Here is a 49,359-nt window from a genome sequence, read left to right as displayed (position 1 = left end):
CTGCAGGGGGGACCCTGTGGGAGAGTAGGACGCCGCCGAACAATCTTTGTGGGAAAGCCCCCTGACGGGATGTCAGGGGGCTTTTTCGCGTTCCCAGCTCCGACGCTCGGGAGATGTCGTCGGTGGTGGCGGATCCACAGCAGCTCGCGGAGTTGGTGCGGGGGGCTTGGCCGGCCGGGGCGGAGAAGGTGGTGCTGTCGGAGTCGGTGGCGCGTCGGCTGGGGATCGGGGTCGGTAGGGCGGTGGCGTTGGCGAAGCCGGGCAAGCCGGGGCCCGTACCGGTAGTGGTGAGCGGGGTTGTACCGGGAGGTGCCGGGGGTGGAGCAGCTGTGGCGGGCCTGGGCGGACGGGTCGGGGGTGGTGCTGGCCTCGCGGGGGCCTGGTGCGGACGGATCCGTTGTTGTGGGAGGAGGCGGACGTCCAATGGACGGTGCTGCCGGATCCGCTGCGGTTGCGGTTGGACATGGTGGCGGTGTTACGGAGCTGGGTGGAGCGATTGGCGACGGGCGATCCGGTCTGGGCAGTGTTCCGTGGGGCGGAGTCGTCGGTGGGGGCGGTGCGGGTAGATCAGTGAGATTCCGGCGGTGCTGGACGAGTTGCGGTCGTCGGTGCTGGTGGCGCGTTCGGGGATGCTGGTGCCGGTGACGGTGCTGGGGTGCTGTCGGCGGTGACGACGGTGCTGACGGCTCGTCAACTGGTGGATTTCCGGTGGCGGGGGCGGCGCTGGTGCTGCGGTGGGAGCAGTTGGCGGTGGTCGGGTTCGCGGTGCTGGGGGTCGGCGCGGTGGTGCTGTCGCGGATGTTGGTACGGGTCGATTTGGCACGTGGGCTGCGGGCGGGGGCGTACGGATGATCGGGCGGGAAGGGTGGCGGCCGGGCGGGTTCGGGGGTTGGCGGCCGGCGCTGCGGGAGGCCCGGACGGGTCGGCCGGTGCTGACGGTCGCGGCGCTGTTGTGGCCGCCGGTGTTCGACCGGTTGGCGACGCGGGAGTTGGCCCGCCGGTTGACGGCGGCGCAGGCGGAGGGCCCGCTGCTGTCGGCGCGTTCGGCGGTGAATCCGCCGGTGGACGGGAAGGGAGTGCGGCGGGCGATGGGCTTCGGCACGCTGGACGCCGACCTGACCCGGGTCGGGAGGAGATGCGGCAGAGTTCGTCCGGGGAGCTGGCGCACGCTCTGGTCCGGGTGTCGGGGTAGGCGCAGGCCAAGGGGATGGAGCTGCGGGGCGAGGGGTGCCGGAGCCGCACGGCGATCCGGAGATCGTGTCGCTGGTGTACGCGCAGGACGTGGCGGAGCGAGTGCGCTGGGTGGCCGGCCGGGGGCTGAGTGCCGGGGAAGCCGGCCGAACTGGGCCTGTCTACTGCGTCGTTGCAGCAGTTCGGGCTGAAGGTCGGCGGGCGGGTGGTGATGTCCGGGTCGGCCGGGTCGACCGAAGCAGTGGTGGTCGGGGAGTTCGAGCCGCTGGACGGGTCGGACGATCTGTGGCGTGAGCTGCCGCTGCTGAACTCGCAGCTGCAGCCGAGCATCCATGTCCGGTACGGGCAGGCGATGGAGGCGCGCGGGTCGCGGACGCTGGACGCGACCTGGGCGTTCTGGACGGCCGAGCAGCCCTGCGGGACCGGCGGGACTTCCCGGAGGGCGGGGGAACTGTCCTGTGGGGAGCGGGAGTTCGGCGCGGTGCTGGCGCTGGCAGTGTCGGTGTGCGGCGGGGTGGTTTCGGACCGGTTCCCCTGCCCGGCCGGGACCAGGACGATGGGGGTGCCGAAGCTGATCCAGCTGCTGTCGGCGCTGGTAGGACGCCTTCGCGGTGCAGCGGGCCCGGACGGTGGTGCTGCGGTCGTTCGCGTCGGTGGGTCTGCCGGCGATCGGGGTGTCCACGGCGGTGGCCGCGACCCGGCCGGGGGCGCGGCGCGGGGAGGCGGCGCTGGCGCTCCAGCGGGCCCGGGGCGTGGGTGAGCTCGCGCTGGCCGCCGTTCGGCTGCTGGAGGCGGCTCCGGCGGCCTTGGCGGGCCTGCTGGGGAGGTGGGTGGTGTCCGTCCGGTAGGCGGACGGGCTGTCGCTGGGGGCGTGGTGGCCGGCGCTGGCGGCGGTGCTACTGGTGGCGGGCGAGCCGGACGGGTCGGGAGCCGATGCGCTGGCGGGGTCCGAGGCGGGTGTCAGAGCTGTCCGCGCGGCTGGTGGCAGAGGGGGCGGTGCTGGCTGGGGCGGGCGTGCTGCAGTTGCGGCTGCGCGGCGCGACCCCGGCGGGGGTCGAGGCGGACCCTCGACTGGCGCTGGTGCCGGTGGTGTCGGGCTTGGCGGCGGTGGTCGTGGTGCTGCGGCTGTACCCGGTGCCGCTGTGGCTGCTGACGGGCTGGGCGCGGCGTCGGCGGGGCGCGGTCGCGCTGGTCGGGCTGGCGCAGGCCGGGCGGCGTTCGGGGACGGCGACGGCGCTGCTGGTGCTGGTGCCCGCGCTGGCCTGTGCGGTGTCCGGCGCGCTGGTGTCGGACACCGTCCGGGAGGGCCGGGCGGTGACGCGGTGGTCCTGAGCCCGGCGCAGCGTCCGCTGCCGGTGGAGGAGTTGGGTCGGGTGCCGGGGGTGGCCGGGGTGCTCCAGGTGCGCGGCGGGCTGGAGGCGCTGACCTCGGACGAGATGGTGCAACGGTGAAGGGCGTCGGCCTGGTCGGGGTCGATCAGGCGGGGCTCGCCGCGGTGCCGGAGCTGGCCGAGCCGCTCGGCGCGGGTGCGGAACTCCCGGCGCTGGCCGATCTGGTGACGGTGGATCGGTTCCTGGACGGATCGTTCGACGCGGACGCCGGGACGAGCCGGTTCCGGGTGCGGATCGTGGGGGTGCTGCCACAGGGTGCGGCGGCGGACCGGGCGGGCTGCTGGTGTTCGGCGGGCCGGGGGCGGCGCGGCTGCCGCGGCATAGCGGGCAGCGCGGCGCGGCGGTGGTGTTCGCCGATCCGGGCCGGTCGGGGTCGGCGGCGACCGCGGCGGGCGGGGCGGCGGGCGGGGCGGTGAGCCGCGGCGCGCCGGTCGAAGTCCGGTTACTTGATAGGGAGTTGATGGAGACATCGAGGAACGGTCTGGTGGCCGCGCTGGAGACGGCGTTCCGGGTGTCGGCGGCGCTCGGGCCGCTGCTCGGGCTGGTCGCGGTGGTGCCGGAGCTGCTGCTCGGCACGGCGGAGCGCGGGCGGGCGCTGGCCCACCTGCGGACGCTGGGGCTCGGCGGGCGGGCGGCGGCGGGCGTCCGGCTGGTCCAGTTGCTGCCGGCGGTGGCGGCGGTGGTCGGTGGCACGCTGCTCGGGTCGGCGCTGCCGTGGCTGCTCGGCCCGGACCTCCACCTGCGGGCCTTCACGGCCGGTCCGGGCGCGCCGACGCTCGCCCCGGACCGAGCGGCGGTCGCGCCGGCGGCGGTCGGGCTGCCGGTACTGGAGGGGGTGGCGGGGCGGCGGGTCGTCCCGCGGGTGCTCCGGCCGGGGGAGGGCGCGCGGTGGCGGGGCGGTCGGGCGGGGTCGTGCGCCGCGGGCGTGCGGCCCCGCCGGGCGCGACCGGTCTGTCGGTCGGGCGGAGTACCTTTCCCGGTGGCGTGTTCCTGATCGCGGGTGAGGTGTCCGGTGCAGCTGGCTCAGGTGGAGGGGGTCCTGGAGCGGATCACGTACGCCAACGAGGAGACGGGGTACACGGTCGCCCGGGTGGACACCGGGCGCGGGGCGAACGACCTGCTGACGGTGGTGGGGGCGCTGCTGGGGGCGCAGGTGGGGGAGAGCCTGCGGCTGTTCGGGCGGTGGGGCTCGCACCCGCAGTACGGGCGGCAGTTCACGGTGGAGAACTACACGACGGTGCTGCCGGCCACCGTCCAGGGCATCCGGCGGTACCTGGGCTCGGGGCTGATCAAGGGGATCGGGCCGCGGTTCGCAGAGCGGATCGTGGAGCGCTTCGGGGTGGAGACCCTGGAGGTGATCGAGAACGAGCCGCAGCGGCTGATCGAGGTGCCGGGCCTGGGCCCGAAGCGCACGAAGATGATCGCCAAGGCGTGGGAGGAGCAGAAGTCCATCAAGGAGGTGATGGTCTTCCTGCAGGGCGTCCAGGTGTCGACCTCGCTGGCGGTGCGGATCTACAAGCAGTACGGCGACGCCTCGATCGGGGTGGTGAAGAACCAGCCGTACCGCCTGGCGTCGGACGTGTGGGGCATCGGCTTCCTGACGGCGGACCGGATCGCGCAGGCGGTGGGCATCCCGCACGACTCGCCGGAGCGGGTGAAGGCGGGCCTGCAGTACGCGCTGTCGCAGTCCACCGACCAGGGGCACTGCTACCTGCCGGAGGAGCGGCTGATCGCGGACGGCGTGAAGCTGCTCCAGGTGGACGTCGGGCTGGTGATCGACTGCCTGGCGGAGCTGGTCGCGGCCGAGGGGGTGGTCCGCGAGCGGCTGCCGGGGGCGGACGGGCAGCAGGTCACGGCGGTGTACCTGGTGCCGTTCCACCGGGCGGAGCTGTCGATGGCGGGCCAGCTGCTGCGGCTGCTGCGGGCGGACGGGGACCGGATGCCGTGGTTCCGGGACGTGGACTGGCCGGCCGCGCTGGGCTGGCTGGCGAAGCGGACGGGGGCGGAGCTGGCCCCGGAGCAGGAGCAGTCGGTGCGGCTGGCGCTGACCGAGAAGGTCGCGGTGCTGACCGGCGGCCCGGGCTGCGGCAAGTCCTTCACAGTGCGCTCGATCGTCCAGCTGGCGCTGGCGAAGCGGGCGAAGGTGGTGCTGGCGGCGCCGACCGGGCGGGCGGCGAAGCGGCTGGCGGAGCTGACCGGCGCGGAGGCGTCGACGGTGCACCGGCTGCTGGAGCTGAAGCCGGGCGGGGACGCCGCCTACGACCGGGACCGGCCGTTGGACGCGGACCTGGTGGTGGTCGACGAGGCCTCGATGCTGGACCTCATCCTGGCGAACAAGCTGGTCAAGGCGGTGGCGCCGGGCGCGCACCTGCTGTTCGTGGGGGACGTCGACCAGCTGCCCTCGGTGGGCGCGGGCGAGGTGCTGCGGGACATGCTCTCGCCCGGCAGCCCGATCCCGTCGGTCCGGCTGACCAGGATCTTCCGGCAGGCCCAGCAGTCCGGCGTGGTGGTGAACGCGCACCGGATCAACGAGGGCCTGCCGCCGCTGACCGAGGGCCTGCCGGACTTCTTCCTGTTCGTGGAGGACGACGCGGAGCGCGCGGCGGGCCTGACGGTGGACGTGGTGGCCCGCCGCATCCCGCAGCGCTTCGGCCTGGACCCGCGGCGCGACGTGCAGGTGCTGGCGCCGATGCACCGCGGCCCGGCCGGGGCCGGCGCGCTGAACACGCTGCTCCAGTCGGCCGTCACCCCGGCCCGCGAGGGCCTGCCCGAACGCCGCTTCGGCGGGCGGACGTTCCGGGTCGGCGACAAGGTCACCCAGATCCGGAACAACTACGACAAGGGGCGCAGCGGCGTCTTCAACGGCACAGTGGGCGTCGTGACGGCACTGAGCGTGGACGACCAGCGGCTGACGGTGATGACCGACGAGGACGAGGAGATCCCGTACGACTTCGACGAGCTGGACGAGCTGGCGCACGCGTACGCGGTGACGATCCACCGTTCGCAGGGCAGCGAGTACCCGGCGGTGGTGATTCCCGTCACCACCTCGGCGTGGACGATGCTCCAGCGCAACCTGTTGTACACGGCGGTGACGCGGGCCCGGAAGCTGGTGGTGCTGGTCGGGTCGCGCAAGGCCATCGGGCAGGCCGTGCGGGCGGTCAGCGCCGGTCGGCGGCACTCCGCGCTGGACCACAGATTGGCTGCGGGCTGAGTTCCAGGGGGTACGGTACGTTCAGAGGTTGTCTTGACGTGAAGAGATTTAGGGCGGAACCTGGTCCGGTGCCGCTGCCGATCTTGTCCGGTTCGCACCGGTGGCGGCAGCGGAGTTTGTAGGCCCCGGTCCTTCCCGGGGTCACCCCCGGGTGCGCGGCCGTCCTTCGGGTGGGGGATCGTTGAGACAGTCAGGGCAGTCGGATGAGGATCAATTTCGTCGGTGAGGAAGACGTGAGCGACAAATCGGTAGTACTGCGGTACCAGGACGGCGAGTACGAGTACCCCGTCGTCGAGAGCACTGCGGGCAACTCCGGCTTCGACATCTCGAAGCTGCTCCCGCAGACCGGCCTGGTCACCCTGGACAACGGTTTCGGCAACACCGCCGCCAACAAGTCCGCGATCACCTTCATTGACGGTGACGCCGGAATCCTGCGCTACCGCGGCTACCCGATCGAGCAGCTGGCCTCGGAGGCCAACTTCATCGAGACCGCTTACCTGCTGATCAACGGCGAGCTGCCGAAGGCCGGCGAGCTGGAGGCGTTCAGCAACGAGATCACCCAGCACACCCTGCTGCACGAGGACGTCAAGCGCTTCTACCAGGGCTTCCCCCGGGACGCGCACCCGATGGCGATGCTCTCCTCGGTGGTCGGCGCGCTCTCCACGTTCTACCCGGAGAGCCACAACCCGTTCGACGAGGCGCAGCGCAACCTGTCGACGGTCCGCCTGCTGGCGAAGCTGCCGACCATCGCGGCCTACGCGTACAAGAAGGCGATGGGCCAGCCCTTCGTCTACCCGCGCAACGACCTCGGCTACGTCGAGAACTTCCTGCGGATGACCTTCGCCGTCCCGGCCGAGGACTACGAGCTGAACCCGGTCGTGGTCAACGCCCTGGACAAGCTGTTCATCCTGCACGCGGACCACGAGCAGAACTGCTCCACCTCGACGGTGCGCCTGGTCGGCTCCTCGCACGCCAACCTGTTCGCCTCGATCTCGGCGGGCATCTCGGCGCTCTGGGGCCCGCTGCACGGCGGCGCCAACCAGGCCGTGCTGGAGATGCTGGAGCAGATCCAGAAGGACGGCGGCGACGTCGACGCGTTCATCCGCAAGGTGAAGAACCGCGAGGACGGCGTCAAGCTGATGGGCTTCGGCCACCGCGTCTACAAGGCGTTCGACCCGCGCGCCGCGCAGGTCAAGGTGCTCGCCCACGAGGTGCTGGCCCAGCTCGGCCAGTCCGACGAGCTGCTGGAGATCGCGCTCAAGCTGGAGGAGCACGCGCTCAAGGACGACTTCTTCGTCTCGCGCAAGCTCTACCCGAACGTGGACTTCTACACCGGCCTGATCTACCGCGCGATGGGCTTCCCGACCAGCATGTTCACCGTGCTGTTCGCGATCGGCCGGCTCCCCGGCTGGATCGCCCACTGGCACGAGATGATCAAGGACCCGACCAGCCGGATCGGCCGCCCGCGGCAGATCTACACCGGCGTGGAGATCCGCGACTACGTGCCGCTCGACGCGCGCTGAGCCGTCGGCCGCGGAGCCGAAGGGGCCCGGTCCCGCCCTCCCGTACAGGGGGCGGGGCCGGGCCCCTTCGCGTGTCGCCGTACTGGGGCGCACGGCGCCCGGGACGGGCCCGGTCGGGAACGGCCGCTCAAAGCGTCCCCGGGTCCGGGTCCGGCCCGGTGCCGTGCGCGAGGGCGATCGACGAATCGACAGCCCGTCCGGGGCCCGCCGGAGCCCCGCTCTACAAAAGGTAAGACGTACCAGGGGGCGCAGAGTTACGCCAGGGGGGTGTGAGTTGGCTCTCTCCACTCTCCGTGTGCGTCCGCGCACCCGGGCGTCCGCGCGCATATCACACCGCACGGCCGGCGTGCGGCGTCACCCACCCCACCGGCCCCGCAACCCAGCGTGATAGGAATCGTGGCAATCCGGTACGGACCGCCTGCGGCGCGCGGCGCGGCGAACGGTCAGGGAGGGAGTGCGCAATGGCCAGGAACGTCGTCGTCACCGGTGGTGGCACCGGCATCGGGCTGGATCTGGCCCGGCGCTTCGCCGAGGCCGGGGAGCGGGTGGTGATCGTCGGCCGCCGGCCCGGCGTCCTCGACCACGCCGTCCGGGAGCTCGGCCCGAACGTCACCCCGCTGGTGTGCGACCTGGCCGACCCGGACGCGGTGGAGGCCGCCCTGGACGTGCTGCCCGCCCGGATCGACGTGCTGGTCAACAACGCCGGCAGCCGGGAGACCGTGCCCGGCGCCGGGCCGCACGCGGTGCTGGCCCGCTGGCGCGGCGACTTCGAACGCAACGTGCTGACCGCGGTGCTGCTCACCGAGTCCGTCCGCGACCGGCTCACCCCCGGCTCCGGCCGGGTGGTCACCGTCTCCTCGATCGCCGCGCTGCGCGGCGCGGGCTCCTACGGGGCCGCGAAGGCCTCCCTGCACGCCTGGAACCACTTCCTGGCCGCCCAGCTCGGCCCGTCCGGGATCACCGCCAACATCGTCGCCCCGGGCACCGTCGCGGGCACCGAGTTCTTCGGCCCGCGACTGGACGAGGCCGAGGTGGCCCGGCGCTCGGCGCGCACGCTGCTCGGGCGGATCGGCGAACCCGGGGAGGTCGCCGCCGCCGTCTACTTCCTCGCCTCCGCCGAGGCCGGGTTCATCACCGGCGAGATCCTGCACTGCAACGGCGGCGAACTGCTGGGCCGCTGACGCCCCGTCAGGCTGCCCGGAACCTGCGCAGTCGCAGGCTGTTGCCGACTACGAACAGGGAGGAGAAGGCCATGGCGGCTCCGGCGATCATGGGGTTGAGGAGGCCGGTGGCGGCGAGGGGGAGGGCGGCGGTGTTGTAGGCGAAGGCCCAGAAGAGGTTGCTTTTGATGGTGGCCAGGGTGTGGCGGGCGAGGCGGATGGCGTCGGCGGCGGTGCGCAGGTCGCCGCGGACGAGGGTGAGGTCGGCGGCTTGGATGGCGGCGTCGGTGCCGGTGCCGAGGGCGAGTCCGAGGTCGGCTTGGGCGAGGGCGGCGGCGTCGTTGACGCCGTCGCCGATCATGGCGACGGTGTGGCCTTGGTTCTGGAGGCGTCGGATGGTGGCGGCTTTGTCCTGGGGGAGGACGTCGGCGTACACGTCGTGGGCGGGGATGCCGATTTCGGTGGCGACGGTCTCGGCGACGGCCCGGTTGTCGCCGGTGAGCAGGACGGGGCGTAGGCCCAGGGCGCGTAGTCGGGTGACGGCTTCGGCGCTGGTGGGTTTGACGGCGTCGGCGATTTCCAGCACGGCGCGGGCCGCTCCGTCCCAGCCGACCGCGATGGCGGTCCGTCCGGCCCGCTCGGCCGCGGCCTTCGCCGCCGCCAGTCCGGCCGGCAGGGGCTGCGACCGGTCGGCCAGCAGCGCCTCGCGTCCGGCGATCACCGCGTGCCCTTCGACCAGGCCCTGCACGCCGAGGCCGGGGAGGTTCTCGAAGCCCTCGACGGCGGGCAGGTGGCCGAGGCGTTCCCGGGCGGCGGTGGCGATGGCGCGGGCGATGGGGTGTTCGGAGGCGTGTTCCAGGGCTCCGGCCAGCCGCAGTGCCTGGTCTTCGTCGGTGTCTTCGGTGGTGTGGAGGGCGAGGAGGGTCATGTGTCCGGTGGTGACGGTGCCGGTCTTGTCGAGGACGACGGTGTCGGCTTTGCGGGTGTTCTCCAGTACTTCGGGGCCTTTGATGAGGATGCCGAGTTGGGCGCCGCGTCCGGTGCCGACGAGGAGGGCGGTGGGGGTGGCCAGGCCCAGGGCGCAGGGGCAGGCGATGATCAGTACCGCGACGGCGGCGGTGAAGGCCTCGGTGGGGTTGTCGGAGGCCAGTAGCCAGCCGACCAGGGTGCCGAGGGCGATCAGGATCACGACGGGTACGAAGACGGCGGAGATCCGGTCGGCCAGGCGTTGGGCGGCGGCTTTGCCGTTCTGGGCGTCCTCGACGAGTTTGGCCATCCGGGCCAGTTGGGTGTCGGTGCCGATGCGGGTGGCTTCCACGACCAGTCGGCCGCCCGCGTTGACGGTGGCGCCGGTGAGGGTGTCCCCGACGGTGACCTCGACGGGTACGGATTCGCCGGTGAGCATGGAGGCGTCCACGGCGGAGCTGCCCTCGACCACGGTGCCGTCGGTGGCGACCTTCTCGCCGGGGCGCACCACGAAGCGGTCGCCGACGGCGAGTTGCCCGACCGGGACGCGGACCTCCCGGCCGCCGCGCAGCACCGCCACGTCCTTCGCACCGAGGTCGAGCAGGGCGTGCAGGGCGGCGCCGGCCCTGCGCTTGGAGCGGGCCTCCAGCCAGCGGCCGAGCAGGATCAGGGTGGTGACGGCGGAGGCGGTCTCCAGGTAGAGCGCGGAGGAGGCGTCGGTGGCGCGGACGGTGAGCGAGAAGGCGTGCCGCATGCCGGGCATCCCGGCGTCGCCCCAGAACAGCGCCCACACCGACCAGCCGAACGCGGCCAGGGTGCCGAGCGAGACCAGGGTGTCCATGGTCGCCGCGCCGTGCCGGGCGTTGGTCCAGGCGGCCCGGTGGAACGGCAGGCCGCCGTACACGACGACCGGGCCGGTGAGCGCGAAGGCCAGCCACTGCCAGTTGTCGAACTGCAGGGCGGGGACCATCGAGAGCAGCACGACGGGGACGCTGAGCACGGCGCTGACCAGCAGCCGGTCGCGCAGGGGGTCGGGCTCGGCGGACCCGGTGGAGTCGGCGGGCTCGGGCGCGGCGGGCGGGGGCGGGAGTTCGGCGGTGTAGCCGGTCCGCTCCACGGTGGCGATCAGGTCGGCGACGCTGGTGCCGGGGCCGAAGTCCACCCGGGCCTTCTCGGTCGCGTAGTTGACGCTGGCCTGCACGCCGTCGATCCGGTTGAGCTTCTTCTCGATCCGGGCGGCGCAGGAGGCGCAGGTCATGCCGCCGATGGACAGCTCGACGCGGTCGCGGGCGGCGGGGTCGGTGGTGGTGCTCATCAGCTCGTCCGGTTCGCTCGGGTTCGCTCGGGTTCGCTCGGGTGTGCGGTGTGGTGCGCTGCGGTGCGCCGACGGGCGGGCGGGGCGGCGCGGGGCCGCCCCGTGGCGGGTCAGGCGGCCCGGCCGACCAGTTCGTAGCCGGCCTCGTCCACCGCGGCGGCGATCTGCTCGTCACTGGGGGCGGGCTCGGCGGTGACGGTGACGGTGCCGGCCTGGGCGTCGGCGGCGACCGCGGTGACGCCGGGCAGCGCGGAGACCTCGCCGTCGATCGCCTTCTCGCAGTGGCCGCAGCTCATCCCGCTGACGGTGTAGGTGACGGTGCTGGACATGGGAACCTCCCGGAACGTGCTGGGGCGGGACCGGATGCCGGGCCCGGGGCGTGCTGCGCCTCGGACAACCACAGTACCCCCTGGGGGTATTCCGCCGAGGGCGGGGCGCGTTCCGGCCCGCACGTCCGCGACCCGCCCCCGAGGGTAGTCCGCGCCGGGCCGGGAGCGGCGGCGGCGGGCGGCCCCACGCCGGGCCGCCTCCCGGCCGTCATCCGAACGGCCAGGCCCGGCGGGGCGCCACGACCCCGGGCGCGGGGCCCCGGCCGGACGCCCGGGGCCCGCGCCCGGTGCCGCCGGCGTTTCGCCCGGACGGAGCAGGGTGGCCCGCTGTCCGATATGTTCGGTAGGTGCACTTTCGACGCGGGGACGGCACGCCGTCCGGCAGCACCGGCGGAGTGCCGCCCAGCCGGCAGCGCGACGCCCTGCTGACGGCCGACCTCCAGGACCTGTCGCTGCTGCGCCGGGCCGGGCCCGCGCTGCTCGCCATCGCGATCGTCTCCCTCGCCGACTACCTCTCCGGGCAGGACCGCTACCTGGCCCCGCTGATGGTCGTCGTCCCGTCGGTCGCCGCGCTCACCCTGCGCCCGCGCGAACTGCTCGCGGTCTGCTTCCTCGGCCTGATGGCGCTGCTCGTCCTCAGCGGCTACGACGAGGTCGACAACCTCAGCGACAGCCGCTTCCTCTACGGCGCGATGGTCAGCTACGTCGCGGTCACCGCGCTCAGCGCCGGGATCGCCGAGCTGCGGATGCGAAGAGCCGCGGCCTTCGCCGCCGTCAGCTCGGTCGCGGAGGCCGCCCAGCGGGCGCTGCTGCGCCAGCCCGAACCGGTGGTCGGGCCGCTGCGGCTGGCCGTGCGGTACGTCTCCGCCGCGGACGCCGCCCGGATCGGGGGCGACCTCTACTCCGTCCTGGACACCCCGTACGGCACCCGGGTGCTGGTCGGCGACGTCCGCGGCAAGGGGCTCGGGGCGGTGCAGACCGCCGCGGTGGTGCTCGGCGCGTTCCGGGAGGCCGCGTACGACGAGGAGCAGCTGCCCGCGGTGGCCGGGCGGATCGAGGCCAGCATGCGCCGGCACGTGCCCGACGGGGAGTTCACCACCGCGATGTTCGCCGCTTTCCGCGAGCCCGGCAGCGTCGACCTGCTGCACCTGGGCCACGTCCCGCCGCTGCGGGTGCGCGCCGACGGGCGGGCCGAGGTGCTCGAACCCGAGGACCCCTGGCTGCCGCTCGGCCTCGGGCACCTGGTCAGCGGCCGGCCCAGCCCGACCGCGGTGCCGTTCGGCCCGCGCGACGTGCTGGTGCTGTGCACCGACGGCGTGATCGAGGCGAAGGGCGCGCCCGGCGGCGAGTTCTACCCGCTGGCCGAACGCGCCGGGCCGCTGGTCCGCGACGGCTGGCGCTCGCTGGCCGACCTCGACGCCGCCGTCGCCCGCCTGTACGCCGACCTGCTGGCGCACACCGGCGGCGAACTCGGCGACGACGCGCTGCTGCTGCTGGTCACCCGGCCCGCGCCGGACGCGGTGCCCTGAGCCGGGCGGGGGCGCTCACTTCGCGTCCCCGTAGCAGTCGACCACGGCGGTGCTCAGCGGGAAGCGCACCGGGGTGTCCCCGAAGACCAGGGCGGTGGCCTCCTCGGCGGCCTCGGCGACGGCGGCGGCGACGGCGTCGGCCAGGTCGGCGGGGGTGTGCACCACCACCTCGTCGTGCTGGAAGAACACCAGGTGCGGGCGGTCGTCGCCGGAGCGCAGCGCGGCCAGCCGGCGGCGCAGCGCCGCCAGCAGGGCCAGCGCCCAGTCCGCGCCGCTGCCCTGGATCACGAAGTTGCGGGTGAACCGGCCGCGGGCGCGGGCCGAGCGGCCGCCCGCCTCGCCGGACTCCGGGGCCTCCGTCAGGTCCAGCCAGTCCGCCGAGGGCGGCGGGCAGGCCCGGCCCAGCCGGGAGGACACCACCCCGCCGTCCTCCCCGGTGCGGGCCGCCGCCTCCACGTACCCCATCGCCGCCGGGTAGCGGCGGCGCAGCGTGTTCAGCAGCGGGCCGATGCCGCCGCCGGTCTGGCCGTACATCGCGCCCAGCAGGCCCAGCTTCGCCTTGTCCCGGTCGCCCTGGAACGCGCTCGCGGCCAGCGCCGCGTACAGGTCGCCGTCGGCGGCCGTCCGGGCCAGCCCGGCGTCCCCCGACAGGGCGGCCAGCACCCGGGGCTCCAGCTGCGCCGCGTCCGCGACCACCAGCAGCCAGCCCGGATCGGCCACCACCGCGCCGCGCAGGGTGCGCGGGATCTGTAGCGCGCCGCCGCCGCGCGAGGCCCAGCGGCCCGTCACCACGCCGCCCACCACGTACTCCGGGCGGAACCGGCCGCCGCGCGCCCAGGCCGCCTGCCAGGCCCAGCCGTGCGCGGCGTGCAGCCGGGACAGCTCCTTGTAGCGCACCATCAGGGCCGCCGCCGGGTGGTCCACCGCCTTCAGCTCCCAGGAGCGGGTCGAGGACAGCTGGACGCCCCGGTCGGCGAACGCCTTGATCACCTGGGTGTGCGAGTCCAGGTTGAACGGGCGGGCGCCCAGCGCGTGCTGCACCTCCAGGGCCAGCTCGGCGAGCTTCGGCGGCAGCGCGCCCGGGATCGCCGGGCGCGGCCCGAGCAGCTCGGTCAGCAGCCCGTCGTGCACGTCGGAGCGCCAGGGCAGCCCGTCGTGCGCCATCTCGCAGGCCAGCAGCGCCCCCGCCGACTCGGCCGCCACCAGCAGCCGGAACCGGGAGCGGGCCGCCGGGTCGGCGATCGCCGCGAGCCGCCGCAGCTGCTCCGCGTGGACCGCCACGGTGGCCTCCAACTGGTCCGTGCCCGGCGGCAGTTGCAGCCGGTCCGGGGCGAACAGGCCGTCCTCGTCGGGCAGCGCGCCCTCCGGCAGGTCGGCCGGCACCGGCAGGCCGCGCAGCCGGGCCCAGGCCGCGCCCAGCGAACGCGGCGCCCCGAACCGGCCCTCCCGGCCCAGCAGCAGCGCCTCGGTCAGCCGCAGGTCGTGGCAGCGCGCCAGCCGCTCCGGCAGGGCGGCCAGCAGCGGGCCGTACCCGGTGTCCGCCGTCGGCCACACCCAGCGCGGGGCGTGCGCGGCCTCCACCGCGGCCACCGCCTCGGCGAGCCGCGGCGCGCGCTCGGGCGGGCCCAGCGGCGCGCCGTCCTCGCCGAGCGGCCGCAGTCGGCCGCCCGGGCCGTGCGGGTCGGGCACCAGGGCGTAGCGCACGGGCGGCGGCTCCTCTCGGCCAGCTGTTTCGGTGCTTCTCGGTGCTGCTCAGTGCTGTTCAGTGCTTCTCGGGGGCGTCCGGGGCCCGGGGGCGGGACCTGACGACGGTAGCCGGTGGGGGTGACAGCCGGCGTCGCGGCACGAGGGGGAGACGTGCGGGTGAAGGGGCGCGCGGGCCGGGGGGTACGCGGTCGGAGGGGGGTGCGCGGGCCAGGGGGAGGGGTGCGGGCCGGGGCGGGTGGGGCGCGCGGGGCGGGGCCGGGCGGCGGCTTGCCGTGCCAGTGTTCCGCCGACGCCCGGGGGCCCGTAATCTCGCCGACATGAGCGACAATCCCTTCTTCTCGCCCAGCGCCCTGGTGTACGAGCTCCCGCCCTTCGCCGAGATCCGGGAAGAGCACTACCGCCCGGCCTTCGAGCGGGGCATGGCCGACCAGCTCGCCGAGGTCGCCGCGATCGCCGCGGACCCCGAGCCGCCGACCTTCGACAACACCGTGGTGGCGCTGGAGCGTTCGGGAGCGGTGCTGCGCCGGGTGACGGCGGTCTTCTTCAACCAGGACTCCTCCGACACCACCCCCGGCGTCCAGGCGCTCGACGCCGAGATCAGCCCCCTGCTGGCCGCGCACGCCGACGCGATCCACCTCGACCCGGCGCTGTTCGCCCGGCTCGACGCCCTGCACCGGGCCCGGCACGGCCTCGGCCTGGACGCCGAGTCGCTGCGCCTGCTGGAGCGCCGGCACACCGCCTTCGTCCGGGCCGGTGCCCGCCTGGACGCCGACGGCCAGCGCCGGCTGCGCGCGATCAACGCCGAACTCGCCGCCGACAGCGCCGCGTTCCGCAGGAACACGCACGCGGCCTCGCTGGCCGGCGCGGTCGCGGTGGACAGCGCCGCCGCCCTCGACGGCCTGCCCGAGGCCGAGATCGCCGCCGCCGCGGAGAACGCCCGGGCGCTCGGCCGGGACGGCCGCTGGGTGCTCAGCCTGAAGAACTTCTCCCAGCAGACCGAACTCGCCCGCCTCACCGACCGCGACCTGCGCCGCCGCCTGCTCACCGCCTCGCTGAGCCGCGGCCTGGACACCAACGGCCCGCTCGCCGCCAAGATGGCCGCGCTGCGCGCCGAACGCGCCGCCCTGCTCGGCCACCCCACCCACGCCTCGTACGTGGTCGCCGACGAGACCGCCGGCACCGTCGAGGCGGTCGGCGCGATGCTCGGCCGGCTGGTCGCCCCCGCCGTCGCCAACGCCGAGCGCGAGGCCGCCGACCTGACGGCCGCCGCGGCCGTCGACGGGATCGACGACCTGGCCGCCCACGACTGGGCGTTCTACGCCGAGAAGGTGCGCGCCGAGCGCTACGACGTGGACACCGCGGCGCTGCGCCCCTACTTCGAGCTGGAGCGGGTGCTGCGCGACGGCGTCTTCTTCGCGGCCGGGCTCGCCTACGGGCTGACCTTCACCGAGCGGCCCGACCTGACCGCGTACCACCCCGACGCGCGGGTCTTCGAGGTGTTCGACGCGGACGGCTCGGCGCTGGGCCTGTTCATCGGGGACTTCCACGCCCGCGAGTCCAAGCGCGGCGGCGCCTGGATGAACGAACTCGTCGCCCAGTCGCGGCTGCTGGGCACCCGCCCGGTGGTCGTCAACAACCTCAACATCGCCCGCCCGGCGCCCGGCGAGCCCGCGCTGCTCAGCTGGGACGAGGTGCGCACCCTGTTCCACGAGTTCGGGCACGCGCTGCACGGGCTGTTCTCGGACGTCGAGTACCCGTCGTTCTCGGGCACCGAGGTGCCGCGCGACTTCGTCGAGTTCCCGTCCCAGGTCAACGAGATGTGGATGACCCGGCCCGAGGTGCTGGCCAACTACGCCCGCCACCACGAGAGCGGCGAGCCGCTGGACGCCGCCGTGGTCGAGCGGATGCTCGCCGCCGAGAACTACGGGCAGGGCTTCCGGACCGTCGAGTACCTGTCGGCCGCGCTGCTCGACTGGGCCTGGCACACCCGCGGCGCGGACGACCCGGTCGTCGCGGACGCGGAGGAGTTCGAGGCGCGGGCGCTGGCCGAGGCGGGCATCGCGGTCGCGGCGGTGCCGCCGCGCTACCGCACCGGGTACTTCAACCACGTGTTCTCGAACGGGTACAGCGCCGGGTACTACGCGTACATCTGGTCGGAGGTGCTGGACGCGGAGACGGTGGAGTGGTTCGGCTCCGGCGGGCGCGACGCGCGGGAGAGCGGGCAGCTGTTCCGGGAGCGGCTGCTGTCGCGGGGCGGGAGCCGGGACGCGCTGGAGTGCGTGCGGGACGTGCTGGGGCGGGAGCCGGAGATCGGGCCGCTGCTGGTCCGGCGGGGGCTCGACTAGGGGCGCGCCCGGTCGTCCGGGCGGTTCCCCGCGCCCCGGCCGGGGCGCGGGGGTGCGGGGGTGCGGGGTGGGGCTAGGCGGTGAAGACCGGTCCGTAGCCGGGGGCCGGGCGGCCGTCGGGGGTGAGGGCGCAGTAGCCGCCGTCGCCGCGGCACCAGTACCACATGGTCCAGCCGGCGGCGAAGGCGCGCATGGCGGTGAGCTGGCGGCGGATCAGCTCGGCGTTGCCGGGGGTGGCGGCGGAGGGCGGGCCCCACTCGCCGACCAGGACGGGCAGCCGGTGGGCGCGGGGGTAGGCGGTGACGGCGGCGGTGTACGCCTCGACGAAGCCGCCGGACGGGTCCCAGTCCCGGCCGGCCTCGACGGCGGTGTCGTAGAAGTGCGGGGCGTAGCCGATCCGGTCGGCGCCGGGGCGGGGGTCGGCGAAGCCGGGCAGGCGGGTGGGGACGCCCTGGCCGACCAGGACGGTGGGTTCGACGAACAGCCAGGCGTCGCGGTCGGCCCGGCGGACGGCGGTGATCAGACGGCGGTACATCGCGGCGAGCCGGCCCCGCTCCAGGGCGGCGGAGGCGGCGGCGAGGACGGCCGGGTCGGCGGGGTCGCCGGCGACCGGGCCGAAGGGCTCGTTGAACAGGTCGTAGCCGAGCAGGGCGGGCGCGCCGCGCAGTTCGCGGGCGACGGTGGTGTACAGGTCGGCCTGGGCGCGGCGCAGGTCCGGGTCGTCGTAGAGGTGGCGGAAGGCGGCCTGGACGGCGGGCTGGAAGTAGCCGGCGAACCAGTCGTCCGGGTCGGGGGTGAAGGGCAGGCCGTCGTCGCGGGTGGCCCAGGCGGGGGCGCCGCCGTCGCCGCCGAGGAAGTGCTGGCCGTAGACGTCCTGGTGGAAGTCGACCACCGCGTACAGGCGGTACTTCGCGGCCCAGTCCAGGAGCCGGTGCAGCCGGGCGAGCTGGGCCCGGTCGTAGTGGCCGCGGGCGGGTTCGAGCCGGGACCAGGAGACCGCGATCCGGACCAGCCGGAAGCCGGCGGCGGAGAGCGCGCGCAGGTCGGCCTCGGTGGTCTCGTCGTACTTGTCGAGGTTGAAGCCGCGCAGGTCCAGGACCCGGCCGCGGCGGCCGGTGAGGACGGTGCGGCCGTCGGCGAGGGTGGTGGCGGAGACCTCGCGGGCGTCGGCCGGGCCGCGGGCGGCGGACCGGCCGGGGTCGGCGGGCGGGCCGGCCGAGACGGTGCCGAGGACGGCGGCGGCGGTGAGCAGCAGGGCGGCGGCGGAGCGGAGGACGCGCACGGGGGCACCTCACGGCGGGCGGGGGCGGGGTGCGCCGATCCTGCCGGAGCCGCCCCCGCCGCACAAGAGGTGAGACAGGCTCATGTTCGGCGCGGCGTGCGGGGATCAGGACTCCGGGGCGGCCAGCATCGGCGGCAGGTCGGCGGCGGCGGAGAGCCGCCCCCACAGCAGGTCGGCGAGGGCCTGCACCATCCGGGCGCGCGGGCAGGGGCGGGTCTCCAGCCACCAGTCGCCGGCGGCCAGCACCATGCCGGTGATCGAGCGCCCCCAGGTCTCGGAGAGCAGCGGGCCGTCCTGGCCGAGGTCGACCTGCTGCTGGATGGCGCGGGTGATCTCCTCGGCGATCTGCCGCAGCGCGGGCGCCAGCGCGTTGCCCGCCCCGGTGGGGTCGCCCGGCTCGGGGTGGGTGAGCAGCCGGTACACCTGCGGGCGGGACTCGATCGCCGCCAGGTAGACGTCCAGCACGTGCTCGACCCGGTCGCGGCGCTCCAGCGGCTCGTTCAGCGCCGCGCGGACGGCGGTCAGCAGTCCGGCGGTGTGGCGCTGGGTCAGCGCGCCGATCAGGCCGTTCCGGTCGCCGAAGTGCCGGTAGAGGATGGGCTTGGTGATGCCGGCCTCGGCGGCGATCGCGTTCATGCTGGCGCCCGGGCCCTCGCGCTGGACGACCCGGTCGGCGGCGTTGAGCAGTTGCTCGCGGCGGGGCTCGGTGCGGGCGGCGGTACGGGGGTCGGCGGGCGGGCCGGTGCGGGGGTCGGTGGTCATGCGCTGCTCCTCGTGCGGGCGGGTAGGCGGATCGGCGGATCGGCGGGCGTTGACACCGGTTACCTATCGGTAGCAGACTCGCCGCCATGTTACCGGAGGTAACAGCGCAGTGGCGTGGACCCTCCGGCCCGCACGACCGTCTCCTGGAGGCCGACATGACCACCTTCTCGCTCGACCCCGGGCCGGACCAGATCGCCGTCCGCGACTGGCTGCACGGCTTCGCCGCCGACGTCATCCGCCCCGCCGCCGCGGAGTGGGACGAACGCGAGGAGACCCCCTGGCCGATCATCCAGGAAGCCGCCAAGCTGGGCATCTACTCGCTGGACTTCTACGCCCAGCAGTTCTTCGACCCGTCCGGCGTCGGCATCCCGATCGCCATGGAGGAGCTGTTCTGGGGCGACGCCGGCATCGCGCTGGCCATCACCGGCACCACGCTGGCCGCCGTCGCCGTGCTCGCCAACGGCACCGAGGAGCAGATCGGCACCTGGGCCCCGCAGATGTTCGGCACCCCCGAGGACGTCAAGGTCGCCGCGTTCTGCTCCTCCGAACCCGACGCCGGCTCCGACGTCTCCGCGCTGCGCACCCGCGCCGTCTACGACGAGGCCAAGGACGAGTGGGTGATCAACGGCACCAAGACCTGGGCCACCAACGGCGGCATCGCCCACGTCCACGTGGTGGTCGCCACCGTCGACCCCGAACTCGGCTCCCGCGGCCAGGCCTCGTTCGTGATCCCGCCCGGCACCAAGGGACTCAGCCAGGGCCAGAAGTTCAAGAAGCACGGCATCCGCGCCTCGCACACCGCCGAGGTCGTCCTCGACGGCGTCCGCGTCCCCGGCCACTGCCTGCTCGGCGGCAAGGAGAAGCTCGACGCCCGCCTCGCCCGGGCCCGCGAGGGCACCAGGGGCGGCGGCAAGAACGCGGCGATGGCCACCTTCGAAGCCTCCCGCCCCGCCGTCGGCGCGCAGGCCATCGGCATCGCCCGGGCCGCGTACGAGGTCGCCCTCGACTACGCCGGGACCCGCGTGCAGTTCGGCAAGCCGATCATCGAGAACCAGGGCGTCGCCTTCCAGCTCGCCGACATGAAGACCCGGATCGACGCCGCCCGGCTGCTGGTCTGGCGGGCCTCCTGGATGGCCGTCAACAACCGGCCGTTCACCAGCGCCGAGGGCTCGATGTCCAAGCTGTACGCCGGCGAGACCGCCAGGTTCGTCACCGCGCAGGCCATGCAGATCCTCGGCGGCAACGGCTTCACCCGCGAGTACCCGGTCGAGCGGATGCACCGCGACAGCGCCATCTACACCGTGTTCGAGGGCACCAGCGAGATCCAGCGCCTGGTCATCGCCCGGGCGATCTCGGGGGCGCCGATCCGCTGAGCGGCCCGCCCCCCGGGACACGAACGGCCCGGCGGTGGCGGCACCCACCAGTACCGCCGCCACCGCCGGGCGCTCCGCCGCGCCGGGCGGCCTCCCGCGCCGGGGCGGTCTCCGGCTCCGCGGGCGGGTCAGAACTCGGGTTCGCGGCGCTCCAGGAACGCGGCCAGGCCCTCCCGGACGTCCGGGGACGTCCGGGACGCGCGCTCCCAGGGGGCCAGGGCGGCCGCCGCGTCCGCCGGGCCGGCGGCCAGTACGGCCTTCACCGCGCCGATCGTCTGCGGCGAGCGGCGGGCCAGCAGCCGGGCGAACTCCCGCGCGCGGTGGTCGAGTTCGGCGGACGGGACGACCTCGTCCAGCAGGCCGAACAGCTCCGCGCGGGCGGCCGGCAGCAATGCGCCGGAGAACAGCAGGTACTTGGCCCGGGCCGGGCCGACCAGCGCGGCCAGCCGCAGCGTCGGGACCGCCGGGTAGACCACGCCCAGCTTCGCCGGGGTGATGCCGAGCCGGGCGTCCTCGGCGGCCAGCCGAAGGTCGCAGGCCAGCGCCAACTGGCAGCCGCCGCCCACGCAGGCGCCGCGCACCACCGCCAGGGTCGGGCGCGGGAACGCCGCCAGCGCCTCCTCCGCGGCCACGTTCCCGGCGTGGTAGGCGTCGGCGGACGCCGGGTCGGCGTACACCTCGGCCAGCTCGGCGATGTCCGCGCCCGCCGAGAACGCGCCGCCCGCACCGGTCAGCACCAGCACCCGGACGTCCGGGCGGGCGGCCAGCACCGCCAGCACCCGCGGCAGCGCCCGCCACATCGCGCCGGTCACCGCGTTGCGCCGCTCCGGGCGCTCCAGCAGCAGCGTGGCCACCCGGTCCGGACCGACCCAGCAGCGCAGGCCCGCCGCGCCGGTGGGCAGTTCGACGTCCCCGGGGCCCCGGCGGTCGAGCGGATGGGCGGTGCGCGCGGGCACGGTGGGCATGGCGGGCCTCTCGGGGGACGGTGCCGGACGGGCCGTCAGCCTTTCACGCGGGCGCGGGGCGGGCCATGTGATCCGCGTCAACCGGGCGGCGGGGCGGGGGCGGTGCTCGCGGGGCGGCGAGGGCGGCGGGTCAGCGGGCGGCGAGGGCGGCGGGTCAGCGGGCGGCGAGGGCGGCGGGTCAGCCGGCGGTGGTGCGGGCGGCCCGCCACTCCGGGGCCAGCATCGACCAGACCTCCAGGTCCAGCCGGACGCCCAGGTGCTCGGTGTGCCCCCGCAGGGTGCCGTCCAGCGTCATGCCCAGGCGCCGGGCGACGGCCCGGCTGCGCAGGTTGACCGTGCTGTTCCACCACTCGGCGCGGTACAGGCCGCGTTCGAGCAGCGCGTAGTCCAGCAGGTGGCGGACGGCGGCGGAGACCAGGCCGCGGCCCTGCCCGGCCGGCTCGGTCCAGACGCCGATCTCGCAGACCCCGCCCGCCGCGTCGAACTGGACGAACATCACGCCGCCGACCAGCGTTCCGCGCAGCCATATTCCGTGGATCCGGCCGGTGTCGGCGGCCTGCTTCTCGGCGAACTTCTGCAGCGTCGCGCGGGCGGAATCCGGATCGGTGCTGCGGGTCGCCCACGGAATCCACGGATCGATCCCGGCCCGGGCCCGGTCCATGTGTTCCAGGAACTCCGCGGCCTGCCACGGTTCCAGCGGGCGCAGTTCGGCGTCCTCGGCGAGCGCTACGGCGTACATCGGCATCCCCTCGGGTACATAACAAACGTTTGGTAGGTACCCTAGCGCGCATGACTCCACCCGCACGGGGCGATCACGAAGCCCGCCGGCGCGACGTCTCGGAGGCGGTGCGGCGGGTGCTCGCCGACCGCGGCTTCGGCGGACTGACCCTGCGCGCGGTGGCCGCCGAACTCGGCGCCTCCACCGGCCTGCTCACCCACTACTTCCCGCACAAGCGGGCGCTGGTCGCCCACGCGCTGGAGGTCCTCGACCAGCAGGCCGCCGAGCGCCACCGGCCCGCCACCGAGGCCGCCGCCGGCGCCCGCGGCCTGCCCGTGCTGCGCGCCGTGCTGCTCGACGTCCTGCCGCTGGACGCGCAGGGGACCGCCGACAACCGGGTCTGGGTCGGCTCCTGGGACGCCGCCCTCGGCGACGACGCGCTCACCGCCGAGCACGCCGAGCGCTACCGCCGGGCCCGCCGGCGGATGGCCGAACTCTGCGCGGAGGCCCAGGAACTCGGCGAACTGCCCGCCGGCCGCCCGGCCGAGGACCTCGCCGCGCGGGCGCAGTCCTTCGTCCTCGGGCTGGTGGTGCAGGCGCTGTTCGCCCCCGCGGAGTTCCCGCCGGCGCGCCAACGCGCACTGCTGGACGGGTTCCTGGCGGACCTGGCGGCGGGGGAGGAGTGACCCCGCCGGGAACGGGCAGGCGGGACGAGACGGTGGGCCGGTGCGTGCCGGGTGCGGTGCGGGAGGGCTCGTCCGGTGGTGTCGCGGCCGGTCGGAGTGTGTGGGCGCCCCCAGCAGGATTCGAACCTGCGACCTACCGCTTAGAAGGCGGGTGCTCTATCCGCTGAGCTATGGGGGCCGGGGTGCTGACGTCGGCCCGCTTGCCGGGCCTGGGCCGGGACGGGATGTTCCGGGACAGGATACGGGTGTTCAGTTCCGCCCCCTGGACTTCGAAGACCGGACCGGGGTGTGTCGGCCTCCGCGGGGCGGTCCGATAATCGCAGGTAGTCCCGTGGAGTGCAGCGGTCTACCGGCTCTCGGAGCGGGACGTTGTGCAGTCGTTACGGGGCTGCGACCCCACCCGTTATGGATTCGGCGGGGGCAATCGCCCGGAGCGGGCCGCGGGTGGGGGCGCGTTTAGGGGTTCCATCGGTCGGATGACATGGACGGGGCGAGTCGCGGGCCACCCGTTCGTGGTTTCGCCGCTGGACCCGGGGTGTCCGGAGGGTGTGCGGGCGGTCACCGGAAGGGGTGGTCGGCGCAGGTGTCCGAACGGTCCTTGCGGTGGACGGGGTGCGGGGCCGGGGTCTGGTCGGGGTCGGATCGGGGCCGGGGGAGCGCGGGGCGGGTCCGGATGCGGGCGCGGGGCGGCATTTGTCCGGGGTGCTCGGATTGTTGTCGTGGGCACGGCATTCAAATGGTCAATTTCCGACCGAAAAGCGCGTGAATTCACTCGTGGGAGTTACTCCGGTTTTCCACAGGGCCGGGTTTTCCACAGGGGTGCGGAAGGCCTTGGTGCGGATTTCCCGGAAGGCGGAGGATCTTTCCCGGCGGGGATTCCGCCGGGAGGGACCGTCGGCCGCCACGGCCGGGAGCGGAGGAGTAGGAATGGACGAGGCACTGGTGACGATGGTCGGCAACGCCGCGTCGGGCGTGACGTACCGGGAGACGTCCGGCGGGGTGCCGGTGGCGAACTTCCGGCTCGCCGCGCGGGAGCGGCGCTACGACCGCGAGCGCGGCGACTGGACGGACGGCGAGACGACCTGGGTGACGGTGGTGGCCTGGCGGCGGCTCGCGGTCAACCTGGTCAGTTCGGTGAACAAGGGGGATCCGCTGCTGGTGAGCGGGCGGCTGCGGGTCCGCGAGTGGGGTGAGGAGGGGAGCCGGCGGACGGAGGTGGAGATCGAGGCCCGTTCGGTCGGCCACGACCTGGTGCGGGGCACCTCGGTGTTCCGGCGCGCGCTGGAGGGCAAGTCGGAGCCGGTGCGCGGCGGTTCGGCGGCCGTCTCATCCGCGCCCGCGTCCGTGCCTGGGTCGGCGTCCGTGCCCGCGTCCGTGCCCGCGCGTGTGCCCGCGCCGGCGGAGGGCGGGCAGCGGGCGGTGCGGCTGGTGGAGGAGGCGGTTCCGGACTGGATCGTGGCGGCGGTCGCGGCCCGGCGCCGGGCGGAGGAGGCCGCCGAGACCGGGGGCGGAGCCGGTGGGGTGGCTGGGGAAGGGGGTGCGGATGTGGCGGAGGGGGTTCTGAACTGACCTAATCGGGGCACTTCTTGAGCCGGGGAGTGCAATCCTGATTGCCGCGGAGGCGCCTCGTGGCTTTATGTCGACTCATCAACTCGCTCCGGCAACCAGCTCCTTGATAACAGAACAGCCACGATATTGTCCTGATTCGCTACGGGCCTGGAGCGGTCGGGTCGTGTCAATAGGATGCGTCTGGTTCACACACGTGCAGCGGTGCCACAGGGGTGCCGCTTTGCAGGGGGCGGGTTGCCAGAAGGCACGTCGCCGCCCGGAGGGATCCCACATGTTCCACAAGCAGGGGCGGGCCGTCTCCCGCATCGTCGCTGTCATGCTCGCGTCCGGCCTCACGGTCGGTTCGGGCCTGCTCGCGGCCGGTACGGCGGCTGCGGCCGACCCCGCCACGGGGGTCAAGGCGAAGCTGGACGGCGGCATCCGTTACGGGGAGCAGATCGAGCACGAGGTCCGCCCCGGTCGCTGGCTCCCGGTCACCGCCGGGCAGTTCAGCCTCAAGGTGATCGGCACCGACACCGTCCTCCAGGTGTACTGCATCGACCTGCTCAACGACACGCTCAAGGACGCGACCTACCACGAGACCGACTGGGCCTCGACCTCGCTGTCCCAGCCGGAGAAGGCCAAGGCCAAGGCCGGCCCGAAGATCCAGTGGCTGCTGGAGCACTCCTTCCCGAACGTCGACGAGGGCGCGCTCAGCAAGGCCTCCGGCATCGCCGGGCTCACCAAGGACGACGCCGCCGCGGCCACCCAGGTCGCGATCTGGCACTACTCCGACCCGAACGTGCCGACCAAGCAGAGCGACGACCACGAGAAGACCAAGAAGTTCACCGACTGGCTGATCGCCCAGGCCGACGCCAAGGGCGGCGCCGAGGAGCCGAAGCCCTCGCTGGCCCTCAACCCCGGCTCGGTGGCCGGCAAGAGCGGTGACCTGCTCGGCCCGATCACCGTCACCACCGGCGGCACCACCGACAACGTCACCGTCGCGCTGGACAAGAAGGGCACCGACGCGGGCGTCACCCTCGTCGACAAGAACGGCGCCGCGGTGAAGAACGCCAAGAGCGGCGACCAGCTGTTCGCCAAGGTCCCGGCCGGCACCGACGCGGGCACCGCGACCGTCAGCGCCGACGCCACCGCGACCATCAACCTCGGCCGGGCCTTCGTCGGCGACGACAACGGCAAGCACAGCCAGACCCTGATCCTGGCCGGTGCCGACAAGGTCAAGGTCAACGCCCTCGCCACGCTCTCCTGGGCGCCGCAGGGCGCGGTGCCGACCGCGGACGCCGCGATCGACTGCACCAAGGGCGCCCTGGTGGTCACCCTCGGGAACAAGGGCGACCAGCCCGCGACCTTCAAGGTCGGCGGCAAGGAGCACACGGTCAAGCCGAACGGCACCGAGGCCGTGACCCTGCCGGTCGAGGAGGACACCAAGTACGACTTCACCGTCACCGGCCCGGGCGGCTTCTCCAAGCAGTTCACCGGCCTGCTGAACTGCAAGACCGACAGCGCCACCCAGACCCCGACGCCGTCCGCCTCGGCCCCGGCCTCCCCGGTGCCGTCGCCCAGCCCGACCGGCCCCGAGCTGGCCTCCACCGGTGGCGGCATGGGCACCGGCCTGACCGCCACCCTGGCCGGCGTGCTGCTCGTCGCCGGCGGTGCCGCGGTCTACGGCATGCGCCGCCGCGGCCGCCACAGCCGCACCTCCTGAACGACGAGCTGAAACCCGCCCGGCCTCCGCGCCGGCCGGGGGACGGCCCCGCCGCCCGCCCGGGCGGCGGGGCCGTTCGCGTACCGGGCCCCCGCAGCCGGCGGCCCGGCGGGCCCGCGGGCGCCCAGCCGGGCGTTCGGGGCGGTCCCGGCCTTACGGCACAATGGAAGGCTGCAAGCCGATTACTCACGACGACGCCGGAGCGATCTCAACGTGGCGGAATACATCTACACCATGCGCAAGGTGCGCAAGGCACACGGCGACAAGGTCATCCTTGACGACGTGACGCTCAGCTTCCTCCCCGGGGCGAAGATCGGCGTCGTCGGCCCCAACGGCGCCGGTAAGTCGACCGTGCTGCGGATGATGGCGGGCCTCGACCAGCCCTCCAACGGCGACGCCTTCCTCTCGCCGGGCTTCACCGTCGGCATGCTCCAGCAGGAGCCCCCGCTGGACGAGTCCAAGACGGTCCTGGAGAACGTCCAGGACGGCGTCAAGGAGATCAAGGCCAAGCTCGACCGGTTCAACGAGATCGCCGAGCTGATGGCGACCGACTACTCGGACGAACTGCTCGCCGAGATGGGCACCCTCCAGGAGGACCTGGACCACGCCAACGCCTGGGACCTCGACGTCCAGCTGGAGCAGGCCATGGACGCCCTGGGCTGCCCGCCCGGCGACTGGGCGGTCACCAAGCTCTCCGGCGGCGAGCGCCGCCGCGTCGCGCTCTGCAAGCTGCTGCTGGAGCAGCCCGACCTGCTGCTGCTCGACGAGCCCACCAACCACCTGGACGCCGAGTCGGTGAACTGGCTGGAGCAGCACCTGGAGAAGTACCCCGGCACCGTCGTCGCCGTCACCCACGACCGGTACTTCCTGGACAACGTCGCCGAGTGGATCCTCGAACTCGACCGCGGCCGCGCCTACCCGTACGAGGGCAACTACTCCACCTACCTGGAGACCAAGCAGACCCGCCTCAAGGTCGAGGGCCAGAAGGACGCCAAGCGCGCCAAGCGGCTCAGGGAAGAGCTGGAGTGGGTCCGCTCCAACGCCAAGGGCCGCCAGGCCAAGTCCAAGGCCCGCCTGGCCCGCTACGAGGAGATGGCGGCCGAGGCGGACAAGATGCGGAAGCTGGACTTCGAGGAGATCCAGATCCCGCCGGGCCCGCGCCTGGGCAGCGTCGTCATCGAGGTCGACGACCTGCACAAGTCGTTCGGCGACAAGATCCTGATCGACGGCCTGAGCTTCACCCTGCCGCGCAACGGCATCGTCGGCGTGATCGGCCCCAACGGCGCCGGCAAGACCACCCTGTTCAAGATGCTCCAGGACCTGGAGACGCCGGACAGCGGCACCGTCAAGGTCGGCGAGACCGTCAAGATCAGCTACGTCGACCAGACCCGCTCCAACATCGACCCGAAGAAGACCCTGTGGGAGGTCGTCTCCGACGGCCTCGACTGGATCAACGTCGGCCAGGTCGAGATGCCGTCCCGGGCGTACGTGTCCGCGTTCGGTTTCAAGGGCCCGGACCAGCAGAAGCCGGCCGGCGTGCTCTCCGGCGGTGAGCGCAACCGCCTCAACCTGGCGCTGACCCTCAAGCAGGGCGGCAACCTGCTGCTCCTCGACGAGCCGACCAACGACCTCGACGTCGAGACCCTGTCCTCGCTGGAGAACGCGCTGCTGGAGTTCCCCGGCTGCGCCGTAGTCATCTCCCACGACCGCTGGTTCCTGGACCGGGTGGCCACCCACATCCTCGCCTACGAGGGCGAGAGCAAGTGGTTCTGGTTCGAGGGCAACTTCGAGTCCTACGAGAAGAACAAGGTCGAGCGCCTCGGTGCCGACGCGGCCCGCCCGCACCGCGCCAGCTACAAGAAGCTGACCCGCGACTGACACCCGGGCGCAACCCCGGCCCGGCAGACTGCCCCCGCGGGCGGGCTGCCGGGCCGCCCGCCCGTAGGCTGCCCGCACGGATACCCACGGGTACGGAGAATTCGAGGAGAACGCCGTGGCTCGCCACATCTACGCCTGCCCCCTGAGGTGGTCCGACATGGACGCCTTCGGCCACGTGAACAACGTGGTCTTCCTGCGCTACCTGGAGGAGGCCCGGATCGACTTCATGTTCACCCAGGCCGCCGAGGCCGGTGCCGGTGAGTTCGCGGGCGGCTCGGTGGTGGCGCGCCACGAGATCGACTACAAGCGGCCGCTGGTGCACCGCCCCGAGCCGGTCACCATCGAGACCCGGGTGACGAAGATCGGCGGCGCCTCGCTGACCGTCTCCTACGAGATCAAGGACGTCGCCGCCGACGGCACCGAGACGGTGTACGTCACCGCCTCCACCGTGGTCGTCCCCTACAACCTGGCCGAGGGCCGGCCGCGCCGGATCAGCCCCGTCGAGCGGGAGTTCCTGAGCCGCTTCATGGACGAGCAGCCCGCCGGCTGCGCCGCCTGACGGGACGAGCCGACACCCGCCGCTGACGAAACGAGCTGACCCCGGTGACCGTGCAGACCCGACTCGACCTCGCCGACCGGCGGGAGGGCGCCGACCTGAGCGCCTTCCTCGGACGGCTGCTGCGCTTCGACCGGGCCGCGGCGGTCCGGCTCCAGGCGGTGCCGGGCGCGGACGGCGGCGGGGTGCTGGCGGTCTTCGGCCGGCTGCCGCTCGGCGGGGCCGCGGTGCTCGCGGTGCGCACCGTGCGGCTGGCCGGGCTCGACACGGCCGCCGACCTGACCGTCTCCGCCGGGCAGCTGCTGGAGTCGGTGGACGAGGCGGGCGCCGCCCTCGGGCTGCCCGCGCCGGTCACCGGCCCGGCCTGGGCCGGACTGCTCCCGCCGCGCTCCGGCTGGCAGCCGCTCGGGCAGCCGCCGGTCGACCGGGTGGTCGGCGAAGTGCTCGCCGCCGTCGAGGAGTTCAAGCGGCGCACCGCCGAGGTGCCGGACCACCACCGGACCAGGCAGGCGGTCGACGCGATCGCCGACGAGATCTGGTCCCGGCCGCTGGGCGCCGCCGAGGGCCTGCCGCTGCGGGCCGCGCACGCCGCGCACGCGATCGGGTTCCTGCGCCCCGGCACCCCGCTCTCCGCCCACCGGGCCGGGGCCTGGCTGCGGCTGGACGCGCCCGCCGGGTCCGTCGTGCTGCGCACGGCGGCCGCGCCCGGTGCGGGCCTGGGGCTCAGCCCGCTGCGCTGAACCGTGCCGCGGGGCCGCGACGCTCCGGACCTCAGCGCTCCGGCGGGGTGTTCAGCCCGCGGTGTTGATCATCGAGGCGGCGGCGTACGTCATGTAGTTCCACAGCTCGCGGTCGGCCTCGGCGGGCAGCGCCAGCTCGTCCAGGGCGGCGCGCATGTGGCCCAGCCAGGCGTCGTGCGCGGCCCGGTCGACCCGGAACGGGGCGTGCCGCATCCGCAGCCGGGGGTGGCCGCGGCGGTCGCTGTAGGTGCGCGGGCCGCCCCAGTACTGGATCAGGAACAGGGCGAAGCGCTCCTCGGCCGGGCCGAGGTCCTCCTCCGGGTACATCGGGCGCAGCAGCTCGTCCTGGGCGACACCGCGGTAGAAGAGGTGCACCAGCCTGCGGAAGGTCGCCTCGCCGCCGACCTGCTGGTAGAAGGTCTCCTCTTGTGCGGTGGTGGTCTCGCGCCCGGTGTCAGTCACCCGTCCATGGTCGCAGACGCCGACGGGGGCCGTACACCGGGACTTCCGGCGTACGACCCCCGTCCCGGGGCGGTGGAGCGGCTACGCGTCGTCCCAGTTGAAGAAGCGCCAGGCGACGGCGCACAGCACCGCCGTGAAGGCGAGCAGGATGCCCATCGCGGGCAGCGCCTCGGCCAGGCCGCCGCCCTGGCTGAGCACCGACTTGGCGGGCACGATCAGGTAGCGCAGCGGCAGCGCCCGGGAGATGTCCTGGAGCCAGCCCGGGGCGAAGTCCAGCGGGATGAACGCGCCGCCGAGGAAGGACATCGGCAGGATGATCAGCTGGTTCATGCCGTTCGCCGACTCCTCGGTCTTCGCCAGCGAGCCGGTGACCAGGCCGATCGACATGAACGCCAGGGTGGCGCAGACCACCAGCGGGAACACCAGCCACCAGTTGCCGGTGAGCTTGAGCCCGAAGTAGTCGATCTGCGCGACCAGCAGGAACAGCGCGGTCTGGGCGAGCGCGACCAGCACGCTGACCAGCACCCGGGCGCCGACGATGGTGCCCGCCGAGATCGGCGCCAGCCGCAGCCGGCGCAGCACCCGCTTCTTGCGCCAGGTGACCAGGGTGAACGACGCGCCGTAGACCGCGCCCATGGCGACGGCGTAGGCGAGCAGGCCCGGGGTCAGGTACTGGATCGGCTTGGTCGAGTCGTCCTCCACCTTGGAGGCGTCCAGGGTGTACTTCGGCGCGACGTTCGAGGCCGCCTGGTTGGCGCCCTGCACCAGGGCGTTGACGATGCCCTGCACGGTGGCGGACTTGACCTGGTCGGCCTGGCTGAAGCGGAGCACCAGGGTGCCGTCCGGCTGCTCCGTGACCAGCCCGTCCAGGTCGCCCTTCCTGACCTTGGCGAGGGCGTCCGCCTCGTTCAGGTCGGTGGTGATCTCCAGCGCCTCCAGCGCGCCCTCGGCGTGGGCCCGGGCTTCGTCCAGCACCTTGACCCGGCCGATCTCGGCGACCTTCACGTGGGTGCTGCCGCCGCCCTTGTAGAGGACGCCGAACAGCAGCAGGAACATCAGCGGCAGCGCGAGGGTGAAGAACAGCGTGCCCTTGTCGCGGACGAAGCCCAGCAGCATCACCCGGGAGAGGCCGACGAAGGCGTTGGCCCGCTCGCGCTCGCCCCCGCCGGCGGGCGCGGGGGCCGGAGTACGGGCCTGTTCGGTGGCGGTCATGCCCGGTACTCCCGTCCGGTCAGCTGGAGGAAGACGTCCTCCAGGGTGGCGCCGCGGACTTCGAGGCCGCGCAGCGCGTTCTGCTCGGCCAGTACGGACAGCACCGGCCCGGGCTCGGCGGTGGACAGCGCCAGCGTGACGCTGTCGTCCTCCAGGTTGGTGTACACCGCGCCCGCGGCGGTGAGCAGTTCGCGGGCCAGCTCGGCGCTCAACTGCCCGGACTCGATCCGGACCCGGACGGTGTCGTCGATCTCGCGGACCAGCGCGGCGGGGGCACCGGTCTTCAGCACCCTGCCGTGGTCCATCACCGCGACGCGGTCGCAGAGGATCTCCGCCTCGTCCAGGTAGTGGGTGGTCAGGAGGACGGTGCGGCCCTCGGCGTTGATGTCGCGCAGCAGGTCCCACAGGTTGCGGCGGGCCTGCGGGTCGAGGCCGGTGGTCGGCTCGTCCAGGAACACCAGCTCCGGGTCGTGCACCAGCGCGCAGGCGATGGACAGGCGCTGGGCCTGGCCGCCGGACATCTTGTCGGTCAGCACGTTCGCGGACTCGGTCAGGCCGACCCGCTCCAGCATCGCGTCGGCGGCCTTCGGGCCGATGCCGTAGAACGAGGCGAAGGTGCGGATGGTCTCGCGCGCGGACAGCTTGGTGAAGAACGCGGACGCCTGGAACTGCACGCCGATCCGCGGCAGCAGCTTCGGGTTGCGCGGCCACGGCGACAGGCCGAGCAGCTCGACCCGCCCCTCGTCGGCCTCCCGGATGCCCTCCAGGATCTCCAAGGTGGTCGTCTTGCCGGCGCCGTTCGGTCCGAGCAGGCCGTAGAACTCGCCAGTCCTGACGGAGAGTGAGACCCCGTCCACGGCCTGGACATCCCCGTACCGCTTCCGGATCCCGTCAGCGGTTATTGCATCGCTCATGGGGCGAAGCGTAGGCGGTCGGGGCCGCCCCACGAGCATTTTTGTGCGAATCCTGAGCTTCCGGGACGGCCGGGCGGATGCGGCAGCCCGCGCCGGGGGGCGAACTCCCCCGGCACGGGCCGGTTGTGACGCCGCGTCAGCACGCGGTCCGGCTGTCCGGCTGCCCGGCTGTCGGGCGGGCTGGCCGCCGGTGCGGGGTCAGGCCAGGTGCACCGTGATGGTGGTCCAGGCGCCGACGTGGATCCGGTCGCCGTCGTTCAGCGGGATCGCGGTGTGCGGCGGCAGGGTGTCCGGACTGCCGTTCATGGTGGTGCCGTTGGTGGAGTCCTGGTCGACCACCACCCAGCTGCCGTCCGGCTGCTCGGCCAGCAGGGCGTGGTGGTGCGAGGCGCCCGGGTCCTCCGGGGCGACCGACAGGTCGATCTCCGGCACGGTGCCGCGCTGCTGGCTGCGCCGCCCGATCCGCAGCTGGCCGCGGCCGGTCAGCGGGATCCGCCGCTCCGAGGTGTACTGCGGGAAGTACAGGCCGGCCGCCTCCGGGCCGCTGCGGGTCATCATGTCGGTGAAGTAGTCGTGGTCGGGCGCCACCACGGCGAACCAGGTGGACCGCTGCTGCGGCGCGCCGCCCGGCTGCCCGGGCGGGTTGAGCCGGAACGACGTCCCGGAGTCCGGGCCGGGCTGCGAGCGGTGGCCCGCCGGGGGAGCGGACGGCTCGGCGTACACCGGGCCGGTGCGCTCGTAGTCGACGTCCGGGAACCCCGCGGCCGAGGGCTTGTCGAACGACGGCGCGGACGGCGCGGAGGCCGCGGCCTGGGCGGCCTGCGCACCCGGGTAGCCGGGCCGCTCGTACGGCGACGGCGGCTGGTGCTGCTGCGGGGCGTGCTGCTGCGGCTGCTGGTGCTGCTGCTGGGGACGCTCGTACAGCGACTGCGGCGACTGCGGTGGCTGCGACGGCTGCTGCTGGGCGTGCGGCTGCTCGTACGGGGCCCGCTGCTGCTCGTACGGCTGCTGGTGCTGCTGCGGCTGCTGCTGCGGACGCTCGTACGGCGACTGCGGCGGGGCCGGCGGGTCGAACCCGGTCGGCGGGGCCGGGGGCGCGGCGGCGGGCGGCGGGAAGCCGTAGCCCTGCTGCTGCTGTTGCTGGTGGTGATGCTGCTGCTGCGGGGCGGGCGCGGTGCCCGGCGGGCGGGCGGAGGTGGCCAGGTTGTAGTCGTAGCCGCACTCCTCGCAGTACCGGCCGGTCTGCGGGCTGCGGCAGATCGGGCAGGTGACCAGGCCGGTGGTGGCCGGGGGCGGCGGCGGAGCGCCGTACGGGCCGGGGGCACCGGGCCCGCCGGGGGCGCCCGCGGCGGGCCCGGTGGGCGTGCCGGCGGGCGGCGTCTGGGTGCGGCGCGGCTCGAAGTAGCCGCCGCCACCGGCCGGGGTGCCGGACGGCGGGGTGCTGCCCGGGCCGACCGGCGGGTAGCCGGAGGAGGTGTACGCGGGCGGGGCCGACGGCGGCGCGGCGGGGCCGCCGGGGCGGTGCTGGCCGCCGGCGGGCTGGCCCTGGGCACCGGGCTGGCCCTGGGCGCCGGGCTGGCCCTGGGCGCCGGGCTGGGCCGGACCGTTCGGAAAACCGGGGATCGCCAAGCCGGGCGGCGGCGTCATCGGGAAGCCGCAGTAGTCGCACCAGTCCTCGGCCTGTGACTCGTGTCCCCTAGGGCAGATCGGCATCAGGTCCCCACTCCAGCAGGTTCGGGTCCGGCGGGTGTCCGGCTCACTTCTTCACGCGCACGGTCTTGGTCGACCGGGTCTCGAGTGTCATCGAGTCGGCCTCGCTCACGTTCTTACGGAACCGAACGGTACCCTCCCGTTCGTCGACCACGTCCACCACCTTCCGCAGCAGCTTGAGGGTGCCCTCGTTGCCGCTGGCGTATGCGAGCCGGACGGCGGCTCCCAGCTCGGCGGTGGCGCGGTCCAAGTCGCCCGCCCGGTGGGCCTCCAGGCCGCCGCGGATGGCGTCGGCCAGCTCGGCCTGCCCGGTGTAGTGCGCGACCTGCGGGTTGATCCGGGTCGAGGAGGCCAGGTCGTCCGTCCACACGGCGCGCACCAGCCCCTGACCGAGCACCTCGGCGGTGCCGTCGGGGTGCGGCAGGACCAGGCTGATCCGGGCGGCCAGCATCTCGCTGCCGACGGCGGCGGCCGGGACCTCCACGCATACGTGGTAGTCGCGGGACTCGTCGCCCCAGGAACCGGTCGGGTAGTCCCCGGCCCGGGTGCCCGCGTCGGTGCGGCGGCCGGTGAGGTCCTCGACGGCGGGGGCGGCCTGCTTGACGAACTTCACCCGGGCGTTCGCCGGCGTCCACACCCGCAGGGCGACGTCGGCGACCTGCTTGCCCATGGTGGCGGACATCATCGCGCGGAAGTCCTCGGCCAGGCCGGAGGACTCGGCGACGATGTCGACGGTGCCGAGCAGCGCGGAGGATATCTTCCGCAGCTCGGCGACCTCCCAGTCGGTGCCGACGCCGCGGCAGTCGGCGGTGAAGTACCCGGAGGCGGCGTCCAGGGCGCGTTGCAGGTCGGCGGGCCGCTCGTGCTCGTTGCGGCCGTCGGTGAGCAGGACGGCGTGCCGGATGGACGCCTCCGGGCGGGAGGCGAACAGCTGTCGCGCCTTGGTGATCCAGCTGCCGATCGCCGTGCCGCCGGACGGCCTGAGCCGGCGCAGCGCGTCCTTGGCCTGCTCGCGGGTGGACCGGTCGGCGACGGCGAGCCGGCCGTCGCCCGGGTAGACGTCGCCCGCCTCGTGGGTGCCGGCGACCACCGCGAAGGCGACGCCGTCGCGGAGCTCGTCGATGGCGGCGGCGGTGGCCTCGCGGGCGTGCCGCATCTTGCCGTCCGGGTGCTCCATGGAGCCGGAGCAGTCGATCACCAGGACCACGGCGGCGTCCGGCCCGGAGACGCCGATCGGGCGCCCGCCGGAGGTGCCGCCGCCGGTCGCGGTCACCGTGACGATGGCGTTGACCTCCCGGGCGCCCTGGGCGAGGTACTCGTTCTGGAAGACGTCGACGTCGAACCGGGGCGCGTCTGGCTTGGACAACGAGGCCATGCGGAGAGCTCCTGTCGAGGGCGCGGAGGGTCGGAAGGTCAGTTCCCGGCCGGTCCGGCACCCGGCGCTCCGGCCGGCGCGGCGGCATCGGGCACGGTGGCGGTCGGCGCGGCGGCGGGCAGCGGCGGGGCGACGGGTGCGGGCGGTGCGGCCGGCGGGGTGACGGGCGCGGGCGGGGCGACGGGTGCGGGCGGTGCGGCCGGCGGTGCGGCGGGGGCCGCCGGAACCGCAGCGGCGACCGGGCGCAGCGGGACGGTGGCGTCCGGGTCGGCGGCGCGCGGCAGCGGCACGTCGAGCAGGGTGGCGTCGTGGACGGCGGGCGCGGTCGGCGGGTCGATCGGCAGCACCGCGACGGTGATGTTGTCGTGCCCGCCGCGCTCGACCGCGAACCGCACCAGCTCCTGGGCGGTGGCCAGCGGTTCGGTGCGGGCGTCGGTCCGGACGAAGAACGCCAGGTCGGTGGCGGCCTCGGCGTAGTTCCACAGGCCGTCGGTGCAGATCAGCAGCACCCCGGGGACGTGCGGGGTGAAGCTGACGGTGTGCGGGTCGAGGTCCTCGGCGTCGGCGCCGAGCCAGCCGGTGATGGCGTGGGCGCGCGGGTCGGCGTACGCCTCGGCCTCGGCCATCAGGTTGGCGGCGACCATCCGGGCCGCCCAGGAGTCGTCCTCGGTGAGCCGGTACGGCTCGGCGGACTCGCGGTCGTCCGGGATCCAGTAGGCGCGGGTGTCGCCGACCCAGCCGATGGTGACCAGGCCGCCGGAGCTGACCGCGCTCACGTAGGTGCAGGCCGGCGCGTTGCTGTGCCGGCCGTCGGGGGCGGTGCCGTCGTGGGCGAGCGCGGTGACGGCCCGGTTGGCGGCGCCGATCGCCTCGCGCATCGCCTGTCCGGGCTCGCGGCCGACCGCCAGCGCGGCGACCAGCGAGTCGGCGGCGGCGGTGACGGCGGCGGCGGACGCCTCGTCCGGGCGGGACGAGGAGGACACCCCGTCGCAGACCACGGCGAGCACGGCGGGCGCCCCGTCCGGGCCCTCGGCGGCGGCGACGGTGAACGCGTCCTCGTTGCGGTGGTGCCGCAGGCCGCGGTCGGAGACCGCCGCGACGCCGGTCAACTCCAGCTCCTGGTGGTCGCGTTCGCGCGGCTGGGCCTGCCCGCAGCGCTGGCACCAGCCGTCCGCGAGCTCGGCGGAGCCGCAGTGCGGGCAGCTGGGCACGACGGGCAGGTCGCGCAGGGTCGGCGGTCCGGTCAGGGCGGTGCCGCAGGCCCCGCAGAAGGCGTCCTGGGGCCCCAGCGGTTCGGCACAGTTCGGGCACTCGGTCTGCTGCGGCATGCTCACACCCATGTCCTGGGGCGGGCCCGGTTGGCCCGTTCCACCCACTCGATCCTCGTCTCGGCCCGGTCGGACAACCGCGCCAACATTCGGTAGGAGTGTTCCAGGGCGAGCCTCAGTTCCCGTTCCGCGGCGGGATGTCCCAGCACGGTCAGCGTGGCGGGCTTCCCGGCGGCCCCCGCCAGCACCCAGTTCAGCGCCGAATCCAGTACCTCGACGGCGAGTTCCTCGTGCCGCCGGGCGTCCAGGGTCAGCGCCGCCAGCCGGTCGGAGCTTTCGGCGAGCTCGGCGGCCAGCGGCTCGGTGGCGGCCCGGCCGCGCAGCCGGGCCCGGACCGCGCCGATCCGGGCGGCGGTCCAGTGCGCGGAGCTCTCCGGCACGGCCTCCAGCGCGGCGACCGCGCCCGCCCGGTCGCCGTCCGCGAGCCGGACCCGGGCCAGCCCGAACGCGGCGCTCACGAAGGACCGGTCCACGGTGCCGACCAGGGCGTAGTACCCGGCGGCGGCCGCGGTGTCGCCGAGCAGCTCGGCGCAGACCGCGAGCGCCAGCTTGGGCGCGCTCTCGCCGGGGAACGCGTCGTACAGCGCCTCGAAGGAGTCGCGGGCCTCGGCGGCCCGGTCGGCGGCGAGCGCGGTCAGCCCCCGGTGCCACACCACCCGCCACTCGCCGGGGTGCTCGGCCTCCAGGGCGGCCAGCACCCCGGCGGCGGCCGCGGCGTCGCCGAGCTCCAGGTGGGTGCGCAGCTCCCGCAGCCGCAGCTCGGTCGAGCCGGCGCCGGCCGCCCGGAGCACGGCCAGCGCCTCGGCGGGCGCGGCGGGCAGCGCCGCCAGCAGGCCCGCGTTCGGGTCGGCCGGGTCGGCCAGCGGCGCGGGCAGCGCCAGCGCGGCGGCCCGGGCCTGCGGCGGACGCTCGGCCAACTCGGTGTCGACCACCCGCAGTTCCGGCCCGAACAGGGTGGAGGGCGCGGGCCTGGCCTGCCCGTCCTGCAGGCTCAGCACCTCGCGCAGCACACCGATCAGCTGCCCCGCCATCTCCTCGGCGGAGCCGAACCGGCGGGCCGGGTCCGGATCGGTGGCGCGCACCAGCAGGCGGTGGAAGGACTCGTAGCGGGCGAACACCTCCACCTCGTCCGGGCCCGGCAGTTCGTGCCGCCAGTGGTCGGTGTAGCCGTGGAAGTCGAAGGTCAGCACGGCCAGCGTGCGGGCCACCGTGTACAGGTCGGAGGAGGGCGAGGGGCCGGCGGTGGCGATCTCCGGGGCCTGGTAGCCGACGGTGCCGTAGATCGGGCCGTCGTCGTCGTGCCGGCGGACCGCGCCCAGGTCGATGATCTTGAGCATGTCGTCCGACTGGATCACGTTGTCCAGCTTGAAGTCGCAGTACACCAGCCCGCGGGCGTGCAGGTACCCGAGCGCGGGCAGCGCCGCCAGCGCGTACGCCAGCGCCTGCTCGACCGGCAGCGGCTCGCGCCGCCCGTCCGCGGCGCGGCGCTCGTCGGCGATGTCCTTCAGCGACTTGCCGCCGACGTACTCCATCACGATGTAGCCGTCGGCGACGCCGGTCCGGGCGTCCGGGTGCTCGACGAAGTTGATGATCCGGACGATGTTCGGGTGGTCGACCTCGGCCAGGAACCGCCGCTCGGCGATCGCCACCGCCAGCGCGTCCTCGTCCCCGGTGTCCAGCAGGCCCTTGAGCACCACCCAGCGGTCGTTCACCCGGCGGTCCACCGCCAGGTAGATCCAGCCCAGGCCGCCGTGCGCCAGGCAGCCCATCACCTCGTACTGGCCGCCCACCAGGTCGCCGCGCCCCAGCTTCGGGCTGAACGAGTACGGGGTGCCGCACTTGGTGCAGAAGCCCTCCGGGCGGCCCGGCCGGCCGTCCTTCTCCCGGCCCACCGGCTGGTCGCAGCGCGAGCAGAAGCGCTTGCGCTCCGGCACCTCCGGGTTCGCCAGCACCGCCCGCGCCGGGTCCGCGGCCGGCACCGGGGCGATCGCCACCAGGCCCGCCCCCAGGTTGCCGCGCCGGGCGGTGCCCGTGCCGCCCCGCGAACTGCGCACCGACACCGAACCGCCGCGCGCCGAACGGCTCGACCGGGACCGGCCGGCCGAACCGCGCGAGGCACCCGAGGCACCCGAGGCACCCGGGCCGGACGGCGCGGAGCCGGACGGGGCCGGGCCGGGGGACACCGGGCCGGAGGACGCCGGGCCGGACGGGGTGGAACCGCTGCGCGGCCCGGGGAGCGGGGCGGGTGCTTTCACGGCATGTGCGGCGGCGAGGCCGCACTCGTCGCAGTAGCCGTCCGGGTCGACGGTGCCCGGGCAGTCGCCGCGCCCGCACGGACCACCGGGAGCGGGGGCGACGGAGGCCGCCGAGGGGGTGGTGCCCCGTTCGGGGGCGAGGCCGCACTCGGTGCAGTACCCGTCGGCGTCGATCTCCCCGGCGCAGCCCGTGCGGGCGCATGCGTCAGCCATCGGTGTCCTCCCCCTGCTCGGTGTCCTGGACCTGCGGCGACGGCGTTTCCGGTTCCTGACGCGCCTGCGGTGGCGACTGCCGTTCGGACGCGCGCAGCGCCTGCTGGAAGCGGCCGACCGCCTCGGCCGCCGCCCGCAGGTCGCACGGGGCGCTCCAGAGCAGCCAGCGCGCCTTCTCGAAGCGCTCGACCACCTCGGGGTCCTCGGCCAGGCCGAGCCGGGCGGCCATCGCCTTGTACGCCTCCAGCCGTCCGCGCAGCTCGGCCCGGACGGCGAGCGGCTGGGCGACCTCGGTGAGCGACTGCCGGGCCCGGCCGAGTTCCTTGGCGGCGGCGTCCTCCAGCGCGTCCAGCAGCGGGCCGAGCCGGTACCACTGGCCGGTCTGCTGGAACTCGACGGCCTGCCCGATCGCCTCGCGCAGCCCGGAGTGCGGGCCGGGCACGGCGGGCACCTCGGTCGAGGCGATCTTCGCCAGCACCTCGCCGCGGGCCCGGCGGGCCTCGGCGAGCGTCAGGTCGGCGCGCTGGAGCAGGTCGGCGACCTGCTGGAGCCGCTCGTGGGACTCGTCGCGCAGCCGCAGCAGCCCTTCCAACTCGACGCGTATGTCGTCCAGTCGGCGCCCCATCCGGTCGAACCCGGCGGTGTCGACGACACCGATGGGGGAGGCCCAGGTGGTGCCCTCGTCGGCCCGGCCGCGCTGCGCGGGCACCCGGCTGGGACGCCACAGCGCGAGCGGGTCGGCCACCACCTGGGCGCGCAGCGCGCCCAGGTGGTGGGCCAGGTCGGCGAGGTCGTCGGCCAGCGGGTGCCCGCCGGGGCGCACCCCGACCGAGACCGCGAGCATCTGGACCCGGCCGAGTTCGGCCAGCAGCAGGTCGATCCGGGCGGGCAGCGCCGACCAGACCGCGTCGACGGCGCTCACCACCTCGACCACCACCGCGTACCAGCCGTTCATCCGATCCAGCAGTTCGGCGAGCGTGACCTGCTCCACCAGCCGGGCCGAGGAGCCGAGTTGACCCGACGGGTGGGGCAGCCGCCCGCCGGAGACGGTCACCGAGCGGCCGGAGAGCAGCTCGGCGAGCTCGGCGAGTTCGGCGGCGGTCGGCCGGGTGCGCCGGGAGCGCACCGCGCGGGCGGAGGCCAGCGCCTCCGCGTAGCGGTCGAACAGCGCCCACAGCAGGGCGACGCCGCCCTCGGCGACCTCCCAGCGCTCCCGGGTGCGCCCGGACAGCTCGGCACCGGTCAACAGCCGCAGCCCCGGGTGGTCCTGGAGCGCCAGCAGTGCCGCTTCGACCGCGTCGCGCTCGGCACCCAGCCGGGCCAGCGCGCGATCGACCTCCTCACGGTTCATCACCGGGCGGGTCGTTCCAGCCAACGCGGTTCCTCCTCTCGGCCACGGTCGTGGTGACGGGGCGTCGGTCCTGGGGCGGTCGGAGCGACGGCCCGTGGGCCGCCAGTCTCCCCGACGCCCGGCACCGCACGGACGCCGGTCCCCCGGATTCCCGGTCCGGGAAGGGGAACCGGTCCGGTTCCGTCCCGCCGCCACCGCCGCGGTCACCGCCACCGCCACCGCCGTCACCCGGACCGTCCGGGCCGTCCGAGCACCGGCCCGCGTCCTGACCGGAGCACCGGTCCGAGCACCGGTCCGAGCACCGGCCCGAGCACCGGCCCGCGCCTCGGTGGTCACCACGGCCGGTACGGGTCGGGCACCCCCATGCTGGGCCGCAGCCAGGTGTCGTAACTGGCCTGCCAGCCGCCGCCGCGCCACTCGACCAGCACCTGGTTGACCCAGGAGATCAGGTCGGTGTCGTCCTGGTTCATGCCCACGCCCATGTACGTGGGCAGGAAGGACTCCCCGGCCAGCTCCATGGTCTGGTCCTGGGCGACCATCGCCGCCGCCAGCGAACTGTCCGACAGGGTGGCGTCCGCCTCGCCGAGTTCCATCAGCACCAGGCAGTCCAACTGGTTGTCGGGCGTGACGACCGAGGCGGCGCCGTGCGGGTCCGCCTTCAGCTCGGTGTGCGAGGAGGAGTTCAGCGCCGCGCACACCCGCTTGCCGCCGAGCGCCTGCGCCACGCTGGTGGCGTGCGCGGCCTTCGGCGCCACCACCCGCTGGGAGACCTTGAAGTACGGGGCGGAGAAGGCGATCTGCTTCTTCCGCTCGCAGGTGACGGTCATCGCCCGGGCGATCAGGTCGACCTGGTGGTCCTTGAGCACGTTGATCCGGTCGGCGGTGGAGATGGTCTTCAGCACCACCTTGTCCGGGTCGCCGAGCACCGACTTGGCGACGGCGCGGGCCAGGTCGATGTCGAAGCCCTCGATCTTGCCGGTCTGCGAGTCGCGGTAGCCCCAGTTGTAGGCGTTCTGGTCGACGCCGACCACCAGCCGGCCGCGCTTGCGGATCTCCTGGATCTTCGCCCCGACCCGCTGCCCGGGCGGCAGCGACGCCCCGGTGTCGCAGTCGTCCGCCGCGACGCCCGCGACGCCCGCGATGCCAGCGGCACCCGCGACGTCAGCGGCGACCTTCACCGCGACGTCCGCCGCCCGGGCCGGTGTGCCCCCGCCCGCGCCGCCGCCCGCCCCGGCGGCCGGACCGCCGGCGCCCAGCAGGCCCGCCACCAGTGCCGCGACCGCGACCGGTGTTCCGGTCCTCGCCCTGCGCATCCTTCGCTCCCCCCGTTACCGGTACTCGGCCAGTCGGCGCCCGATGCCGCGCACCGTGCCGCCGGCCGCCAGCGCGGCCAGCAGCGCCGCCGCCACCGCCTGGACGGCCAGCCCCCCGTCGACGCCGCCCGCGGCGGAGTCGAACGCGGCCTGCTCGGCCCGTCCGGCCTGCTCCCACTGCTGCTCGGTGGCGTTGAACGCGGCCTCCGCGGTGTCGTCCCGGCCCGGGGCCAGGGTCGTGCGCAGCGTCCCCTCGTAGTCGCCGCCCGCGTCCAGCTCGGCGGCGGCCGCGTGCCGCTGCTGCCACTCGTCGAACCGGTGCTGGGCGTCGGTCAGTTGCCGCCGGGCCCGGTCCGGCGGCGCGACGAGCAGCCCGACCGCCGAACCGGCGCTGTCGGCCGGGCCGGCCAGGGTCCGCGTCAGTTCCTCCCAGCGGTCGTTGTACGCCTCGGTGGCGCCGCGCGAGACCAGGTTGAGGTTCTCTGCGGTGTGCGCCTGCAACGCCACCACCCGGACCTGGTTCAACCGGCGCAGCGGGTCGATGCCCTGGGTGCGGGCCTCGTGCAGGCCGCTGCCGGCCGCCGCGGTGCCGCCGACCGTCCACACCAGCGCGACCAGCACCGCCGCCGAGGCGGCCAACAGCCCGGGGTTGAACACCCGGTTGGTGCGCCGGAACAGCACCACCTGGTAGCGGCCCAGCGCGCCCAGCAGCAGCACCCCCAGCACCAGCGCCGCCCAGGGCACGGCGGCGGCCGCGTCGTAGTCGCCGTCCAGCGCGGCGGCCTCGGTGTCGGCCAGCTGCTGCGCGTTCGGCAGCACGGTCTTCTGCAGGTAGTCGGAGGCGTAGCGCAGGTACGCGCCGCCGAGCGGCAGGCCCTCCCGGTTGATCGCCCGGGCGGTCTCCACCAGGCCCGCGTAGCGCGGTAGCTGCTGGCCCAGCTCGGCCAGCCGGCGCTGCGCGTCGGACGAGGTGCCGCTGCGCGCGGCGGCCTGCGGGATCAGCCGGGACGCGGTCGCCAGGTCGTCCTGGTAGCGCTTGCGCACCTCGGGCGGCTCGGCCGCGGCCATCAGGAAGCCCGCGGCGGCGGTGGCGTCGGCGTCGGCCAGCGAACGGTACAGCTCCGCCGCGTCCTGACTGAGCGGCTCACTGCGGGACGCCAACTGCCGCGCCGCGGCCGCCCGGTCGGCGGACTGCCAGGCCGCCGTGACCCCGAACAGCAGCGCCAGCGCCACCAGCACCGCCCCCGCCGTGCGCAGGCGCCCCGGCGGAGTCCGGGCGGCCAGCCGCAGCCGCGCCAACGACCCGGACAGCGACCCGGACAGCGACCCGAACGACCGCCCCGGCCCCCCGCCCGGCCCCCGGCCCGGCACCGCTCCCGGCGGCCGGCCGGGCGGCGGCGCGAGGACGCCCCCCTGTGTCTGTGCGGCCACCGTTCCCCCTCGGCTCCACCGGCCCCGTCTCCGGGCAGTATCACCACGCCCGGCGGCCCCCGGGCCGGAGTTGGTCTGGAGTTCGCCGGGCGGTGACCGATCTGTGCCCCACCGGCCCCGACCTCGCCCGATCCTGCCGCCCGGGCCGGGCCGTCCTCGCCCCGATCCGGTCGCTCCGGCCCCGTAGCCCCGTCCCGGCCGTCCCGACCGTCCCGACCGTCCCGGCCTCGCCGTTCCGATCCCGGCGTCCGGGCCTGACCGTTCCCGTTCCCCGACTTCGCCTGATCCACAGCTCCCCCGGCCGGGGTCCCACCACCCCCGGCCTGGCCGTCCCCGTCCCGCCGTCCCGGCCCCGGTCTCTTCCGACCCTGTTGTCCTGCTGTTCCGCTGTCTCGGTCACCCTGGCCCTAGTTTGTCCACCTTGGCCTCGTCCCGTCCCGTCCCGGCCGGGCTGCCCGCGCCCGTAGCCCCGGTCCGACCGTCCCGGCGCCCTCGTAAGCTGGGCGTCATGCGCCTGACCGGAACCGTCACCCCCGACCGCCCGCTGCTCGTCGTCGCCCTGCCCGAGGAGGCCGCGCACTTCGACGGCGGCCTGCCGGTGCTGCTCACCGGCATGGGCAAGCTCAACGCGGCGGCCGCGCTGGCCGGCCTGCTGGGCGGCGGTGAGCGGCCCGCCGCCGTCGTCAACCTGGGCACCGCGGGCGCCCTGCGGCCCGGCCTGGCCGGGACGCACGAGATCGGCCGGGTGCTCCAGCACGACCTCGACACCCCGCTGCTGGAACAGCTCACCGGCCACCGGATGGACGGCCCGATCGACCTCGCCCCGGCCGGCCCGGTGCTCGCCACCGGCGACCGCTTCGTCTCCGCCGACGCCGACCGCGACCTGCTGGCCCGCAGCGCCGACCTGGTCGACATGGAGGGCTACGCGGTCGCCACCGTCGCCCGCCGCGCCCAGCTCCCCGTCCGGCTGATCAAGCACGTCAGCGACGAGGCCGGGGACGGCGCGGTCCGCAGCTGGCAGGAGTCCGTCGACGACTGCGCCCGCCTGCTCGCCGACTGGGCCCGCGCCCACCTCGGCTGACGCCCCGACACCCCCGTTCGCCCGGCGGACCCGCGAAAACGCCGGGGCGCCCGTCCGGACCGTTCGACGGTCGGACGGGCGCCCCGGCGGCGCGAGCGGTTACCGGCTCACCGGCGCGGATCAGCTCTGGTACGGGTTGGCACCCGGCGCCGGGTACTGGCCCGGGGCCTGGGCCGGAGCCTGCGGGTACGGGGCCTGGCCGGGGACCGGCTGGTACTGGCCGGGGGCCTGGGCCGGCGGGTACTGGCCGGGGACGCCGGGGCCGCCGCCGAGCAGGCCGCCGGTGAAGGCGTCCATCTCGGTCCGCCAGTAGCGGTGGATGTTCAGGCGGGTCGGCTGCGGCTCGCCCGGGATCAGGAAGCGCAGCGAGCTCCAGAGCGCGTTCCGGCGCACGTCGCTGATCGAGGCGCGGGCCTGGTCGAGCGGGATGACGTGCAGCAGCTCCAGCGGACGGTTGCTGACCCGGGAGGCGCGGTGGATGACGACGACCCGCTGGGTCAGCGTCACGAAGTAGTACTTCACGAACAGCTGGCCGATCAGACCGAACTGCTGGGTCAGCCACGGGCTCGGGCCGGTGACCGTGTGGAAGGTCGTCACCGGACGGTCGTTGGGCTCGATCGCGGCGATCGCCGCGGCGACCTGCTCCTGCATCGTGGACTTGCGGATCGCCATCTGGCGCTGCTCCCGGTGCTCCAGGCGCACGCCCCCGTCGGACGCGCTGTGAGCGCGCGACACTAACAACCCCACCGGGCGGGTTCAACGGACAGAACGGGCATCCCCGGCACCGCGGCCGGATGTTCACTCAACCGATACCGGACCAGGGAACTCGTCGGCGCGGTGACGTACCGTCACCTGCGCGGAAGCCGCTGCGGAGGCCCCGTTCCCGGGCCCCATTCCCGGGCCCGGTGCGCGGGCCCGGTGCGCGCGGGCCCCGGTCAGCCGCGCACCGACAGGTGCCGGGCCAGGACGGTCAGCGCCGCGGTGACCTCGGCGAGCCGCTCGGGTCCGGCGTCCGGGCCGAGCGCGGCGGCGAGCGCCTCCTCGACGCCGGTGGCGCGGACGGCGGCGACCCGGGCGGAGGGGCGTTCGGCGGGGCGGACCAGGGTGCGCCGCCGGTCGGCCGGGTCCGGGTCGGTGCGGACCGCGCCCGCCTCCTTGAGGCGGGCCACCGCGGTGGAGATCTGGCTCTGCGGCAGCCCGGTGCGGGCGGCGATCTCGCCGACGGTGGTGCCGGGGTGGGCGGCGACGTCGCTGGCCGCGACCAGGGTGTTGCGGGTGCTGCCGGGGTGGCGGCCGTTGCCGCCGGGGGGCTCGGGCAGGGCGTCCTCGCCGATCTTCATCAGGGTGCGGCCCAGTAGGAACAGTTCGACTCCATCCACGGGCCCGATGGTACATCGAACTAGATGTATCCATCTTGATGCATCTAGTTCGATGGATTACGGTGAGCGGAGGAGCGGCGGACCGACCGCCGCGGAGGGGGGCCCGATGTCCGTCGTCACCGGCACGCTCGCCGTACCCGGCGCCGTCCTGCACCACCGCACCGAGGGCGCCGGCCCGCTGCTGCTGATCGCCCAGAGCGGCGAGGGCGACGCCGACCGCACCGTCGACCTCGTCCCGCACCTGGCCGACACCTACACCGTGCTCACCTACGACCGCCGCGGCCTGTCCCGCAGCCGCCTCGACCACCCCGAGCGCGGTGCGAGCCTGGCCGAGCACGCCGACGACGTCCGGCGGCTGCTGGAGGCGGTCGCCGACGGGCCCGCGCTGATGCTCGGCTGCAGCTTCGGTGCCGTGATCGGCCTGCACCTCGCCGCCCGGTGGCCCGGACTGCTGCGCACCCTGATCGCCCACGAACCCGTCGCGCCCGGCCTGCTGGCCCCCGCCGAGGCCGCCCGCCACCGGCGCGAACTCCTCGCACTCCAGGAGCTGTACCGGCGCGGCGGCCTCACCGCGACCCTCCCCGAGATCGCCCGGGTGCTCGGCATCGACCCGACCGCCGCCGACGCCGAGCCCGGCCTCACCCCGCAGCCGGTCGACGCCCGGCGGGCGGCCGGCTTCGACCGGCTCGTCCGGCACGACTTCACCGCCGTGGTCGAGGACGTCCTCGACCTCGCCGCCGTCCGGGCCACCGCCACCCGGATCGTGCCCGCCGCCGGCCGCACCACCCCGCCCGCCGTCTTCGACCGCCGCTGCGCCCGGGCCCTCGGCGCCCTGCTCGACACCCCGGTCGAGCTGCTGCCCGGCGGCCACAACGGCAACACCAGCCACCCCCGGGCCTGGGCCGCCCGCCTCAAGCAGCTCCTCCCGCAAGCGAGTTGACCCGCAGTCCCAACTCGCCGCCCCAGCCCGCCGGCTCCGCCACCACGTCGGCGATCGCGCAGGCGATGTCGTCCCGCCCGCCCGCTCGGTCGGCCAGCGCGATCAGCTGCTGCACGGCCTGCTCGGGTGCGGCGATCGCGCTCAGGGCGGTGTGCAGGGCCTCCTCGGGAACGGTCCGGGACAGGCCGTCCGAGCAGAGCAGGTAGCGGTCGCCGACCCGGGCGGTGTGCAGCGACACGTCCGGCCGGTTGTCCCCGGAGCCGGTCAACGTCCTTACCAGCAGGGTGTGTTGCGGGCGCGAGGCGGCCTCCGCCAGGGTGAGCCGACCGTCGTCCACCAGTGACTGCACCGGGGTGTGGTCGTGGGTGGCCAGGTACAGCTCGCCGCCGCGCAACAGGTAGGCCCGGCTGTCGCCGATGTGCACCAGTGCCAGCCGCGCGCCCGACCGCAGCACCGCCGTCAGCATCGTCCCCGCGCCGAGCGGCCGGGCGGCCGGGCCGCCGCCCCCGCCTTCCCGTCGACCCCGGCCAGCGCGTCCTCCAGCGCGTTCATCAACTCCCTCGTGAGCAGCTCCAGTTCGCGCAGTGCGACGATCGCGGCCGTGCTCGCCAGGCCGCCCCCGCCCTCCGGGCCCATCCCGTCCGCGACCGCGACCGCGACCAGCCCGGCCCCGGGTACGCGGCGTCCTCGTTGCGCTCCCGGACCAGCCCCGCGTCCGAACGGGCCACGTACCGGATCCGCAGCGCACCCGCCCCGTTCACCCTGTCCCTCTCCGTCATCTCCCCGTCATGTCGTCCCGCTCTCCCGAAAGATGGTCGACGAGGAGTGCGGCGAGCTCCCGGCGGGCCTCGGTCTCCGCCCGCACCCGCTCCCAGTACCGGGCAACCTCCTCGGCCGCCCGGGCGGGCGCCGGCTCCAGCACCAGCCGGCGCAACCACAGCACCAGCCGGGCCCGCTCCAACTGCCCCGGCGTGTACCGCCGGTAGCCCCTCACCGGATCGACCTCGACCGGCCGCAGCAACCCCGGCTCGTCGTACAGCCGCAGCGCCTTCGGCGACAGCCGGGCCGCCCGGGCGCGCGCCCCGACGGTCAGCAGCTCCATCCCGCCCTCCTCGCACCGGCCCGTCCGGCCGGCCCCACCGATGCCGGCCCTTCCCCGAAAGTGAAGGCCAACCCCGGGCCGGCCACGGGAGGCCGCGCCCTTTCCGCAAAGAGTCCCCGGGAAACCCCGCGGGTTCCGGCGGGTCGGGTGCCCGTCCGCCGGTACGTTGGCGGTTCTCGACGAGGGGGGACACGCTCCGGGAGGCGACGTGCGGGGCAGCGGGGTCACGTTCGGCAGGTTCATCGCGCAGCGCCGGGCCGGCCTGGGCTGGACGCAGATCCGGCTCGCGGCCGAACTCGGCCGCAGCGAGGACTGGATGTCCCAGGTCGAACGGGACATGCAGCAGGTCAAGGACCTGACGCTGCTCCAGCGGCTGGCCGGGGCGCTGGGCGCCGAGCTGTCCGAGCTGATCGCGCTGCCGCAGCCCGCCGCCGGTCGGCCGCGATCACGTACCCGGAAGAGCGCCTCCGTTACGCTGACGAGCACTTCCGCTGCCGAGGAGGACGATGTGCGACGCCGCCCGTTCCTGACCCTGGCGGCTGCCGCCCTCTTCGCCCCCGCCATCGGCCCGCAGGCCGCGCACGCCGAGCAGCGGACGCCGCTGAACGGGCTGGAGGACCTCCTCCTGTACGGGGCGGGGCGGGTCCCGGCGCCCCGCCGCGAGCCGACCCGGGAGACCGTCGCGGTCGACCTGCTGACCTCGCGCCAGGAGTTCAGGGCGGCGCGGTACGAGGACCTGGCCCGCGCGCTGCCCGGCCGGATCGCCGCCGCCGAACTGGTCGGCAGGTCCGAGGAGCGGGCCCGGAACGTCGCCCGGCTCTACAACCTCGCGGTGCGGCTGTGCATCAAGGTCGGCACGGACAACCTGGTCGCCGTCACCGCCGACCGCGCGCTGACCGCCGCCCGGCTGGGCGGCGACCCGCTGGTCGTCGCCGAGGCCCAGCGGATGGTCTCCAGCGCCTGGCGCCGGCAGGGCGGCCTGGCCCGCGCGACGGACATCGCGGTGGTCGCGGCCGAGGACCTGCGCGCGGACCGCACGGCACCCGAACGCGCCCGGCTGGCCGCCCGCGGCGACCTGTACGCCACCGCGGCCTACACCGCCGCGAAGTCCGGCGACCGCTCCTACGCGCACGCCCTGATCCGGGAGGCCGCCGACAGCGCGGCGGCGGCCGGCCGGGCCTCCGGCCAGGTGGACGGCGTCCGGGGCGTCGCCCTCCACGAGCTGTCCGTGCACTACGAGTTGGGCGACGCGGGCAAGGCGATCGACCTGGCCGCCACGATCGACCCGGCCGCCCTGCCGACCGCCGAGCGGCAGGCCCGCTTCTTCGTCGACGTGGCCCGCGCGTTCGACCAGTGGGGCAAGCCCGAACGCTGCTACCGGGCCCTGCTGGCCGCCGAGCAGGCCGCCCCGCAGGAGGTCCGCCGCAGCGCGGTCCGCGCCCTCGCCACCGGCCTGCTCCGGCACGACCGCACCCTCCCCGGCATCCGCGACTTCGCCGCCCGCGCGGGCGTGCCGACCGCCTGAACCCGCGGCCGGAGCCCCGGCTGGCAGCCGGCCGACCCGCAGCCGGACCACGGGTCACGGCCGACCGGCCCCCCGCCGGAGCAGTGGCGCCGACCAGGCCGATCCGTAGCCCGGCTACGGCCCGCAGCAGACCGGCCCGCAGCCGGACCGGCCCGCAGCCGGACCGGCCCGCAGCCGGACCACGGCCCGTAGCCGGGCTGCGGAACCGGCCGCCGGCCCGGGGGTTCACTGGGGAACGCCTCACCTTCCACTCGTTCGCCCGAGAGGAGACCGGCCGTGTCCCGGCTCACCGACGCGCCCACGACCGCCACCGCCCCGGACCGCATCGACCACCGCATCGCCCCCGCCTACTACATCGACACCGCACGGGTCACCGACCCGGTCGTGCGGGACCTGCTGCGCCGCTGCCCCACGGTGTTCGACATCAAGCCGGCCGTCGCCGAGCTGCTGGCCGGACGGCTGGGCGTCCCGCTGCCGGAGACCGCCGGGACGGTCGAGCCCGGCGCGACCGTCCGGGGCCGGGTGATCGTGGCCGCCGGGGCCGTCGTCGCCGCGGGCGCCCACGTCACCGGACCCGTACTGGTCTGTCCCGGCGCGGTGGTCGGGGCCGGGGCCCGGGTGCGCGACAACACCGTGGTCGGCCCCGGCTGCCGGATCGGGTTCGGCGCCGAGGTCACCCGCTCGCTGCTGGTCGGCGGCGTCTTCATGAAGCACGCCGGCTTCGTCGGCGACTCCGTGCTCGGCACCGGCGTCAACATCGGCGCGTTCGTCTCCACCACGGGCCTGCGCACCACCTCCGGCCCGGTCACCGAACCGGCCACCGAGGAGGTGTGCGCCCGTCTCGACGGGCACCGGGTGCACACCGGC

The 49,359-nt window shown here is 74.8% G+C and carries 42 protein-coding genes and 1 tRNA gene (1 of these 43 cut by a window edge); 20 read left to right on the top strand and 23 right to left on the bottom strand.

Features of this window, described 5'->3' with window-relative positions; translation table 11 throughout:
* Window positions 1–1,363: 1,363 nt before the first annotated feature.
* From ACIP60_RS34635 to ACIP60_RS34605, 7 genes are all read left to right on the top strand, one after another.
* Complete coding sequence (locus ACIP60_RS34635; RefSeq protein ID WP_400692509.1) at window positions 1,364–1,951, top strand: hypothetical protein; 588 nt, start codon at window positions 1,364–1,366, stop codon at window positions 1,949–1,951.
* Between the two features lie 197 nt (window positions 1,952–2,148).
* On the top strand, window positions 2,149–2,523 hold the full coding sequence (locus ACIP60_RS34630; protein ID WP_400692507.1) for a hypothetical protein: 375 nt from the start codon (window positions 2,149–2,151) through the stop codon (window positions 2,521–2,523).
* Complete coding sequence (locus tag ACIP60_RS34625; protein WP_400692504.1) at window positions 2,514–2,642, top strand: hypothetical protein; 129 nt, start codon at window positions 2,514–2,516, stop codon at window positions 2,640–2,642. The genes ACIP60_RS34630 and ACIP60_RS34625 overlap by 10 nt, the downstream gene beginning before the upstream one ends.
* Before the next feature lie 400 nt (window positions 2,643–3,042).
* Window positions 3,043–3,576, top strand: coding sequence for a hypothetical protein (locus ACIP60_RS34620; protein ID WP_400692501.1), 534 nt, complete (start codon window positions 3,043–3,045; stop codon window positions 3,574–3,576).
* An 18-nt stretch (window positions 3,577–3,594) separates the two neighbouring features.
* Entirely contained in the window at window positions 3,595–5,793 is a 2,199-nt protein-coding gene (locus tag ACIP60_RS34615; protein WP_400692499.1) for an ATP-dependent RecD-like DNA helicase, read from the top strand.
* 233 nt (window positions 5,794–6,026) lie between these two features.
* The gene (locus ACIP60_RS34610; protein WP_100840339.1) at window positions 6,027–7,316 is read left to right on the top strand and encodes a citrate synthase; all 1,290 of its coding nucleotides are present in this window, start codon (window positions 6,027–6,029) and stop codon (window positions 7,314–7,316) included.
* A gap of 461 nt (window positions 7,317–7,777) precedes the next feature.
* Window positions 7,778–8,497, top strand: a complete 720-nt coding sequence (locus tag ACIP60_RS34605) for an SDR family NAD(P)-dependent oxidoreductase (protein WP_400692494.1) — start codon at window positions 7,778–7,780, stop codon at window positions 8,495–8,497.
* Between the two features lie 7 nt (window positions 8,498–8,504).
* Here ACIP60_RS34605 and ACIP60_RS34600 read toward each other — a convergent pair whose 3' ends face one another.
* Together ACIP60_RS34600 and ACIP60_RS34595 are read right to left on the bottom strand one after the other, a co-directional pair.
* The gene (locus ACIP60_RS34600) at window positions 8,505–10,757 is read right to left on the bottom strand and encodes a heavy metal translocating P-type ATPase (protein WP_400692492.1); all 2,253 of its coding nucleotides are present in this window, start codon (window positions 10,755–10,757) and stop codon (window positions 8,505–8,507) included.
* A gap of 110 nt (window positions 10,758–10,867) precedes the next feature.
* A complete protein-coding gene (locus tag ACIP60_RS34595; RefSeq protein ID WP_400692489.1) occupies window positions 10,868–11,086 on the bottom strand; it encodes a heavy-metal-associated domain-containing protein in 219 nt (72 codons plus the stop codon).
* A gap of 347 nt (window positions 11,087–11,433) precedes the next feature.
* On the opposite strand from ACIP60_RS34595, the gene ACIP60_RS34590 reads away from it, so the two are divergent.
* Window positions 11,434–12,615 carry a PP2C family protein-serine/threonine phosphatase gene (locus tag ACIP60_RS34590; protein ID WP_400692486.1) on the top strand — a complete coding sequence of 394 codons (1,182 nt, stop codon included), beginning with the start codon at window positions 11,434–11,436 and terminating at the stop codon, window positions 12,613–12,615.
* A 15-nt stretch (window positions 12,616–12,630) separates the two neighbouring features.
* On the opposite strand, the gene ACIP60_RS34585 is transcribed toward ACIP60_RS34590, so the two are convergent.
* A complete protein-coding gene (locus ACIP60_RS34585; protein WP_400692483.1) occupies window positions 12,631–14,319 on the bottom strand; it encodes a bifunctional 3'-5' exonuclease/DNA polymerase in 1,689 nt (562 codons plus the stop codon).
* Window positions 14,320–14,639: 320 nt separating this feature from the next.
* Between ACIP60_RS34585 and ACIP60_RS34580 the strand changes: the two genes are divergently transcribed.
* Window positions 14,640–16,667 carry a M3 family metallopeptidase gene (locus tag ACIP60_RS34580; protein ID WP_400692480.1) on the top strand — a complete coding sequence of 676 codons (2,028 nt, stop codon included), beginning with the start codon at window positions 14,640–14,642 and terminating at the stop codon, window positions 16,665–16,667.
* Window positions 16,668–16,740: 73 nt separating this feature from the next.
* On the opposite strand, the gene ACIP60_RS34575 is transcribed toward ACIP60_RS34580, so the two are convergent.
* Complete coding sequence (locus ACIP60_RS34575) at window positions 16,741–17,949, bottom strand: glycoside hydrolase family 5 protein (RefSeq protein ID WP_400692477.1); 1,209 nt, start codon at window positions 17,947–17,949, stop codon at window positions 16,741–16,743.
* A gap of 105 nt (window positions 17,950–18,054) precedes the next feature.
* Window positions 18,055–18,711, bottom strand: coding sequence for a TetR family transcriptional regulator (locus ACIP60_RS34570; RefSeq protein ID WP_400692474.1), 657 nt, complete (start codon window positions 18,709–18,711; stop codon window positions 18,055–18,057).
* Window positions 18,712–18,866: 155 nt separating this feature from the next.
* Here ACIP60_RS34570 and ACIP60_RS34565 point away from each other — a divergent pair, with 155 nt between their 5' ends.
* Entirely contained in the window at window positions 18,867–20,084 is a 1,218-nt protein-coding gene (locus tag ACIP60_RS34565; RefSeq protein ID WP_400692471.1) for an acyl-CoA dehydrogenase family protein, read from the top strand.
* Between the two features lie 128 nt (window positions 20,085–20,212).
* Here ACIP60_RS34565 and ACIP60_RS34560 read toward each other — a convergent pair whose 3' ends face one another.
* Window positions 20,213–21,049 carry an enoyl-CoA hydratase/isomerase family protein gene (locus tag ACIP60_RS34560; protein WP_400692468.1) on the bottom strand — a complete coding sequence of 279 codons (837 nt, stop codon included), beginning with the start codon at window positions 21,047–21,049 and terminating at the stop codon, window positions 20,213–20,215.
* Between the two features lie 178 nt (window positions 21,050–21,227).
* Window positions 21,228–21,788: a GNAT family N-acetyltransferase gene (locus ACIP60_RS34555; protein ID WP_400692465.1), complete on the bottom strand. Its 561-nt coding sequence runs from the start codon at window positions 21,786–21,788 to the stop codon at window positions 21,228–21,230.
* A gap of 50 nt (window positions 21,789–21,838) precedes the next feature.
* On the opposite strand from ACIP60_RS34555, the gene ACIP60_RS34550 reads away from it, so the two are divergent.
* Window positions 21,839–22,453 carry a TetR/AcrR family transcriptional regulator gene (locus tag ACIP60_RS34550; protein ID WP_400692463.1) on the top strand — a complete coding sequence of 205 codons (615 nt, stop codon included), beginning with the start codon at window positions 21,839–21,841 and terminating at the stop codon, window positions 22,451–22,453.
* A gap of 105 nt (window positions 22,454–22,558) precedes the next feature.
* Here the strand turns inward: ACIP60_RS34550 and ACIP60_RS34545 are convergent.
* A tRNA-Arg gene (locus tag ACIP60_RS34545) sits at window positions 22,559–22,631 on the bottom strand.
* Window positions 22,632–23,380: 749 nt separating this feature from the next.
* Here ACIP60_RS34545 and ACIP60_RS34540 point away from each other — a divergent pair.
* The 5 genes from ACIP60_RS34540 to ACIP60_RS34520 all read left to right on the top strand — a co-directional run bounded on the left by ACIP60_RS34540 (window position 23,381) and on the right by ACIP60_RS34520 (window position 28,901).
* A complete protein-coding gene (locus ACIP60_RS34540; protein WP_400692461.1) occupies window positions 23,381–24,022 on the top strand; it encodes a single-stranded DNA-binding protein in 642 nt (213 codons plus the stop codon).
* A 271-nt stretch (window positions 24,023–24,293) separates the two neighbouring features.
* Entirely contained in the window at window positions 24,294–25,727 is a 1,434-nt protein-coding gene (locus ACIP60_RS34535; RefSeq protein WP_400692459.1) for a Cys-Gln thioester bond-forming surface protein, read from the top strand.
* Between the two features lie 213 nt (window positions 25,728–25,940).
* Entirely contained in the window at window positions 25,941–27,605 is a 1,665-nt protein-coding gene (gene ettA, locus ACIP60_RS34530) for an energy-dependent translational throttle protein EttA (protein WP_400692457.1), read from the top strand.
* Window positions 27,606–27,720: 115 nt separating this feature from the next.
* Complete coding sequence (locus ACIP60_RS34525) at window positions 27,721–28,164, top strand: thioesterase family protein (RefSeq protein ID WP_100840325.1); 444 nt, start codon at window positions 27,721–27,723, stop codon at window positions 28,162–28,164.
* Between the two features lie 44 nt (window positions 28,165–28,208).
* Window positions 28,209–28,901, top strand: coding sequence for a hypothetical protein (locus tag ACIP60_RS34520; RefSeq protein ID WP_400692454.1), 693 nt, complete (start codon window positions 28,209–28,211; stop codon window positions 28,899–28,901).
* Window positions 28,902–28,952: 51 nt separating this feature from the next.
* Here the strand turns inward: ACIP60_RS34520 and ACIP60_RS34515 are convergent, their stop codons facing one another.
* From ACIP60_RS34515 to ACIP60_RS34470, 10 genes are all read right to left on the bottom strand, one after another.
* On the bottom strand, window positions 28,953–29,363 hold the full coding sequence (locus ACIP60_RS34515) for a globin (RefSeq protein WP_400692452.1): 411 nt from the start codon (window positions 29,361–29,363) through the stop codon (window positions 28,953–28,955).
* Between the two features lie 81 nt (window positions 29,364–29,444).
* Complete coding sequence (locus tag ACIP60_RS34510) at window positions 29,445–30,575, bottom strand: ABC transporter permease (protein ID WP_400692449.1); 1,131 nt, start codon at window positions 30,573–30,575, stop codon at window positions 29,445–29,447.
* On the bottom strand, window positions 30,572–31,489 hold the full coding sequence (locus tag ACIP60_RS34505; RefSeq protein WP_400692447.1) for an ABC transporter ATP-binding protein: 918 nt from the start codon (window positions 31,487–31,489) through the stop codon (window positions 30,572–30,574). The genes ACIP60_RS34510 and ACIP60_RS34505 overlap by 4 nt, the downstream gene beginning before the upstream one ends.
* Before the next feature lie 198 nt (window positions 31,490–31,687).
* Entirely contained in the window at window positions 31,688–33,202 is a 1,515-nt protein-coding gene (locus ACIP60_RS34500) for an FHA domain-containing protein (protein WP_400692445.1), read from the bottom strand.
* A gap of 43 nt (window positions 33,203–33,245) precedes the next feature.
* Window positions 33,246–34,574 carry a VWA domain-containing protein gene (locus ACIP60_RS34495; RefSeq protein WP_400692442.1) on the bottom strand — a complete coding sequence of 443 codons (1,329 nt, stop codon included), beginning with the start codon at window positions 34,572–34,574 and terminating at the stop codon, window positions 33,246–33,248.
* Window positions 34,575–34,612: 38 nt separating this feature from the next.
* The gene (locus ACIP60_RS34490) at window positions 34,613–35,902 is read right to left on the bottom strand and encodes a PP2C family serine/threonine-protein phosphatase (RefSeq protein ID WP_400692521.1); all 1,290 of its coding nucleotides are present in this window, start codon (window positions 35,900–35,902) and stop codon (window positions 34,613–34,615) included.
* A gap of 2 nt (window positions 35,903–35,904) precedes the next feature.
* On the bottom strand, window positions 35,905–38,370 hold the full coding sequence (locus ACIP60_RS34485) for a tetratricopeptide repeat protein (protein WP_400692439.1): 2,466 nt from the start codon (window positions 38,368–38,370) through the stop codon (window positions 35,905–35,907).
* Window positions 38,363–39,721 carry a hypothetical protein gene (locus ACIP60_RS34480; RefSeq protein ID WP_400692518.1) on the bottom strand — a complete coding sequence of 453 codons (1,359 nt, stop codon included), beginning with the start codon at window positions 39,719–39,721 and terminating at the stop codon, window positions 38,363–38,365. The genes ACIP60_RS34485 and ACIP60_RS34480 overlap by 8 nt, the downstream gene beginning before the upstream one ends.
* A 332-nt stretch (window positions 39,722–40,053) precedes the next feature.
* A complete protein-coding gene (locus ACIP60_RS34475; protein ID WP_400692436.1) occupies window positions 40,054–41,034 on the bottom strand; it encodes a glutamate ABC transporter substrate-binding protein in 981 nt (326 codons plus the stop codon).
* A 15-nt stretch (window positions 41,035–41,049) separates the two neighbouring features.
* A complete protein-coding gene (locus ACIP60_RS34470; protein WP_400692434.1) occupies window positions 41,050–42,465 on the bottom strand; it encodes a hypothetical protein in 1,416 nt (471 codons plus the stop codon).
* Between the two features lie 508 nt (window positions 42,466–42,973).
* Between ACIP60_RS34470 and ACIP60_RS34465 the strand changes: the two genes are divergently transcribed.
* Window positions 42,974–43,546 (top strand): nucleosidase, encoded by a 573-nt coding sequence (locus ACIP60_RS34465; RefSeq protein ID WP_400692431.1) that lies wholly within the window; start codon window positions 42,974–42,976, stop codon window positions 43,544–43,546.
* 120 nt (window positions 43,547–43,666) lie between these two features.
* On the opposite strand, the gene ACIP60_RS34460 is transcribed toward ACIP60_RS34465, so the two are convergent.
* Entirely contained in the window at window positions 43,667–44,248 is a 582-nt protein-coding gene (locus ACIP60_RS34460; RefSeq protein ID WP_400692428.1) for a hypothetical protein, read from the bottom strand.
* Window positions 44,249–44,481: 233 nt separating this feature from the next.
* Entirely contained in the window at window positions 44,482–44,925 is a 444-nt protein-coding gene (locus ACIP60_RS34455; RefSeq protein ID WP_400692425.1) for a MarR family winged helix-turn-helix transcriptional regulator, read from the bottom strand.
* Window positions 44,926–45,031: 106 nt separating this feature from the next.
* Here ACIP60_RS34455 and ACIP60_RS34450 point away from each other — a divergent pair, with 106 nt between their 5' ends.
* On the top strand, window positions 45,032–45,865 hold the full coding sequence (locus ACIP60_RS34450; protein WP_400692422.1) for an alpha/beta fold hydrolase: 834 nt from the start codon (window positions 45,032–45,034) through the stop codon (window positions 45,863–45,865).
* On the opposite strand, the gene ACIP60_RS34445 is transcribed toward ACIP60_RS34450, so the two are convergent.
* The 3 genes from ACIP60_RS34445 to ACIP60_RS34435 all read right to left on the bottom strand — a co-directional run bounded on the left by ACIP60_RS34445 (window position 45,837) and on the right by ACIP60_RS34435 (window position 46,967).
* Window positions 45,837–46,319, bottom strand: coding sequence for a PP2C family protein-serine/threonine phosphatase (locus ACIP60_RS34445; protein WP_400692419.1), 483 nt, complete (start codon window positions 46,317–46,319; stop codon window positions 45,837–45,839). The two genes, ACIP60_RS34450 and ACIP60_RS34445, sit on opposite strands and share 29 nt — an antisense overlap.
* A 5-nt stretch (window positions 46,320–46,324) precedes the next feature.
* Window positions 46,325–46,501 (bottom strand): hypothetical protein, encoded by a 177-nt coding sequence (locus ACIP60_RS34440; protein WP_400692416.1) that lies wholly within the window; start codon window positions 46,499–46,501, stop codon window positions 46,325–46,327.
* A 139-nt stretch (window positions 46,502–46,640) separates the two neighbouring features.
* The gene (locus tag ACIP60_RS34435; protein WP_400692413.1) at window positions 46,641–46,967 is read right to left on the bottom strand and encodes a MerR family transcriptional regulator; all 327 of its coding nucleotides are present in this window, start codon (window positions 46,965–46,967) and stop codon (window positions 46,641–46,643) included.
* A 208-nt stretch (window positions 46,968–47,175) separates the two neighbouring features.
* On the opposite strand from ACIP60_RS34435, the gene ACIP60_RS34430 reads away from it, so the two are divergent.
* The gene (locus ACIP60_RS34430; protein WP_400692411.1) at window positions 47,176–48,492 is read left to right on the top strand and encodes a helix-turn-helix domain-containing protein; all 1,317 of its coding nucleotides are present in this window, start codon (window positions 47,176–47,178) and stop codon (window positions 48,490–48,492) included.
* A 276-nt stretch (window positions 48,493–48,768) separates the two neighbouring features.
* Window positions 48,769–49,359, top strand: the 5' portion of a protein-coding gene (locus ACIP60_RS34425) for a hypothetical protein (protein WP_400692408.1). The gene runs 150 nt beyond the window's last position; only the first 591 of its 741 coding nucleotides appear in the window; it begins with the start codon at window positions 48,769–48,771; its stop codon lies off the right edge, out of view.

Origin of the sequence: Kitasatospora sp. NPDC088783 (assembly GCF_044750705.1) — a bacterium.
GTDB lineage: Bacteria > Actinomycetota > Actinomycetes > Streptomycetales > Streptomycetaceae > Kitasatospora > Kitasatospora fiedleri.
Note: the sequence above shows the minus strand (reverse complement) of the source record. Positions and strands in the feature narration are given on the sequence as shown.

Bases quoted from the DNA above. Each gene is read 5' to 3' on its own strand.
- ACIP60_RS34510 (WP_400692449.1), bottom strand. From the start codon at position 30,575: ATGACCGCCACCGAACAGGCCCGTACTCCGGCCCCCGCGCCCGCCGGC.
- ACIP60_RS34570 (WP_400692474.1), bottom strand. From the start codon at position 18,711: ATGACCACCGACCCCCGCACCGGCCCGCCCGCCGACCCCCGTACCGCC.
- ACIP60_RS34490 (WP_400692521.1), bottom strand. From the start codon at position 35,902: ATGCCGCAGCAGACCGAGTGCCCGAACTGTGCCGAACCGCTGGGGCCC.
- ACIP60_RS34605 (WP_400692494.1), top strand. From the start codon at position 7,778: ATGGCCAGGAACGTCGTCGTCACCGGTGGTGGCACCGGCATCGGGCTG.
- ACIP60_RS34580 (WP_400692480.1), top strand. From the start codon at position 14,640: ATGAGCGACAATCCCTTCTTCTCGCCCAGCGCCCTGGTGTACGAGCTC.
- ACIP60_RS34450 (WP_400692422.1), top strand. From the start codon at position 45,032: ATGTCCGTCGTCACCGGCACGCTCGCCGTACCCGGCGCCGTCCTGCAC.
- ACIP60_RS34465 (WP_400692431.1), top strand. From the start codon at position 42,974: ATGCGCCTGACCGGAACCGTCACCCCCGACCGCCCGCTGCTCGTCGTC.
- ACIP60_RS34560 (WP_400692468.1), bottom strand. From the start codon at position 21,049: ATGCCCACCGTGCCCGCGCGCACCGCCCATCCGCTCGACCGCCGGGGC.
- ACIP60_RS34535 (WP_400692459.1), top strand. From the start codon at position 24,294: ATGTTCCACAAGCAGGGGCGGGCCGTCTCCCGCATCGTCGCTGTCATG.
- ACIP60_RS34495 (WP_400692442.1), bottom strand. From the start codon at position 34,574: ATGGCCTCGTTGTCCAAGCCAGACGCGCCCCGGTTCGACGTCGACGTC.
- ACIP60_RS34600 (WP_400692492.1), bottom strand. From the start codon at position 10,757: ATGAGCACCACCACCGACCCCGCCGCCCGCGACCGCGTCGAGCTGTCC.
- ACIP60_RS34555 (WP_400692465.1), bottom strand. From the start codon at position 21,788: ATGTACGCCGTAGCGCTCGCCGAGGACGCCGAACTGCGCCCGCTGGAA.
- ACIP60_RS34435 (WP_400692413.1), bottom strand. From the start codon at position 46,967: ATGGAGCTGCTGACCGTCGGGGCGCGCGCCCGGGCGGCCCGGCTGTCG.
- ACIP60_RS34485 (WP_400692439.1), bottom strand. From the start codon at position 38,370: ATGGCTGACGCATGCGCCCGCACGGGCTGCGCCGGGGAGATCGACGCC.
- ACIP60_RS34540 (WP_400692461.1), top strand. From the start codon at position 23,381: ATGGACGAGGCACTGGTGACGATGGTCGGCAACGCCGCGTCGGGCGTG.
- ACIP60_RS34620 (WP_400692501.1), top strand. From the start codon at position 3,043: ATGGAGACATCGAGGAACGGTCTGGTGGCCGCGCTGGAGACGGCGTTC.
- ACIP60_RS34550 (WP_400692463.1), top strand. From the start codon at position 21,839: ATGACTCCACCCGCACGGGGCGATCACGAAGCCCGCCGGCGCGACGTC.
- ACIP60_RS34505 (WP_400692447.1), bottom strand. From the start codon at position 31,489: ATGAGCGATGCAATAACCGCTGACGGGATCCGGAAGCGGTACGGGGAT.
- ACIP60_RS34475 (WP_400692436.1), bottom strand. From the start codon at position 41,034: ATGCGCAGGGCGAGGACCGGAACACCGGTCGCGGTCGCGGCACTGGTG.
- ACIP60_RS34500 (WP_400692445.1), bottom strand. From the start codon at position 33,202: ATGCCGATCTGCCCTAGGGGACACGAGTCACAGGCCGAGGACTGGTGC.
- ACIP60_RS34480 (WP_400692518.1), bottom strand. From the start codon at position 39,721: ATGAACCGTGAGGAGGTCGATCGCGCGCTGGCCCGGCTGGGTGCCGAG.
- ACIP60_RS34440 (WP_400692416.1), bottom strand. From the start codon at position 46,501: ATGGGCCCGGAGGGCGGGGGCGGCCTGGCGAGCACGGCCGCGATCGTC.
- ACIP60_RS34595 (WP_400692489.1), bottom strand. From the start codon at position 11,086: ATGTCCAGCACCGTCACCTACACCGTCAGCGGGATGAGCTGCGGCCAC.
- ACIP60_RS34565 (WP_400692471.1), top strand. From the start codon at position 18,867: ATGACCACCTTCTCGCTCGACCCCGGGCCGGACCAGATCGCCGTCCGC.